The sequence below is a fragment of the uncultured Sphaerochaeta sp. genome, from assembly GCF_963676625.2.
Lineage (GTDB): Bacteria > Spirochaetota > Spirochaetia > Sphaerochaetales > Sphaerochaetaceae > Sphaerochaeta.
On record NZ_CAXXYB010000004.1, the window covers coordinates 576715 to 634385 of the forward strand.

A 57671-nucleotide genomic window follows, 5' to 3' on the forward strand; every position below is an offset into this window, starting at 1 on the left:
TGGACCAATCATAGGCATATTCGTAGTAATTTCTCGCTTGGGTGCCTGACTCCACATCGAAAACATCAGGGATATCGTTGGAGTTTACCCTTGACTGGAGCAATGCCTGACTGTCATTGGGGGCGTGTTGTACTTCTACTGTAACTCCAGGGTGACTGGCCTCGAATTTCTTGACCATTTCTGCATATTGGTCCAAGCCGTAGGCATGGGCATCGAAAACCTGGAGAACAATTCCACCCTCCCCGGATTCGGTACTCCCTGTAGCTTTCTGTCCATTTGCCGAGATTCCGACCAGGACACAAACCAAAACCATGAACGATGCAATCCATTTTTTCACAATTTTCTCCTTTTCAATCTTCTGTGGAAGATTGGATATCCTCATTCGTCCACGAGCGATTGCTCATAGAACACCAATCGTACCGCTTCGACTCCGTCCTCAAGGGTAGCCTGTTCAATGGGCAAATCCTTGAGTAAGCAGCCAATGAAATATTTGACTTCCTGATAATAAGGTCCGAGGCTTTCGATATTGAGACCGGTGTCTTCTTTCTGGTACTCGGTTTCCATGACGGTCAAGGGATAGAGGATCTCCCCTTTTTTTGGCTTGAAAGCCAAGGTGGGTTTTCGCCTACTGCTGAATTCCAGGGTGCCTTGTTCAAAGGATGCTATAAAATATGCTTCAAACGGAAGATCCGGAGATACATCCCAAAGAGCTTCGGCTGATGCCGGAATGTCACCAAATCGATAATCGGTACGCACATGGTTTATCAAGCCGCTCGCCAGTCGATCTGCCTTGACAGAAAGAGACGAAGGCACTCCCAGCAGGTACCGGAGAAAGTCCACGTCATGAACATGGAGATCGAGCATGACAGAACCGCTCTTTTTCTCGTCATGGAACCAATCCTCGAATCCCCAAAGGACATCCCCACCTTTGCGTCCCATCTCTATTGTCTGCAACTTCCCGTATTTTTGGGAGTCCGTGACCTTCTTGAGATATTTATATTCCTCAAAGAATCGAAGGACTTGTCCGACCATGACTTTTACGCCCGTACGATTCTGCGCTTCCATCAATCTCTTGCAATCTTTTTCGGTAATACAGACGGGTTTTTCTATGAGAACAGCCACCCCTTTGTCCATGGCCCTGAGCGCATGTTCTGTATGCAGGTAACTGGGAAGACAAATATGTACGGCGTCAAGTTCCTCGGTATCGATCAAATCAAAACCCAATGAATAGGTTGTGGCTTCAGGCCATAGTTCCTTGGCTTTGTCCAAGAAATCCTTCCGACAATCGGCCAGGGCAACGACTGCAACCTCATGGTTTTGGGACAAGGCCTTCAAGGCCTTATTATGCGTATTTCCCATACCACCACATCCTATCAGTCCAACCTTCAACACGACTCACTCCTTTAATTAATAAGTCCACTGTCTTTACTAATTAAATTAATTGTAGGACTAGGTCGTTGTTTTGTCAATCTTTATCTTTTTGTTTTTACAGACACTGAAATGACATCAAGTTACGACAGATAAAGATCTTTAAACATCAGCCTATGAACAAAGAACTGTCGGTAACATCAGAGAAGTCATAATAGGTATCGAAGAAATAGCGCATTGCACCTTTTAAATAGGCATTGCTATCCAGATTGGTGTACCGGATGAGCGTAAAATCTGACATCTGGCTGAAACCTTGGGCATGTAGCGAAGTCTGGACCTGGGTAAGAAACAGTTCTCCCAGATGCTGGCATTTGCCTCCCAGTATGATAAGTCGGGGGTTGATGATGCATACCACATTCCGTAAGGCCTGGGCAAAATCGGAAGCCAAGGAAATGACCACTTTTTTTGCTGTCTCATTTCCTTCTTCAATAGCCACTCCCAAATCCTCATAGGTCAGGTATTCAGGGAGAGCCCCATCGGTTCCATCAGAGAATTCCCTGAAACGTGTTGACAAATTGCTCTCACCAATTTCATTTTCCAGGCATCCCCTGTTTCCGCAAGCACAAGCGACCCCTTGGGGGTTCACTGAATAATGACCAAACTGTGTAAAGGCACCGTTTGCTTTCCCCAACATATTTCCTTGGACGAACAGGGTTGCCCCAATACCGATATTAAAGTTTATGAAGGCAAAGTCCTCTACTTTGATCGTTGTATAGATCTTCTCGGCATAGGCATAGCAAGCGGTATCCTGAAGAACTGCAAACGGATATTGTTTGCAAGCCTTATGGACGTTTTCATACATCGCATTGGCATCATGGTCATACATTCCCAAGGTAGTTGAATAGAGAACATTATGAAAGGAGTCTATCATTCCTGGCAGGACCAGACAGCATACCAAAATCTTATCCTTGAAGGCCTTCCTTGCACAGATTGCCTTCAGATTCCTGCTCGTCACGGAAACGAATTGATCTTTATCGGAAATCTGCTCAACCTGCGTGAAAACAGTCTCTCCGTTGAGATCAAGGACCTGGAAATCTATGGTATTTCTGGTCCAGGTGATTACCGGGACAAAATGACTTCCCTGTCTTACAAATAATGAAGAAGGACGTCTTCCTACCGAAGTGGTAGCTTGTTTTCCTGTATCGACGATAAAAGACCTTTGAATGAGTTCCTCAACCAATGAGGATATGGTGGTCTTGCTCAAGGAAAGTCTCTTTGCAATTTCTGCACGAGAAATACCTGCTTCATCCCATATGAGAGAAAAAACAGCTTTCATGTTTTTTGCTTTCATTACTTGTTGATTCAGCAGTTCCAATTATCTTCTCCCTAAATGCCCGAATTACATAGGTATCCTCATAGAAACAAGGAATCAGTATCCTCAACATAGCAAAACGTACCAACTTTCCCTATAGTCTCTGGATTATAGCATACTTTATCTGTTCCTGCCTCGGGGAAGCAAAAGTGTCAACAAATCCAAACTATCCAAAAGATATTTTGTGTCTAGTGAATTTTCTCAATAATAAAATTACAAGTATCTTCACAGGCATGGCCTGATTCATGGGTCTTGTAGAAAGAGAGTATTTCTTGGCAATTCTGCTTGCTATCTCGATTCGGTAGATCACAAAGTATCGATACCAAGTCATTTTGTGACTGGGCAATCCAAAATGGAGATGTATCAAGATCAAAATAGAACGTCCGGTCATGTTCAAGATAACTCTCCCTATCATCCTGGAATAAAATAATCGGACGACTGGTCAAGGCAAAATCACCAACACTTGAAGAATAATCAGAAATCAAGATATCAGATACCTGAAGCAAGTCAGCCATATCCTCATAATGAGATACATTCAAGATTTTTTCTGATTCAGGAATTCCGCTTAAGCCTACTACTTTGTTATGGGCACGAACCAACACTTTCCATCTTTCTCCTGTACTCTTTTCCAAGAAAGCAAGAACCTCTATCAAGTCTATTTGTTGTATTGCTTGATCCTGCTTTGTTTCCGAAGCTTTGCTCCGTAACGTTGGGGCATAGAGAAGATATTTACAAGAAGCATCAAGATGCAGTTCCTTTTTTTTCTGAAGAATTGTTTCTACATCAATATCTATCAATTTATCATTCCGAGGGGTTCCTGTCTTAAGGATTGCTCCTGTATATCGGAAAGCAGAACGAAAAATTGATTCACCGAAATCGGAACCCGCAATCGCTAAATCACAAGTTTTGGTTTCAGGCAATTGGTCTTTCTTGGTTCTTGGCCGACAATCATTCAATATCTTTTTAAATCCTCTATCTCCATGCCAAGTCTGGATATAGACCTGATTTTTTCCTTTATATGCCCAATAAGGTTGCGTATCATTAAAAACCCAGACACGTGACGTTGCAAGTTCATAGATGGCACGAAGACTCCATCGTTTTACACCCTGTATATATTGCGGCAACATAACCTGTTTTTCTTTTGGATCATTGAATAGCCAGACTTGCTTGGCAGATGGATATAATTCATGCAATCGTTCGGATATTGCTTTGGGATTATCAGAATAGGTTCCCCCAGAAAAACTACAAAACACAACTTTTCGATGATCCAAGGGAAGCAAAGCATGAAGGCAACGCATCAAACATAACTGAAGTTTTATTTTGTTATTCATTGACCTTTCCTGCTTTCTTCCTTTTTAATATTTCTAGAGTACCCTTAATTGAACCCTTATTTGACAAATATACAATTACAAGAAAAACAAAAAGCACAACTATCTTGTAAAGACTGTTACGAAGGGAAAGGACGCTGGCAAAACGGGTATAGCTAAAATAAAGTCCAACACCAAGGAACAATACAGTAAGCACTGTCAATTTAATAAAATACCAAAGGCTATACCCTATCTTGGTAAATTTATTTGCAATCAAGACAATGATACCCACACGCAGTACCATTGAAATAGCATCAGCGGCAACTGATCCATACATTCCATATTTCTTGATCAGAAAGTAGGACAAGACCACATTCACCAGACTACTGGAGACCGTTGCAGTGAAGATATATTTGGAAGCCTTTTTATAATAAAACAAAATGTTTATATAAAAATAGTACGGTGTCTTTATGGAAAAAGTAATCACAATCAAAGGAACCAATTTCCACGATTCCTGATATTGGGAACTGGCCATAAGAGAAATCAATTCCTGGCAAAAAAGCCCTACACAAAGGAAGAGGAAACTATAAAACCAAACCAAGACATTGGATAATTCCACTATTTGTTCCCGATCCACTCCCTTTTTATTCATTTGTTCATAAAACCATGGCTGGAAAGCTGCATTCACGGAACTCTGGATTAAATCAGCAAGAGAACCGAACCTGCTTGCCAGACTAAAAAGACCGACAGTGGCCAATGAAGACGTCCCGTTGATAAAAACCCGGGAAACGAACTGGGCTATCTGAGTCGAAAGGTTATGAGGAATAATTGGAATGGAATAGCGAAGGGTTTCTTTTAAAATAGTCTTATCAATGCAGAAACGAACCAAATGTAAACGTTTCAGGTCAATAAGCATCCAAATACAAGCAAAAGTGCTGGAAATGACAAGGGAAAGCAAGACCCCATTCGCTCCCCATCGCAGGAAAGCGACAAAGACAATATTCAGCAGGACTTGTAAAAGAAAATAGGAAATGCTGACAAGTGCTGATTTTTTTGCCTCTTGCATTCCCTTCAGGATATTCTGGTAAAGGGTATAAAGGCTGGTAAAGATCAAAGCTATCAAGGCCATGAATACCGAAGGATAAAAATCAATTCCCTGGAACAGGAACAACGATAAAACTTTCCTAAGCAATAAGGCCAAGATAAAAAAGACGCACCCTGAAAGAAAAACAAAGCAGATAATCGTTCCAAAAAACGTTTTAACTTTTTCAGGATCCTGTTTGTAATCAGCATAAAATCGAATAATGGCAGAATACAAGCTAAAAGCAATGATATAAGTGGACACCGATGAAAAACTTGCTAGTAAGTTAGTTACCCCATAATCGGTAGTAGTCAGAAAGGCTGTATAGAGAGGCAGCAATAAGAAGTTGAAGGCTTTCAACAAGATATTGTTAAACGTATAGATGAGTGAGTTTTTGAGAACTTTTTTATTCGTCATGCAAAATAACCCCTCAATACACTAAAACCCAAAGCGATTCCATGGGAAATCCCAATGAATGAAACAACTCTCCAAAGGCTATCATTTTAGTCAAATTTTTCTGGTAGGTTCAACCAGTTCCCCAGAAGCAAATCATAAGAATCAGGTTCAAATTCAACAAAACCCGAGAAATGGAAAAATGTCAATTCACCAAAAAGGATATTCTCATTCATATCAATATAGAAATCAACACGTACATGAGACATCCCAGCAGATAGAACCTTTGCAAGGGAAAGCATTTTATCCCATTGCTGGGGTTTGGGAATATCATAGGTGCTGTTGGGATAATGCTGTCTCAGGGGCATTCGGTTCCACTCAACATCAAAATAATCAAATTTCGTTGTTTTTCCTCGATCAGAAGCTACAAAAGCAAACCTAGGTACTCCATCGAAACAGAAGATCTTATAATCCTTAGGAGGCTTTTCATCAGGTGTTTCGATTAACTGTTCACATACTATTCTTGCCTTGACATCTTTATATGGCCATTCCCTGTCATACCAATAATAATTCTTTCCCATCCAGGAATGCATCTCATGCTGGGCAACTTCCCAGTTTAACGTGGCTTTATCCCTACAGATGATTACATCCCCAGAAGTTTGGGTAGGTTTCAATACAAAGGCTTTAGGAAGCGAATCAAAATCAATATCCTCAACCCTGTCATAAACACCAATGAGGGGAATAAGATACTCAGATCCAATGGTATTGGCAATATGCTTTCTTACCTCATATTTATCGACAAGCTTGGTATAGGTCTCTTTTCTATCATAGAGCTTCAGCCATTGGAGTTTCTCATTATAGGTCTTTGGGTTTTCGAGATTTAACTTCTTCTTGAGCGACATACGGTATTTAATGGTTACAAACGCCTTATCTGAAAGAAGCCGGGCAACTTTCCATTTCAGCATATGCAAGACAATGAGATTCGGACTTCTTGCCCATTCCTTAGTTTTTCGGGAAACAAGCTCAAAAGTTTTTCCAATCCTTGAATCTTTTCTGGCTATACCTACATAACAGAGAGCAAGCACAATAGTGGAAAGTTCATCGTTAAACATTACCCTTCCAAAATTGTCGATTAGCATGATAACCATAAATGTAATTGAAAGAATGCCAGCAGCCTGTCTTTCTATGCTGAAGAAGGCTTTCACACTTTTACCCAAAATTATAAAAGGAAGCGAGTAATACCAAAGAGTCCCGATAACTCCCAGGGAAACCATCAATTCAATGTAATTATTATGCGCGTAGAAGCCATATCCTCCAATTGAGGTAAAGGCACCCTGGCCCCACCCGAAAAGAGGCTTCTGTTTTAACATTTCCCATCCATGTTGAATCATTTCCATACGAACCAACGGGCTTCCATCAGAATTGCCTCCGGTAAAAAAAGCAAGAAAAGAAGAAACACGACTCCCTAAAATTCGATACAAAAGATCCCAATGAAAAGAAATATATAAGGTTAACAATGACAGGCAGAATAACAGACAAAAAGCAATAAACGAGTGAAGAAAAGTTTTTTGAGATAGGATGATCAACAAGGTAATGCCAATTACAAGAATTGCCACAACTTTTTGGGAACCCGAAAATAAACTGAAAAAACAAAAAAGCACAGCGAAACTCCCGAAATACCATTTTTTTGAATTTAAAAAAGAAACAGTGCAATCAAACCGGAAATAGTAAGGCTATAACCCACGACATTTGGGTTGATACCAATAGTCTCACCAAATCTTTCTGTAAGAAAGCCTTGGAACAAAGTCACGAAACATAGGTGGATAATTATAAAACAGGCCTCCAAAACTATTCCTTTAAGGAAAAACAGGTAATTCCTTTTTGATTCCAGCATATAGGGTATGGTCAAATTGGCAAAAAGCATTACCTGAACAACAGAAATCGATTGCGCCATGGCCAAAGAACGATCGAGTGCATAGAATACAGAGCAGAAAGAAAGAAAAATAAATCCAATACTCCAGAAAGTAAAAGTAGTGAACCTTGACTTCATTATGATAAACCTGATACTGAAAACCAAAAGAAAAAATACTTCGAAAGGAATAAATACTTTATAATTATCTGGACCAAAAGCCATTAAAGCCCCTAGAAACAGTAAAAGAGAAATATCACATAACCATGAAAATTTTTTATAAAATGACTTCATTGTTTTTTCGTTTTCCTATAACAGTCGCAAATTGATATAAAAATATCCGTCCACCAGTATAGTATCCTCATGATTCAAGAGATACCTCATATATGAATTTATTTTTTTTACTTATTGGCATACAGTGCAATTGTATGGTCAATCGTAGACAACCATTGTTTACAGATTTCCTTACTGTCAAGTTCTTGCCGAATAGCCAGTGCCTTTCTACTCAACCTAAAGGCAAAGGAAGAATCTTCAAAAAGAGAGATCATCGCACGGGAAAGGGCTTCCACATCATTACGGGGTACGAGTAGGCCATTCTCATTATTTATCACCAAGGTTCCTCGTCCTTCACTATAATCCGTAGTAATGACAGGCAATCCCATTGCCATTGCTTCTATCAAAGCATTGGGCATTCCCTCGAAATTCGAGGACATGACAAAAATATGGGCTTTTTGTAATTTAGGGAAGATTGAAGCTTCAATACCTGGCAAAAATACTGAAGCTTCCAGATGAAGCGAAGATATGACTTGCTCAAGTTCCTTGCGTTGATTACCCTCACCATAAATGGTAAGCGTACTTGCAGGATATTCTTTATGTACAAAGGAAAAGGCCCTTACCAGTAACTGTTGATTTTTTTGTTTGGAAAGCCTTCCCGCTGAAACAATTTCCATTGTGCTATTGATCGTTTCATTAGGTACAGGCAAATCTTCCAGATACAAAGGATTGGGAATGACCACTCCTCGATCACTGTTTTTATTGTAGTAATAAGTCTTCGCGCTTTCGGTTTGGAACACTGCCCGATAGGCAAATCTATGGTAAGCAAATCGTATTATTTTTTTTTCAATAGTACTAAAGGATTGGGTAGTATAGGGATCATTCCTTTCCGATAAAAGTACAGGAATATGCAAACCTGCACAGGCAAAAGCCGTCAAAGAACCACTATAGGACATCATTCCCAAAACAAGGCTTGGTTGTATTTGCTTTATAGTTTGCCTGATTTGCTTAACAAGAACGGAGTATCGGACCAAAGGATTTTTCTTTTCCGAGGGTTTCAATTGAATATAGTGAATTTTAGGAGAAAGAGGATAAGCCAGTTCAGTTTTTGTAAGGGAAATCAAATATACATCTTTATCATTATCAATGAAATAATTTGAAAGATATGCAGTTACTCGTTCTGCTCCCCCGAAAGACATTCCTGTTATCACTATTGCAATTTTATTATTTATATTCATTGAATACCACATTCAAGACAAAACCTATATAGAGAGTTTGCGGGATTCCTTTCAACTGCCTAACATGAATTTCTAGCATAGAACAAGATACTCCTTATCTCAAAACACTTGGGGATACATACGGCTCTTATGCAAAGTATACCCAACACCCCTCTTCCAGCGCACCCTAGATGCATTTCACATATTTCCCTAAATAGCATATCAAACAAAGAAAACTTTAACAAAGCTCAGTCACAGGGAAAAAACTATGGAAAATACAAAATCATTTTTTCTTTATATTCTTTCTTTTTGGAACTCCGCTGCTTCTCGTAAACCAGTAATAAGCCTTTGATACGCTTGTTCAAGATTTACCTCTGCATGCCATCCAAGACCATTCATCTTCTTTGCACTTAATCTGAGTTTGGTATCCGGAGCATATCCCAGGTTTATGCCTTTAGGCGGTACATCATATACCACTTTGATGGAATTCTTGGAAACCTTTTCTGCAACCAAGGAAGCCATATCTGCAATAGTCATACTGGTATCCTCATTGACTATTGTATAAGCCTCGCCTGAGGCACCTTTGACCAATAAGGTAATAATACCTTTGATAGTATCGGGTAGATAACAGTAGTTGCCTACCGATAGTCCTGTGGTGTGCAAAACGATATCTTGCCCTGTAAGAGCGCTCTTGGCAAACTGGGCAAAAACCCGGTTGTCCTGCGCCCCTATTCCTGGTCCAAAGGTCTGGGCAAGACGGGCAATCTTGACAGGAACCCCATGTTCTTCGTAATAGGATCGACACATACATTCTGCCATTCGCTTGCTCTCGGAATAACTGCTTCTGACATTGAGGATATCAAGAGAACCAAGCGTATCTTCTGTTGTGCGCTCTTCAGATTCTCCCACCCTTCCATACACTTCCATGGAAGAAAGATATACCAAGGATGAAACTTTTTGTTCCCTGGCGAATTCCAGGACATTCAAGGAACCCAAGACCGTGGTTTCAATGGTTTCCACAGGATGGGAGATAAAAAACGAAGAACTGGTAACCGAGGCTGCATGAACAATATAGTCCACGGGAACAGCAAGGGATAAAGGAAAGTGAATATCCTGATAAACGAAAGAAAGATAAGCAAAGTCGAGAAAGGATCCAAAAACTTCCTTGACCTTCTTTTCATTTCTGGCAAGTCCAATAATTGTGATGGGCCTAGCATGAGTCTTCCCATACAATACCATTCCCTTGATCAGGGCTGAACCTATCAGGCCAGTAGAGCCAGTGACCAATATAGTCTTGCCTGCCAAGGTGTCAAGTGATGCATAGGATGCAATTGAGGCTAGGTCTTCTTTTTCCTGGGAAGAAATAAAAACTGCCATATCAGTTGACCCCGAATACCAAGGACGATTCCCTGGCTTCCAGAATTGCCCTGAAGATATAGTAATCGATGGGAGTGGTTATCTTGATATTGTCAGCAGGACCTTGGACAGTATGCAAGAGCTTGCCTTGACTTAGCATCAAGGAGGCAGAATCAATGAAGGAATAATTCCCCGACTCAAGGGCATTGTCATGGGCAGAAAGAATTTCAGACAGGTAGAAACACTGCGGTGCCCGGGCAAGGGAGCAAAGGCTCCTGTCAATTGTCCTGGTTACTTCATCGTTATCATTGGTCTCAATGATAGTCTCTATCGCAGGGGCAACGGTAATGGCTGATCCAAAATCCTTGGTGCTTTGAATACAAGAGGAAATAAGGTCAGAACCGATGAGGGGACGAACCCCGTCGTGCAACAATACGATGGAATCATCAGGACAAGATAGGGAAACAGTCTGCAAACCAATGTATTGTGATTCCATGGCCGTCTTTCCCCGGGTACAACCCATCTGACTTTTGAAAGGCCTTCTTTCTTTACCAATGCTTCGACAAAACCACACCATTGCCTGATGCAGACAATACAGATGGCATCAATCTCTTCATGCCTTTGAAAGCATTCAAGGGTGTATTGGATAATAGTTTTTCCGAACACGGGGAGAAACTGTTTGGGTGTGGTTTTGCTATTCATACGAATACCGGTACCACCTGCAAATATCAAGGCTATGTTCATTCCACGTTCCTTCTATTTATTCATTCCAATATGCGACAAAGTCGTGATGGGTTATCTGTTTTTCAACTGGTGGCAGTTGCATGTAGTCACCATAGAGAGAGGACAGATATGTATGATAGCCCACAGGAGCGGGGAAAACAAGCTTTTCAAATTCCACGGGAACAGTAGAAGCAAACACAGCCTTGTCCAGGATTTCCCGTTCCTTGTAGCCCCATACCATGCAACCCATCTTGGAGGAAGGAACCGAGGAACAAGAGAAAGCAAGGGCATCTATCTTGGAAGAGAGAAAGGCTGTGCTCAACGGAAGCAAGCATACACGCCCCACTGCCAACCCAAAATTTTGGACAAGGGTCCATTGAGATGAAAGTCCTGCCAATTTTATTTTAAGTAGTTGCTGATAGAAACGAGAGTGCTTGACCAGATTCTTTATTGAACTAACATCCTGAGGAGCAACATCCAGCGGGAAAATATCAATATTAAGTCCAAATTCCGATTTCTTTTTATACGATCCCTCCAGAACAGACGTTCTTGAATCATAAACCTTCGCAAAAGGAAAACGGCAATGTTTCGAGGTCTTCAAGGAATATATTTTATAGATAGGGTCAGCAAATTCCGAGATGAATCGTTCATAATCAGTACGGGGCATGGCAAGGTCTATATCGTCGTCCCAAGGAATAAAACCTTTATGACGGATAGCACCCAATAAAGTCCCCCCTGAAAGAAAATAGGTAATCTTATGGGCTTTGCAAAAGGTATCGAGACAAGCAAGGATGGCAAGCTGGACTTCCTTCATCTGGTCAGCATCAATTTCTTTCATGGATGAACGCACTCCTTGCTAAAAAATTCCAACATGTATACGTCGATTTATTGAGTATACCTAGTTATGCCCAAGCAAGAGAACCTAAGAACGTATTTACTTGTACCAATCTACAATGAATAGTTTTCTTAGGGGTATATAAACCATCCAATTCTACCAACTACATTTAAGACCAAATTCACCTCGGAAGTTATTCAATATCGTATCCTGTCCTACTTTTGCACCAAGAATATCAGTCTTGTAGAGCGCATTGACAACCAATTCATATACGGCCCCACCATGAACCCATATATGAGGAGTCAAGGCATAGTCAGTAGTTACCCCCACGGCAAGAGTTGCTTTGAAACTGCCATAATAGTAGAGATTTGTTTCTGCACTTGCTCCTTCATCGACCATCTTGGAATACAAATAGTTATTATCAGGATTGGTACGGTTGATATAAACCATCCACTCCCCTTTGGGATAATAGATTCGATATCCCAGGTATTGGCTGTTTCCTCCCGGACAGGAAGCACCTCCCAGAAGTTGCCCATTGTTGGTGTAGCCACCAAGATCTGGATAGCTGTAAAATGTATATGGCCATTGGAACTGGAAATCCTGGGACATCTCATTGTCATTCCATTCAAAGAACAACTCACCATAGATATGTTTCGCCTCATTGATGGTCATTGCCTTCTTCATCCCTATGGTATAGATCATGGTATGGAACGGGTATCTGATATATCCATACGTACCAACAACATAATCGTCGATTCCCAATTCCCCGTAGAGCTCAAGGCCCACGGAGGGCAAGACCCAGGAGGCACTGAAGGAGGCCTTGCCATCCTCTTGCGATGTATTGGTCTGGGGAATAAAGAACAAACGCAAGAAGTATTCCTCCAGATTATCCCAAGAAAAAGTAGTCATGAAAATCTTGTTGAGAGTAAACGTCACTCCGGGAAGAAATGATGGTGCATAGGAAGCATTCAGTCCCGTGATGAGTTTCTTGTCTGAGGTATCGTAGCCATCTTTGTAGTAGTTGGAGTAACTGGGAATACCTGCATAGACACGAAATTCTATATCACCAAGGTATCCCAGGTAGGGAACCGTCAAGGCGGTTTTCCTCAAACCAAAATCCACTTTAGGATAGCTTCCAGCATTGTTGGAGTGCAACATCGGGTTCAGCCACGATTGCCCGAACCACATGGACTGGGTTCCCACCCCGATAGTAAAGCTCTTCCAGGTGTAACGAAGTTCGGAATCGCCCCAGTCAAACAGGAAATAAGGGTCATCGCCGAAACGTTGGGGATTATCAATATCTGCCCAGTAGTACGCATATTCAGAATCATAGCTTGAACCTTTTGGCATCGTCGGATAATCAAGGTTCTGGGTAAACGCCAGCAAAGGCTTGAAAGTCACTTCAAGACCATGTCCTTCGATACGTATTCCTCCGGTAAGGCTGGCGTTCAAGCCCTTGCTTTGCACCAAGGCTCCGTCGTTTTGACCATAAGGATAGGCTGAGTTATAGGAAGAAAAGAATTCCGGTCCATAGAGACGGTAGGTAAAGTCAGAAGACCCCAAAGACCTTTTTGTTCCCAAATCAATATCCTTCCAGACAAGATTATCTGAAACTTGCCAGGTAGAATCGCTGAGAGTCCGATATCCCAAGGTGGGACGCTCTGCATAGCCAAGGAGAAAAAGAAAGTCATAATACTCCTCTTCCACCGATTTAAGGGATTCTGCTGCAAAAAGGTTAAAAACAACAAGAGAGAATAATACAGAAATAATAAGACCATATCGAATACGTTTCATGAATGCTTCCTATGTCTTTTAGAAATCTTTCTACTTACTGTATCATACCAGATTGAAAGGGGTAACAATAAAAGGTAAGGTTTCTTCAGCCAGTCCATAGCAGAACCCCTCTAGGTTGTCTCCAACACAAAGGGGATTATTCAGGAAGTGAATGATCTTTGCTCTATTTATAAACTTTAAAAAGTTGGATATGCATGGAAATGAGAATCTGGGAAATCCTCCCCACTTCTCGGTATGTGCCCTGTCTGGATTCCTTGTATCCCTGATGCTGGAGAAACGATTTTAGTCTGCTTCTTGTTCCTGCTTCGATACAAAGGTCCCTGTCGTTCAGAACCATGCCCATCAAACCCTTGGAAGGCTGAGACTTCTTTGAAGGAGTCTTCCTTCCGCCCTTTGGTTTGTACCCTTATATAAAGTCATAAACATGAGCAAGACATGAAAGAATTGTGAAAAAAGTATAAAACTCACTTCAAGCAAGATGTTCTCGGATATAGATTGCTGAGTTTTTGGCCAGCAAATCCAAATTGGGCTGTTTGACTACTTCTCTCCATACTGCAATGTCTTGACCTACTTGACCTCCAGGCAAAATGAAAGGTTCCTGGACAAGAGCCCCTGTAAAACCAATATCATCAAGAGCCTTCTTGATTTCATCCCAGGGCATTCGCCCCATACCAACTGGCTTTCGGTTGCATTCGCCCAGATGCAATCCACCCAGATAGCTTCCTGCATTACGAATGGCATCCCCAAAGGAATCTTCCTCTATATTCATATGAAACGTATCAAGAAGAATCTTGCATGCAGGATTATCAACCTTTTTGACAAAGGCGAGAGCCTCTTCGCACGTATTGAGAAGGAATTGCTCGAATCGGTTGATTACCTCACATAACAGAATGACATGTTCCTTCTCGGCAATTTTTGAAAGAATTTTCATGCTCTCAATGCTACGGTCCAGATAATCCTGCTTGTTCTCTCCCTTCGGTAATTTTCGGGGCCATGTACTGTAAACGGTACCGCAAATGGTCCCACCGCCCATGGAACCTACTGCCTTGATCATCTGTGTCATGAAATCCAGGCCTGCCTGCCTTACAGCATCGTCCTTGGAAGAAACATCGTGTTCAGCAGTAAGACCAATACCGTAGGAAAGCGTAACACCTTGTGCCTTGGCTTCATCCAGTAACCGTTTCCTTTCTCCTTCAGTCATAATGGCAACAGTACCGCCATTGATCTCAAGTTGATCATACCCAAGGTCTTTTACTTTCTTGATAAAAGGAAAGAAATCAGTATCCCATTCTTCACACCAATACGCATAGTAAATACCAACTTTCCTCATAGCTTACCTACTCCTTTGCAATAACAAGTCTTGAGAAAAACATAAGGAATGGCACTTTTTATTCTTTGATTTTCTTCGTGCTGTCCCTTACCACCAGGGTATGGCGTACGGTAACCCTGGTGCAAAGATAATCAAGGTCTTCCATATTCTTGAGCAGGGTTTTCAGAGCTAGTTTACCAAGTTTCTTGAAGGGAATCTTGACACTGGTCAAGGATGGAATCATATTCTTTGAAGATCCTAGGTCATTCATGCCACTGATCGCGATATCCTGGGGTATTCGCAACCCCGCCTGGGTTGCAAGCCTGATCATCTTGATGGCAGTCTCATCATCCATTGCCATGAAAGCATCAGGACGAGGCTTCATGGTCAGGATAGTCTGGATCGTATCCTCAAGAGAGACCGTATTGGGGAATACCAGTTCAGGAGAATAGGGAATACCCTCTTGCTGGAGAGCCAGTTTATAACCCTTGAATTTATCCTGCGATACCCTGGTCTCAAGTTCTCCCCAGAAAACAACTCGTCGACAACCCTGGGCAACCAAATGCCTGCACATATCAGAAGCACACAAACAGACATTCGAGGCAACATAGCTGATATTCCCTTCATCGATCATCCGGTTGACCACCACGAACGGAACTCCTGTTTCACTGAGCAAGGTACGTTCCTCAGTCTCCTCAGGATCATGCTTGCCAAGAATGATCACGCCCATTCCTGCACGATCCCCATGGAAATCCCGTTCCAGACGAATGCGGACCCCGCATTTGGCAGCCTCTTCCAATATTCCGGAAAGGGCCTCGCTATTACCCTGAAATTGATCAAAGGTAGTCGAGTTTACGCTTACAATGATTTCCGTGGTACAAGCAGGAAGGGCTTCGGCCTTGAGCTCTTGTTCCTGATCCATTGATTGTATGGCTTGCGCAATACGATTGCGAGAACTTTCCCTGAGCGGTTCCTCGGCAAAATACCGAAAGATGGTAGACCGGGAGACTCCACTTCTTCTACTGATTTCGGCAATATAGGCTTCTTTCGTATTTGTCTGTTTCATGATATGGCAAGCATACCATGTTTTTTTTTGCATGTCACGCAGTTTTATACAAAAGTATGTCAATTAGTGTCATTTAATATGCGTAAATCTTACTAAAAGCAAAATAGTTTCTTAAATCATTCTCTTTACAAGGATGAAAACCAATGATAGAATCCTAATTGACACATATAGTATGATAAATAAGTATCAGTTAGTGTCAATTAAATGGAGGATCATTGTTATGAAGAAAGTAAATTATCTTTTAGTCTCCTTATTAATCCTGTTCTTTTCTTCTACCGTTGCATTTGCAAACGGCAAGCAAGAAAATACAAAGGTACAACCCAAATCTGTATCCATTACCTTTGCAACAGGAGATACAACAACCAAGGAGACCATCCATGAAATGGTGACAGCGTTCAACGCCTCCCAGGACAAGTACAAATTGCAAGAAAACCTTTCGATCAGTACTGGAGCCTATCTTGATTCCCTCAAGACGCTCAATGCCTCTGGACAGATGCCCGACATTTTCGAATGTCGCGACGTACCGGTATTTGTACGGGCAGGAATGCTTGCACCCCTGGATTCGGAACTCAAGCCACTCTTTGATTCCCTTATTCCTGTCTACGGTACCGTCTATACGGCTCCTATCGTTGCACAATATCCCTATGGAATCATCTATAATAAAGCCTTGTTCCAAAAGAACGGAATCAATGAAGAACCGAAGACCTACGCTGATTTCCTGGCAATTTGCGACCAGGTCAAGAAACTTGGCATTGCTCCCATGGCAGCAGGAGTCGCTGATATCTGGCACATCGGATTCTTGTTCAACCATTACCTCATCGACTATGTAACCCACGATAATCCCAACTGGGTATCTGACCTGTACCAAGGAAAAACCAAGTTCTCTTCACCTGAAATGGAAAAGGCAATGACCTACCTTGGCAATCTCTTCCTCGATGGCAATGTGGAAGGTGGCTTCATGAGCACCAAGGAAAGCCAGATCGTATCTCTATTGGTTACGGAAAAGGCAGCCATGGTCTATACAGGGACCTGGACGATTGCCCAGATCCAGGAAGCCGATCCCTCCTTTGAAATTGGATTCTTCCCCATTCCCAACGATGAAGGGAATATCTACCTGCATGGCGGGGCAACCAGCCAAGGCTGGGCACTGAACACCACGGCCGCTGCCGATCCTGACAAAGCCGAATGTTTCAAGGAATTTGTCAAGTTCTTCTTCTCTTCCAAGGAATATGCACAATTCTTGCAGAAGACCAACTCGTTCCCGACTACCAAGGAAGTCATGAAATATGAGACCTCCGATCTCATGAAATCAATACTGGACATGAGCAACAAGTATCCCAAGAGATTGAGCTGGAATATTGGCGTAGGTGACAATGAATTACCCCCGTCCTTCAGAAACTGGACCTACAAGAAAGTACAGGAAATGATCATGGGCAAAATCACGGTCAAGCAACTGCTTTCTGATATGGATACCCAATGGGCTACAGATACCCGCGACTTCAATCCAACCAAATTAGTCAATCAGTCCCTCTAGACTGACTGTACCTACCGATCTTATCATCCACTCCCGGCTTTTGCCGGGAGTGGATGATCTGTGGAGCATTCCATGAATACCAACGTATTGACAATAAATCGTACCAAGAATAAAAGAAGCCTGGCAGCAAGGGTTCCTATCTGGATGGCAGTCCCTTCCATCACACTATTCTCTGTCTTTATCATTCTGCCATCGATCATGAGCATCTATTTCAGCCTCACCAGTTGGGATGGTCTGAATCCCGTAATGGAATTCGTAGGCTTGAGAAACTACAGAGACATGATACACGATGCACGATTCTGGAATGCCTTTAAAAATTCAATCAGTCTTACAGTATCACTGACAATCGTGCAGAACATCGTAGCCCTTGCCCTGGCTCTCTTCGTGGACAAGGTAAGACGAGGCAAGACCCTCTTTCGATCCATTTTCTACATACCCAATCTCCTTTCGGGAATTGTTACCGGATATGTCTGGGTAGCTCTCCTGAATTACAGCTTCGGGGTAATAAATCTCGTCCTGAATAAAATCGGCATACCTTCGGTCGACTGGTTGGGGAACCCTGACCTAGCTCTCTGGAGCGTAACCTTTGTCATGGTATGGAAAGGTGCCGGATATTACATGATCATCTATTTGGCAGGACTGACCAGCATTTCCAAGGATGTCTTGGAAGCTGCCGATATTGATGGAGCCAAACCGATACGAAAATTCTTCAGTGTCATGGTACCCATGCTGGCAGGAACCTTTACCATCAATTTGACACTCTCCTTGATCAATGGCCTGAAAGTATTCGATCAAATCGTAGCCATGACCAGTGGCGGACCAGGCTTTGCCACAGAGACCCTTACCTACCAGATTTATACCGTCGCGTTCTCCGAAGGCAAGCAAGGCTACGGAACCGCCGTTGCAATGATTCTCTTTTTGCTTACCTTGGTCTTGAGCCTGGTACAAACGAAATTCACCCGACATTTCGAAGTGGAGGCGTAGCATGCACGATAAAGCAACCTTTACCCAACAAAAACAGTGGAAAACAAGCGACATTGTCATCTTGGTCGTCACGCTTATACTCGCCCTTCTTTTCTTCTTCCCTGTATTCTTCTCCTTGATTTCTGCTTTCAAGACCAACGGGGAAATACTCAAGGATCCCATCGGAATACCCAAAAAGCTGAATTTCAGCAATTTTGCCTACCTTTGGAACAAGACCAGCATTCCCCAGGCAGCACTCAATAGCCTGATTCTTACCGTCACGTCCTGTATCTTTATGATAGCCCTCATCCCCATGAGTTCGTATGTCATCGAACGGAGAGGAGGCAAGTTCAAGGCTTTCTTCTATGCCTTCTTCATCAGCGGCATGATGATCCCCTTCCAAGCCTACATGATTCCCTTGTTCAAGGAACTGAGATTCTTTGGCCTTTTCGGAACCATGCTTGCCCCCATACTCATCTATATCGCAGGAGCTACGAGTTTCGGAACCCTGCTCTATTGTTCGTTTATCCAGGGAATACCCAAGGAAATAGAAGAGAGCGCTTCCATCGATGGCTGTTCTCCCTTTTCCACTTTTTGGCGTATCGTGTTTCCGCTTCTCAAACCTTGCACTGCCAGTATGTTGATTCTCCAGGGTGTGGGAATCTGGAACGATTTCCTCATGCCGATGATGGTAATGCCGGCCAACCACCCAAAAACCATCAATGTCGAGATATTCTCGTTCATCGGTGAATTTCAGGTGCGCTATGACGTGTTGTTCAGCGGTACCTTTGTGGCCATTGTTCCCGTCATCATCGTTTTCATCGTCCTGCAAAAATACTTCGTCAATGGCATCATGAGCGGTGCCGTCAAGAGCTAAAGGAATGAGTATGTTGGCAAATGGCATTTACGCAAAGACAATTTTTGAAGGGGATGCCTTCTCTCCCCTTTCGCTACTCGGGTTTTCCCCCTATGAGGAAGGGTTAAAGAGCCTCGAAGAGGCTCCCCTTCCGTTCTCCTTTTCCGATCTGCAGATTGAAAAAATAGGAGCCCGGGTAGTCATCCGTTTTCCTCTGACGTCCGAAGAAAAACTCTATGGTTGCGGACTTCAGTTCATGCAGGTGGAGCAAAGGGGGAAAACCCGTTATTTACGGGTCAACAGTGACCCAAAGCAAGATACCGGGGAGTCCCATGCACCGGTTCCTTTCTATGTCTCTTCCAAAGGATACGGAGTTCTTGTCGATACCAGCCATATCGTGAGCCTATACCTCGGCTCAACAGTCAGAAAAGACAGTTCCCATCCTCCTGTCTGCCGTAACTCCACCGATGACCCCGCTTGGAAAGCCACCATGCTTTCCGATTGCGTCGAGGCTACGTTCATAGGCGAAGGGGCTCAGCTCTACCTGTTTGCTGGACCTGACATGAAGACGGTAGTACAGCGTTACAATCTATTTTGCGGTGGGGGGACCTTGCCCCCCCTCTGGGCCTTGGGGTTCTGGCACAGGGTTCCTTCAATCTATTCCCAACAAGAAGCTGTAAACGAAGCAAAGGAATTCCGTAGAAGAGGATTCCCCTTGGATGTCCTGGGTCTTGAACCTGGGTGGCATAGCACGAACTATCCAGACAGTTTTCTCTGGCACAAAAAACGATTCCCCGACCCCAAGGGGTTTTCTGGGGAAATGCAGCAACTTGATATCCATGTAAACAATTGGGAACACGCCTGGGTATCGCCCGAGGCACCTTTCTACAAGGCCATCGAACCGTATTGCGGGACCCATACAGTCTGGGGCGGCCTTGCTCCCGACTTTTCCTTGCCTCAAGTGCAAAAGATCTTCCAGGACCAGCATGCAAAAGATCATCTTGCCTTTGGGGTAAGTGGCTATAAACTTGATGAATGTGATGGCAGTGAACTTACCGATTGTTCCTGGATGTTTCCTCCCCAGGCTCAATTTCCCAGTGGTCAGGACGGTGAACAAATGAGACAGAACTATGGGCTTTTGATGCAAAAGACCATGGATGATCTATTCCGTAGGGAAGGAAAACGAACCTTTGGGCTGGTACGGGCAAGCGGGACAGGAGCACCTCCACTTCCCTTTGTTCTCTATTCCGACCTGTATGACCATCGCCAATATATTACTGCTCTCTATAACAGTTCTTTCTCGGGTTTGCTCTGGACTCCTGAGGTCCGCAAGGCAAAGGACAAGGAAGATTGGGTCAGGCGTATCCAGAGCGTGGTATTCAGTCCCCTTGCCTTGCTCAACGCCTGGGGAGACAAGACAAAACCCTGGACGTTCGAAGAAGTGACCCCCATTGTAAAAAAATACCTGAATCTGCGAATGAGACTCATTCCCTATTTATATACCACCTATGCCCAATACCATTATGAAGGAATACCGGTAGTACGTTCGATGGAATTGATGTTCGGAGACCTTACCACCAAGCTATCCAAGGCAGGACACAAAGAGTTCGACTCCACTGATGCCCCGTATGGCAGAACCAGGACCTTTGAATTCTGCGACCAATACATGTTGGGAGATTCCTTGCTCGTGGCTCCTCTCTTTGCAAAAGAGACAGGACGACAAGTCTATTTGCCAGAAGGTCTCTGGTATGCTTTCGAAACCAAACAGGAATATATCGGTGGGAAAATGGTGGAAATCACCTGTTCGCTGGAAACTATGCCGATTTTTGTCAAGGAAGGAACTCTCCTTCCTCTCATGCCACCTCTCTCGCATGTTCCCGATAGTTCACTTGAGAAGCTTACAGACCTTACAGTGCTTTCCTACGGGAATACCCAAGGAAAGACGACAAGGATATATGAAGATGACGGGGTGAGTTTTGCCTATGAGCAAGGCCAGGGAACCTGGATCACCCTTACCCACACAGAAGAGGGACTGCAAATCAATAGGACTGGCAAACCCAGACTATGGGGCTCGATAACACTCGATAAGGAAGGCTTGCCATGCTAACGATCAAAAATCCCATATTGAGAGGTTTCCACCCCGACCCTTCGGCTATCCGGGTTGGCGATACCTATTATGTCGCGACCAGTACCTTCGAGTGGTATCCTGGAATAGAGATTCATTCTTCACTCGATTTGGCCAATTGGCAGGTGGTATCGCGCCCTCTTTGTCATCTTTCCCAACTTGATATGCGAGGAGAAGAACCTTCCTGCGGCATCTGGGCCCCGAACCTAAGCTGGCATGAAGGTTTGTTCTACCTAGTCTATACGGACATGAAAAGCTATGTCTCCAAGGATTTGCACAACTATCTGGTTACCTCACCATCCATTGAAGGACCTTGGTCTGAGCCCATTTTCCTTAATTCAACAGGCTTCGACCCTTCCCTATTCCATGAAGAAGACGGAAAAAAATACTTGGTCAACCTCAACTGGGACTACAGAAAGAAAGGGCATGATAAGTTTGGATTCATCCAGATCCAGGAATATGATGCAAAGCAGAAACGACTTGTGGAAAAACCTCGGATGATCTATCCCCATGACGGGCTCAGGGAAGGTTCCACCATCTATAAGAGAGCAGGGTTCTATTACCTCATGATTGCCTACGGGGGAACGGGAACAGAGCATTCGGCGGTAGTATCACGCTCGACTTCTTTGTTTGGGCCCTATGTCGATGATCCCCAAGGGTATTTGCTCACCAGCAAGTTTGACAAGGAATACCCGCTCCAGAAGGCAGGCCATGCCAGTCTGTTTGATACCCCACAGGGAAATTGGTATGCAATGCATCTCTGCAGCAGGCCGCTTCCCGGTTGCAACAGAAGCACCCTGGGAAGGGAAACTGCTTTGCAGCAACTTGTCTGGGAACCAGGGGAATACCCAAGGTTGCAGTCAGGAGGGATACTGCCTTCGTTGGAAGTGGAAACCCTGGCTCCTGACCAAAGGTCTGCAAGTGGTCAGACAACGGAGACTATCCAGGATTTTTCGGCTGACACGCTTCCGTTTGATCTGCTTACCCTTCGCTCACCCCTGGAACCTTGGCAATACTCCTTGAAAAAACGATCTGGGTGGCTTCGTTTGTATGGGTATGAATCCTTGCATTCGCGATTCAGACAGAGTCTGGTTGCACAAAAAGTCACCGATTTCTGTTTTGAAAGCACCGTAAAGCTTGAAGGCAACCCAACGGATTTCCACCAAGTGGCCGGAATGGTATGCCTCTATAACCAAGATAATTACCTATATCTTTGCCTGGGATTTGATGAGCAGGCAGGAAGATGCCTGAAGCTTGCAGAGTGCAGGAACAAGGAATATAGGGAAATGGCAATAACAGGAGTGGAAGCTCAAACGATAGGGTTGAGGCTAGTCGTCAACTTTGACCAGATGCAAGGATATTGGAAAACCAAAGAGGAAGATGACTGGATGAAATTGGGGCCCTCCCTGGATGCAAGTTTTCTCAGTGATGAAGCAGTGGAAGGTGCCGGATATACCGGCATGATGATAGGACTTTGTGCCCAGGATTTGACGGGAAGCGGCATGTATGCCGATTTTACCCAATTCTCTTACAAAACCGAAGGAATGCAACGATGAATATTGATACGAGACTAACAGAGATCTACGACAAAGTCACCCAAAAGGCTGAGGCTGAATGCATACGCCTGGGAGATAAAATTCCGTATATTCCCAAGGAGGGAGTGTACCAAGAGGATATGGGTACAACCGATATTGCTTGGTGGACGAACGGGTTTTGGCCAGGGATGCTCTGGCAACTGTATCATGCTACGAAAAATAATCTGTACAGGGAAGCTGCCGAAGGGGTGGAAAACAGGCTGGACTTGGCTTTGGAACAGTTTGAGGAACTGCACCATGATGTCGGGTTCATGTGGTTGGGAAGTTCTGTCTCGGATTGGAGATTGACAGGAAATCCTATATCCAAACGCAGGGGTTTGCACGCAGCAACGTTGCTGGCGGGGCGCTTTAATATACGGGGAAGCTATATCAGAAGCTGGAACGACGATAAGGTAGGCTGGGTCATTGTCGATTCCCTGATGAACCTGGGAATTCTCTACTGGGCCAGTGAGGTTACTGGCGATCCCAGGTTTCGTTTCATAGCCGAGGCCCATGCAGATACAGTACTCAAAAATATCGTGAATACCGACTACTCCTGTGCCCATATCGCTGTCTTGAATCCTGAGAACGGAAATTTGGAGACTACCTTGGGTGGACAAGGTTATCAACAGGGGTCTGCCTGGTCCCGTGGCCAGAGCTGGGCTTTATATGGGTTCATACTCAGTTATGTCCATACAAAGAAAGAGAGTTATCTGGAAGTGGCACGCAATATTGGCAGATATTTTATCAGTGAAGTGGAAAAGACAGGATATGTGCCCGTCATTGATTTCAAGGCACCCCTGGAGCCCAAACGAGACGACACCACCGCCGCCCTGTGTGCAGTCTGTGGAATGCTTGAACTTGCCAAACAAACCCAAGGCACCGAAGCCCAATACTGGCAAGAGAATGCAGAGAAAATTCTCCTCGCTTCCTGCGATAAGTGGGCAGACTACAATCCTTGTACAGACGGGATTCTCGGAGGCGGAACGGTAGCCTACCATAATCCGGAGTACCAGCAAGTACCGATTATCTACGGGGACTACTTTCTCATAGAGGCCTTGGTGAGGCTAGAGGGAAAAGATTTTCTGTTGTGGTAATAAACTGGATATCCGTTTTTCAGAAAGCATCATACGAGAAAGGATCATGCAATTTACAAAAGCAACGGGATTGAATCAGTTGATTATCATTGGAGGCTGGAACATTAGTTCCAGCCTATTTTATGTATTTCTTTGACCTTTCTTTAGCGAAAAGGACAATGGGATGATATCCTTAACATCCCTGAACAAAGCATTAGAAAAGAAAAATACATCAATTCCCTCTTCTGACGTTATAACTTCGATTGCCTGTTAGAAACCATATTGTCTTGGGTTCGTGGCCTAGAGGAAAAACAAGAATAGGGTTTTCATCTTGCAACCAAGGAAAAAACTCTCTTTGATATTTTGCATAAAATCAGAAGAATGGTCGTCAATCCTGTTTCACTTTGGATAAACCGAATCGACGCTTTACCTTTCTTTTCGGTTATGTAAAAAAGAAAAAGACACTTTGCAATCTAAAATTATTATAATCACTCACTTTTATTTATAGTAACAATCTTTGTTTTCACCCGATATTCCATGAATGGAGAAGTATCACCCTTTATTCTTTTGAGCAATACTTTCGCAGCATATTCGCCTATTGCCTGTTCATCTTGGGAAATGGATATCACCTGATATTTTGAAGTATACATCCAATAAGGACTATCAAAAGTTGAAAATAACAAATCATGAGGAATATCTATATGCTTTCGGGCAAAATAATTCACGGCATAAAATGCAAAAAGATCATTTCCAGATAAAATTGCATCTATTTTCTCCTCATAAACAGCTTTATCAAGTAATTCATCCCATTCCCTGCATATTCTTATTTCACCATATAACATTGGTCTATCAGTACCGATGAATTCAAGCTCTTTGTTTATTCCGATACCATTCATCCGTAAAGCGTCTTCATACCCACTAAGTCTTTCAGCCATAGTATTATCAAAACGAGAACAAATGAAGGCTATTTTTTTTGCTCCTTTCCCAAGCAATAAATTGGTCACATCAAAAGCACCGGCATGATTTGTTGATAACACAATATCTCGTTTGATACCAATGGGTTTTCTATCAATAAAAACACAAGGCATTTTTCCCATTATCGGCTCAAGGAATTTCCAATCAAGTTCCACAGGAACGATGATCAACCCTGCAAGATTTTCCAATACGTAATTCTGCAAATTTCGTTTTTCTTTCTCAGCAGTCTCTTCACTATTTACAAAAAACAATTGATATCCATTGGCGTTCAATATCCTTTCGATTCTCATACCAATCTCTATATAAAAATAATGAGAAAGATTTGAAGTAAGAAAACCAACCAACCGGGAGCTACCATTTCGTAGCTTGCGAGCAGTAGGGTTGACTTGATAGGCTAAAGCTTTGATTGCATCATTTACTTTCTGTTGGGTAGCAAGATTAACATTCCTGCTACCATTGATTACATGCGATACTGTAGCAGTTGATACGTTGGCCAGCGTCGCAACATCTTTCATTGATGCATTCTTCATCATGAACTCCTTTCCCAAACGAATCTCTGTCATTTTAGTACTTTTAAAACTTGTAGTAAATTTACTGATGATATTTTATACTAAAAAGATTATAGCAGAAAACTTAATTATAAAAAAAGCTATCTGATTTGGCAGATAGCATATCATCTCGACTACTTTGAAAACCCATTTTTTAAAGGCAACCAATCCAATATCTTTTTGATATACGGGTCCCAAAAATCCCAGTCATGCCTTCCCGGTCCCTCTTCATACGTAACATCAACCTTGAGATTATGTAAAACGTCCCTAAAGAATACATTATCAGAATACAGGAAATCTTCAGTTCCGCAGCACTGGTATATCTTTGGCAACAGAGCTCCTTCTTTCACCATATTTTTGACTATACAAAGCAAATCTTCATTATTTGCATCATAATGCTCATTATTTTCTCCGTATACCCATTTGAACCAATGAGCTAACCCCACTACAGGAGAATCCTTACCATCATTTTCTTTATGAGTAATCAAGCCTCCCGACAAACTGGCAATAGCCAGAAACCTTCCGGGGTTGCCCAAACCAATTTTAAAGGCACCATACCCACCCATAGATAATCCTGCAATAAAATTATCTTCCCGCTTATCAGATAGCGGGAAAATAGAACGCACCATAGAAGGAAGCTCCTCAGCCACAAAACTATAATAGTTGCCTCCATTTTTCAAATTGCAGTACATACTATTACTCGCACTGGGCATGACAACTGCCAATTGATGTTCTTGGGCATATCTTTCAATGCCACTAAAACGTACCCAATCAGAATAATCAGCAGAAATCCCATGCAACAAGTACAATGTTTGAAATTTTTGATCTGCCTTGGGATAATCCATATTGCTTTTAAAAAAATAATTCCCAGAATCTGGCAAGGGAAGAATTACATTAACATCCACGCTTGCAAAAAGTTGCTTCGAGAATAATTGACAATGGAATAAAGCCATATATTTTCTCCTCTTATGTACATTATCTCACTATTTTCACTACTGATTTGACGATATTCATCTTATCGGAAACGCTCATATCCATGGCATTTTGAATATCATCAAACCCAAAAATATTTGTCACAATACCTTTTAAATTAATTTTGCCAGAGGCAACGGCATCAATTGCCATAGGATATATATGCCTATACCGAAAAACTGTCTTGAAGGTAACTTCCTTGTCCAGTGCAAGGCTCATTTCCACATTGATCTTTCCTGTTTTGCCATATCCTACCAATACAATGTTGGACCCTTTTCTTACGGCATGAATCGCCTGATTAGTCGTAGTTTCATTACCTGCGGTTTCAATGGCCAAATCAACACCCCGGTTGTCGGTAAGCTTCATTATTTCGGTAACCACATCACAGGCAGCCCCATTAATAACAGCAGTAGCGCCCAATTCCATTGCTTTTTGCAAGCGTTTCTCCATCACGTCAACAACAAAGACTTTAGAAACCCCTTCAGCTTTCAAAGCCATCATGGAAACAAGACCGATACATCCCGATCCAAAAACAACAGCAGTCTGCCCAACATGTGCACCACCTTGATTAGCTGCATGAAAACCTACTGCCAAGGGCTCAATCAACGCTCCCTCAAGTGTTGAAACATTTTCCGGTAGTTTAAAACAAAGAGCAGCATCATGTGCTACATACTCCTGGAAAACGCCATCGATAGGAGGAGTAGCAAAAAATTCAACATCAGCACAAAGATTATATTTGCCTTCCTTGCAATACTCGCAATGGCCACAGGTCTTACCTGGTTCAAGAGCCACCCTATCCCCAACGTGCAAATGCTTTACTTTTTTACCAACGGTAACCACGGTTCCCCCTGGCTCATGCCCTAGAATAAAAGGAGGTTCTACCACATAGGAACCAATTGCCCCTGATTCATAATAGTGCATATCGGAACCACAGATTCCTACATATTCCAGTCTTACAAGCACTTCATCATCATTGGGAACTGGAATGATTTTTTCCACATATCCCATCTTTCCAATTCCCAGCATTACTGCAGCTTTCATCGTTTTATTCATTTTTTTCTTTTCCTATACTCTTGGCAGTGCGTTACAAATATCATTCATGGCATCAAAAGTCTTTCCATATGGACGATTGATAAATCCATGGGGCATCCCTTCATACACATGATATTCAACAGGCACTCCAGCATCTTGAAGTTTCGCTGCATACATCAATCCCTGATCAAGAAGAGCGTCACATTCCGCTGAAATAAAACAAGCAGGAGGCAAGTCTTTCAAGGATGCAAGAAAAGGAGAGGCATAGACTGAAAATCTATCCTTCTCTTCCGATAGATAATACACAAGAGATTCTTTAGTACTGTCATAGTCAAGTTCATAGCCTTCACCGTATTCCAACTCTGAATGAGTTCGCTCATCAGCCTTAACCAAGTAGGTCACTGGATATATCAATATTTGCTTATGAATTCTTGGCCCTTTTCTATCTCTCGCCATTATTGAAATTGCAGTTGCAAAATTACCTCCTGAGCTATCACCACAGACGGTAATGCCAGAAAGAGCCCCTTGTATATTCTTTGCATTTGATTCGGCCCAAAGCAAGGTTTCATAACAATCTTCCAAACCAGTAGGAAACTTATATTCTGGTGCCAAACGATATTCAGGCGCAATGACAACAGCTTCTCCATATAAAGCTATATATCTTGCCAACATATCATAGACATCCAAGTTATTCATAGCAAAGCCACCACCATGAAATAGCAATACCATAGGATGACATCCTTCACCAGCCGGTCTATAGATCCTGACAGGTAATTGATAACCATCTCTTTGAGGTAAAAGAAAATCTGAAGTTTCCACTTCCATAAGATCAGGGAAGCATCTTCGGTTACTCCAATAATTATTCAATGTAGTCACGGTATCAAAAATATATTTTTTTCGCCAAACCGGTATATTTCTTTCATCCATTGGAATTAGGTTTTCCATATAGACCCCAGGTGATATTTTTCCATATTTTGGTTCAAGGAATTTTCGATATTCAAATTTCATTTTTTCTCATCCTTTCTCTTTGGATTTTCAGCCATTTCCCTTAATTCCCCAGATATATAGTGTTGCAACACTTTTTCAGTTCCCATCTCTCTTATTGCTTTTCGATAGAAAGAGAAAAGAGAAAGAATCCTGACATCTTGAATGCCGATAAAAGCAAGAAATCGCTTATCATCATCCTGAACTTCACAGAGAATCAATTTTTGAGGATCATCAATAGGAATAGGAGTGCCATGTTCATCCAGACCTTCCAGAAATCTAGCCCAAAACGCCAACACCAAGACAAGGGAATCATTTTTTTTCAACTCAAATAAAGGTTTAATAATTGCATTGGCTATTTTTTTTGAACCATCACTTGCAAGTCGAAGAATTCTGTCCCCAATATATTCGTTGGCAAAACGATGGACCAAGACATCTTTATACTCATCAAGATCAATGCCAGGAACCGGTTCAAGAGACTTGGTAATTTGCTCCATATAATAGTTCCTGATAAAAGAATGGATCAAAGGATTATCGATTGCCTGATCGACCTTGGTAATTCCCATAAGATATGCAGGATAGGAAAGTGCACTATGACTTCCATTTAATAAGCGAATCTTCATCAATTCATACGGTTCAACACTAAGCACTAAACTGGCACCAACCTGAGAAAACATTTTTATTTCTGGTGTGGGACAGTCTTCTATGACCCATTGGATAAAGTCTTCTGAATGCACAGGACAAGCATCATCGAGATGAAAAGAATTATGAAGATTTTTCCTAGTTTCCTCTGTAGTTCCCGGAGTTATCCGGTCAACCATAGTGCAAGGGAAAAAAATGTCCTGTTTTACCCATTCAAGGATCTTCGGGTATTTTTTCTCAATGAACTGTAATAGACAAACTTTCAAGACATGACCGTTCGCCGGGATATTGTCACAGCTCAGCAAAGCAACTTTTTGCTTTCCCTTTTCGAATCTTTGGTTAAGAGCCTTGGCAATAAAACCAATTGCAGTCCTGGGCCAAAGCTCAGAAATCAAATCCTCCTTAATCAAAGGATGCTCGAAATTCAGATTATGATGCACATCATCATAACAATAGCCTTTTTCAGTAATGGTAAGAGAAATTACTTTTATATCAGGAGAAGCCAATACATCCAATACTGTCTGGGGGTCTTTACTTGCATTGGCATAGTTCAATATGCCTCCCCGTATTTCTATCTCTTGCTTCTTGTCAGTTGAGATAGTTTGCAAGGAATATAAATAATCCTGAGATTGTAAGTCCTTGATAAATTTCTCATCGGAGGGAATGATATCTATCTCATATACTCCACCATCATATAATCCTTGATCCAGAAGCTGTTCGAGATATGAAAGATAATGAGCCCTATGAAAATGACCCAACCCAATATGGGCCAACTTTGGAGAAAGCGCATTTCGATCATAGGAAGGAATTTTTATCCGAGAATCCAAAGAATGCAATGTAGCATTGCGTAATCTAACCGTCATGATTTGCTCCCAAATATAGAAATTACTTTTCAGTGGTTTCAGCCAATGGATTTTCGATTTTTTTACTTTTTATTTTTTCCATATGTTGATAACTATCGAGGATAACTGCAGCCACAAAAATTATTCCACGAATAACCATCTGGGTGTACTCATCGATATTCATCAAAGTCAAACCATTTGTCAGCATGGAAATCAACAAGACACCACTACACGCCTTAAAAACTTTTCCTTCGCCACCTGCTAAACTTACCCCACCAATTACAGTCGCTGTCAGCGCATCCATTTCAAGGCCATTTCCAGCAAGAGGTTGCCCTGAACCAACTCTGCCATACATTACAATTCCAGCTATTCCGCAAAGTAGTCCACTGATGGTATAGCTAAAGATTCTGATTCGATTTGTATTGATCCCGGAAAGCCTTGCAGCTTCATCATTACTCCCAGAAGCATAAAATTGCCTTCCCAGATAGGTTTTATTGAGAAAGAATGCCGCCAAGACAGCGGTTATGACAAACATCAAAACAGGAACAGGAAGAAACCCTATAAACCCTTGTCCCAATATTTTGGAGGCAGAAGGAATACCATAGACTGGAAGTCCCCCACAAATAATATAAGCCAGGCCACCAATTATTATATTAAAGGCATATGTACCGATCATCGCCCAGATTTTTGTTTTTTGGATTACCCATCCCATAAAGGTACTGATTACCGTCGCAACGAGTACGGCAACCAACATTGCGCCCCCCCAATTCATTCCAAAGTTAACGCAAAGAATTGCAGTAATAACAGTAACGATTGAAACAAGAGGCCCAATTGCCAGGTTGATACCTCCGGAGACCATGACAAACATACCACCAATCGCAGCAATACCCAAAATTGAGGATTGGCGAAGAATAGTAAGAAAATTACTGGCTTTGATGAACGAATTATTGCCAAAATAGAATATTATTGCCAATAAAAATAAAACATAGACGATTGTGTATTCTTTGCTAAAATCAATGATTTTTTTCATATTCTATCTCCTCAAGTCTTGGGGTCTTTCTCCAGAAGCGTAATAAAGTACATTTTCCTGGGAATAATCTTCCTTCTTCAATTCACCCATCAGCTTTCCTTCGCAGAGAACCAACATACGGTCTGTCAATCCAAGGATTTCTTCCATTTCGGAAGAAATGACAATAATAGCCATACCTTTCTTCACCAATGCATACATCAATTTATAAATTTCATTTTTATTGCCAACATCAATCCCCCTCGTTGGTTCATCCAAAATCAATATCCTTGCATCACTGGCCAACCACTTCCCCAATGCTACCTTTTGTTGGTTTCCTCCTGAAAGTTTTCCTGCCAATTGTTGAACACTGGGAGTGGCTATGGAAAGTCCCTTTACTTGTTCCTCAACTATTTTTGATTCTTTGACAGAATCCAGAATCAGTCCATTTGATATAGTCTTTAATATTGGGAGGGTAATATTATTTCCAATAGACATCCGTAGCAGAACTCCAAGATTTTTTCTATCCTCGGACACCAGTCCAATTCCTGCAGAAACAGCATCTTGAGGACTGTTGATCTCTACCTTTCTTCCATTGATAAATATTTCCCCGGAAATTTTCTTATCTGCACCAAAAATAAGGCGTGACAATTCCGTTCTGCCTGCACCGACCAATCCTCCTATACCAAGAATCTCACCTTTTTTGAGAGAAAAAGAAATGGGGAAATTCTTGGGCCCCGAAAGGTTTTTCACTTCAAGTAGTGTTTCACCATAGTGCAATTCTCTTTTTGGAAATGATTCTGAAAGCTTTCTGCCCACCATGTAGTAAATAAGCTGGTCTTTATTAACTTCTCCAACAGATTTGGAAGTAACCATCTTACCGTCACGCAATATGACTACTCGATCAGCAACCTTGAAGACTTCGTCAAGTCGGTGAGAAATATATACAATTGTAATCCCTTTCCTTTTCAGTTCGTGGACTATCTCCATAAGAATATCGACTTCATTTCCCGTAAGCGGGGCCGTAGGCTCATCCATGATTATGAATTTTGGATTCTTGGCCAAGACTTTTGCAATCTCTATCAATTGAGTGTTTGCTACAGAAAGATTTTTCACCATCTCATTTGGATCAATGGAAACATGTAGTGTATCCAATATCTCGGTTGCTCTTTTATTCAGTAACTTTCTATTCAAGAGAATCCCTTTATTCAAACGCTGTCCTAAAAAAATATTCTCCGCAACAGACAAGGCCGGAGCCATGGTAAATTCTTGATAGATTGCAGCAATTCCTATCTCCTGAGAAAGAATTGGATTCAATCCAGTATAGTCCTTTCCATCAAAACGTATGTTTCCTTCATCAGGACTGATGGCACCAGTTATTACTTTGATCAAAGTTGATTTCCCTGCACCGTTTTCACCGACTAATGCAAGGACTTCCCCATGATATACATCAATCGAAACATCATCGAGGGCCAATACTCCAGGATAGCGTTTAGTTATATTCGTCAAGGATAGTATTTCAGTTTCGTTTTTTTCTTCCACTTGGAACTCCAAAATATCGTCGGGGAAAATTCCCCGACTTTTATCTCCCTATCCTATTTTTTCAAATAGTCCTTTACATTTGCAGCATTGATCGGAGTTGTTGGTCCATAAAATTCACCACCAGCCTTTCCCCGCGATAAATTAACGGCAATATCGATAAAATCTGGAGCCAAAGCAATCAAACCAGTGGTAATAGTACCGCGATATACGCCTCCTTCAGCAATTGCTGCAAGAGCATCGTCTGTTGCATCACATCCGAAAATCGCTACTTTGTCATTTCCATAACGAGCTGCCTTGAAAGCTTCATAGACGCCCAAACATCCTCCATCGTTGATACCGACAACCAAGTTGAGCGTTTTTCCGGATTGCAGGAAGTTTTCTCCAGCGGTTACTCCATTGGAAGCCGTGCCACCGACACCCTGGATAATGAATTTTACATTGGGGGCAAGTTTAGCCAGGGCATCCTCATATCCTTGCTCTCTTTCTATCAAGAAATTTGCACTCGGATAATTACAGGAAGCTGCATTGACCGTTTCATCTGGGCTAAATGTGGCATTTACCCAATTAGCAGCATTCTCGCCAATTGCATATCCTAAATCATAGTTTTTCCATCCATAATAGGCATCTGCACCTGCAATGTTTGTATCATAGGCGAAAAACTTCACTCCTGCCGCTTGAGCCTCTTGCATGACGGAAACCATTGCTGGGCCATCTTGTACATGTACGATGATGGTATCGACTCCAGCGGAAATGTAGTTTTCACAAGCAGTAATTTTATCACCGGTCGTTTGGCAAGCTTTATAAATGAACTTAACCCCAATTGTTTTTGCATATTCTCCCATGGCTTTTACCTGCATGGCAAATATCTCATTGCTCAAATCCGAACAGACATATGCAATTGTAATGTCTGACATTTTTTTCTCACCATTCTCAGGAGCCGGATTTTTTTCATTTGAACCTTGGGCAAAACCTGATGATAATGCCAGCAAGCAAACCAGGAACACCAATACTACCTTTTTCATTTTTTTCTCCTTTTCTAAAATGCAAAACTGTTCTGTCATAAAGTGTTAAAAATCATGAAAAACAGTTCCTTCAACCTATATGTATAAATTTAATCGATTGCGTAATCGATTAACATTATTAGATTACCACCGTTTTTCACACTGTCAATAAAAATTGCATTAATTATTTTCAAACAGAACTTACAGCCAAGAACCTCACGCTCCTGGGGATATAATTTTTTCAATCCCTTTGCCAAATTAGAAATCCAGTGCTGTCAGTTGTAATCATTTGACAATACCAGATATAAAAAATAGAATTGGAGAAAAGATTGAAAATAGGTATTTCGTTACTTCACCAGAGCATTAAAATCATTAATTATCCTATCGATATCCTCATTGCTGGCATTACCAAAACTCTTTACCGATCGAAGCGGGAGAAACTTCAGTATTGCTTCCATCATAGCGTCAGTATTTTATCAGATGTAAGGGAATCACGATCCAAACGCAAATTTGACAAGACAAAGGTCGTATAACTCAAGCCATGGCCGGACGGAAACAAGACCTCCAGCTTCTTCGTATCGTAATACCGATACCCGACAAAGACACCTTCGCTATAGTGCACTTTCTGCCTTCTTCCGGGAAACGTAAGATAGCTGGGAGTATCTTCAAGTCGTACGGGAAATGTTTCTGCCAACTTTCCCCCTGGATTTGCCTTGCCATAAAGGATATCGACCGTAGCTTCCCCGATGCCTTCTCCCCCAAGATATACTTCGACAATAGAGGATACCTTATCCACCCACGGCATCGTAACAGGAGATCCATTATGCAGGACAACAATGCAATTCGGCTGAACCTTTACAATCTCTTCAATTACCCTGTTCTGGCAGTGGGGAAGATCCATATGAGTCCTATCATATCCCTCAGATTCAAAGGAATCAGGAAGACCTGCAAAGATAACGACCTTATCAGCACTTTTTGCCACCTCTACCGCTTGTTTTGCCAATACAGGGTCATATACATCCTCAAGACTGAAAAACCCTTGGGAATAGGAAATGGCATATCCCTTTTTCTGGGCCTTCTCCAAGGCACCGAAGCCCAATACTGGCAAGAGAATGCAGAGAAAATTCTCCTCGCTTCCTGCGATAAGTGGGCAGACTACAATCCTTGTACAGACGGGATTCTCGGAGGCGGAACGGTAGCCTACCATAATCCGGAGTACCAGCAAGTACCGATTATCTACGGGGACTACTTTCTCATAGAGGCCTTGGTGAGGCTAGAGGGAAAAGATTTTCTGTTGTGGTAATAAACTGGATATCCGTTTTTCAGAAAGCATCATACGAGAAAGGATCATGCAATTTACAAAAGCAACGGGATTGAATCAGTTGATTATCATTGGAGGCTGGAACATTAGTTCCAGCCTATTTTATGTATTTCTTGATCCTGTCTTTATCAGAAACTATATTAGCATAATCACAACATGTTCTCTGAAACCTTATGCATACTGAAGTTGGCCAAACAATACGGGTATCGGTAGTTGCCCTACGGCATACATCCTCAAATAAGACCAAGACTTTTTGCAAGATCAACACAAAGAATATGAGCTCAGGATCTTCAAACAAACTCGGATTCCATTCAGGAATCAACCTACCCAACCTTTATCATTTGCTGAAGAAATACATGCACTGCCTCTTATTACTTCAATCTTTTCCATACAAAGAACACTAACCGACAATTACAATGTTTTAAAATTAGTAAAGATGAATCAAAAATCTAGTGCTACTGGAAAAACTTGTATTTATATACATGGAAAAACTACAAGGAATATCACCTTGGTATTGATGTCGGTTTTTCTGTTTATTTTGGCAGGATGTTCCTCATCAATTGAAAATACTTCTAGCTATACGGTTTCAGCCTCATGGAATTCCTATGTTGCAGGGGCAGGACTTGAAACCGTAGAAGAGTCAAGCACTGCAACGAGCAAGATTTCCTCCTCTTCTTCGACAGCCTCTATCCAGATAGCTGGTCAGGTTACGAAGTATGTCACTGAGGCAGGAACCTTTGGTACTGATTCTCCGACAAGATTCATCGTGGGATATACCCATGAACCGAACAAGCAACTTTTTGAAGCCAGGCTGGAAGATATCCATGCCATGGAAGACCTATTCATGGGAGGCATGTCCATCGAACGGAAAGATAGGGGTATGGACCATCCAATGACAAAATCGGCTCCGTTCGACACATTCCATATTCCTTCTGAGGTACTGGAATCCTATGGTAATGACTACGAAAGAATCGTAAATGCCATGAACGAGAATTTTTTCAGCAACGGAGGAACCGGTGACGAAGTAGCATATGTGGAACCGGATTATTCCATGCAAGCCTTCTCTGTGGGACCTGACGATCCTTTCTATCCTGAACAATGGAACATGCAGAATTCGTATATGAACATCCCCAAATTGCATAGCATTACCAGTGGGGATTCCGGTGTCGTGGTGGCTGTCATCGACACAGGGGTGTATGAAGATGGCGAGGATTTCGAGGCAGACACCTTTGTCATGGGATACAATTTTTGTACCTCCACAAGCACCGAGCCTACCAGTCCAGGGGTAACAAACACAACTGACTCTACTGACACTACGGATGACAATGGGCATGGAACCCATGTAACAGGCACGATTGCCGAGACAACCGACAATGGCCTAGGAGTGGCTTCCATTGCTCCAGGAGTCAAGATCATGCCACTCAAGGCCTTGGATTCCGAGGGATCCGGCTATACCTCCGATATCTGCGATGCAATCCGATATGCCGTTGACAATGGAGTGAACATCATCAACTTGTCACTCGGCAGCACATTGCCCTCGACGACTCTTGAAAGTGCCTGCACCTATGCCAAGGACAATGGAGTCTTGATTGTTGCTGCGGCCGGCAACGATGACAGTTCCGAGGAAACCTATCCTGCAGCCTATGACTCTGTCTTGAGCGTCGGTGCCGTCGGATACGATACTTCGACCAGGGCCAGCTATTCCAATTACGGCGCCTGGGTCGATGTCACGGCTTTTGGCGGTGAGGACGATTATTTTACAGATAATGGCACGCAATACTATGAGGGTATTCTGCAATGGACGATCAGTACCACCAGTACAAATGGATACTATTACTATATCGGGACCTCAATGGCCACTCCCCATGTCACTGCCCTGGCTGCGTTGTTGCTTTCAGAGGACTCTTCCCGCACTCCCGAGACGCTTACCGACATCATCTGCAAGACAGCTACCGAATACGATAGTACGTCAGCCCCTTATGAAATGGGAAAATATGGCATCGTTGACGCATTGGCGGCAATGCAGTATACCGCAGCCCAAACTGTATCCGATACGGTCAGCGTATCGATCACCGATGATGAAACCCAATCTTCGAGCTGGACGCTTTCCTCAAGTGAGGGAAATATTTCCGTTTCCCTCGATTCTGATGACATCGCAGCTCTTTCAATGACCCTCTCTGATGAAGCTGGTACCATAGTGGCAAGTGCAGATGGATCAAAAGCAACCGATGATGAAAACACCCTCTCGCTTTCCTACACCCTGGACAGTTCAGATGCGGATGGAATCTATACCTTGACAGTTACCTATGCGGGAACTACCACCAGATCTTAGTAAATAAGATAAGGGGATGAATCAATAAATATAAACAATCTGGATATTTTCCTTGGAGGTTCAAATCAAAGAAGAAATCTGCTACTACAGATTTAGCGAACAAGTATATCCTGCTTGTATTCTTGCTACTATAGGTAAATTATTATGCAAGGAAAAAACTCCAATGTTTTTAAAGTTTTTTCTTTACAGAGAAAAATCTTTCACTATTTTCGTAATCAAATTTTTCGAGCATACGTTCATTGCAGGCCTTTATAAACAACTGCATCAAAGCAGTATGTTTGCTGCAAGATCCCAAACTACTAGAAAAAATTGGTAGCAAGATAGATATTTTCAAGTAAATAGTCTTGTATGTTCTCTGGGTGACCATCAAATATCACGTTTTTCTATCAGTAGCAAAAACTTTCCCATCCCCTCAAATCCATTCATGGAATCTGCTTGGGAAATCCGTTTTTTTCTTAATCTCAAAGACTTGTAATCATTTTTATTTAAATAATATCAAATTAAAAGTAATAAATAGTGTAATTCTGAACAAAATAATGCAAACCTTTATATATAAGTTTTGAACTTATATAAAACATTTCTTGCCTTTCTCCTTAAATCGTGCTTTTCTATATACAAAGAGGTATGTAGATGAAACCTGAAGTTCCGATGATACACCTTGGACTCAAACCTGAAGAAATCGGAAAATATGCCTTTTTGCCTGGATGCGTCGAACGCGTGGAAAAGATAGCAAGCTATCTTGATAATCCTCGTTTCGTTGCGCGTCATAGGGAGTTCTACACCTTTACCGGGAAATTGGAGGGTGTACCGGTAACGGTGACCTCCACAGGCATCGGAGGACCTTCCACCAGCATTGCAATGGAAGAACTCAAGGCTTGCGGAGTGCATACCATGGTCCGTATCGGATCTTGTGCCTCGACTTCCCCCCTATCCAAAATAGGTGATGTCTGCATCCCCAAGGGAGCGATAAGGATGGAAGGAACCGGAAATCAGTACCTTCCCCTTGAATTTCCCGCTGTTCCGTCCTTCCCCCTATTCAAGGCTTTCAGGCAGGCAGCCGTTGCATCGGGCTTTCCTTTCAACACAGGGCTCACCGTTACCAAGGATTCCTTTTATACCGAGGTATCCCCTGAGACCAAACCCATCTACCCTCTGCTCAAATACCAATGGGAGGCTTATCTCAAGGGCGGGGCAACCAATACCAGTATGGAATGCGCACCTATCTTTCTTATAGGAGCCTCTTTGGATATAAGGACAGCCTCCGTCATGATCTGCGCCACAAATTTCGAAGCCTATTCGAATGATGACAAGGATTACCCCCGCGATTGGGAGCATAGAGCCATCGAAGTGGGAATAGAGGGAATGAGAAGCCTCATCAGACAAGACCTGGAAAAGGGGGGCCTCATATGAGCGAAGATTTAAAGCGCATGATGCATGTAGGACTAAAAAAGGGTGATATTGCCGAATATGTACTGCTTCCCGGTAGTCCTGAACGCGCCCTTGCCCTGGCAAACCGATTGGACAACGTACAGCAGATGGCCTACAACAGAGAATTCAGAACCTTTACAGGCTCCCTTGGTGGTAAAAAAATATCTGTATGTTCAACAGGAATAGGTGGTCCCTCGATGGCTATAGCTGTCGAAGAACTCTACCAATGCGGTGCAAGGACACTTCTGAGAGTAGGCTCGTGCCTTGCCACCACGAATACGATACATCGTGGGGATATTGTCATTCCCAACGGTGCTGTCAGGATGGAGGGCGTGACTTTCCATTATGAACCTGCAGAATTTCCTGCCGTTCCCGACCTTGAGATGGTACTGGACTTGGAATCCGCAGCAAAAAATCTCAAGCTACCGTACCACATTGGAATCTCCATTACCCGTTCGTCCTACTATTCGCTTCTTGATCCTACTAACCGCCCAGTTGCCGACCATCTGCAAACTTCTTGGAAGGAATATATTCAAGGAGGTGCCCAGAGTACCGATATGGATAGCAGTGCCTTGTTTATCGTTGGCAGTTGTCTGAGTATAAGGACGGCCTCGGTATTGGTAGCCACCACAGAGGGCATTCCAGCTCTCCTTGAAATCAAAGACTGCACCCCCGAACTGGAAGAAAGAGTAATCGAGGTAGCTTTGGCAGCCATAAGGAAGATCAGCCATGAACAATGACAAAAAAAGATCAAAAATACCGGTAACGGCCTTTTCCCATCCCCTCTTGCAGATTGAACCAGGTAAAAGCCTGTATCTTTGCGTGTATGATGCCATCTATTCCACCATTTTGCATGGTGAGCAGAACTGGATGGCAGGAACTTCGCTCCCCAGTGAACAGGATTTGGCTGAATATTGGGATGTTAGCAAGGGAACGGTACGGGAAGCTCTATATCATCTTCTGGAAGATGGCGTAATCCAAAAATCCCAGGGTAGACGCGCGGTGGTAAGCCAGAGGGCAAATTTTCAGAACTTCAACTATCAAGCCCTCATCAATCCAATCCATGCTTTTTGCAGCCTTGAGATTGACAGGGCCGAAATTGAGTTCCATTGTGTCAGCCTCAGTGACTGGCTCTCAGGGAAATTGCAACTTTCCGAGGGATCTGTCCTGGTAAAAGGATGCGTGCAATATTACAGCGGGAAAATCAACTGTGCCACTACGGTATTTTTCACTCCGTTCTCACTCTTGGAAAAAGAAGCTGTAAAAGTAACCTCGGAAGCGGCCCTCATCAACTTCATTGAGCACCGCGTCTATGAGAAAGCGGAATATGCCCAATCTTCCATCTGCCTGATTGATGAGATGGAAGATAATGAATTGCCGAAACTGAAACTGCCCCTGATGCTCGTGGAGGAATTCCTCTATGAAGAATCCGCTTGTTTTATGTTTCTCCGTCATTACCTGAACAAAGATTCATATCGAATACAAACGATACGAAAAGGTACTGACCATATTGCAAACCAATGAGCAACATCGTTGCCAAATATATTTGGTTATTGGAGGTCTCTATGAAAAAGATCACTGTTTGGTTCTGCGTCTTAGTGCTGTGCATCGTAAATGTCACTTTTGCCGGGGGATCCAAGGAACCCCAGACGGCTTCCAAGGCCGATGACTCTTTCAAGGCACTGTATCTGGTAAATGGAAACCTTGGGGACAAGGGTTTTTATGACTCAGCTGCCAGTGGGTTCTATACACTTCGGGATGAAGACAAGGCTACCATCAAGATTGTTGAGATGGGCAGGAACGAAGCTTCGTACGAAGGCTTTTTTCTGGATGCCTCAGAACAGGATTGGAATGTCATCGTTTCCGGTACCTGGTCGGTAAAGGAACTTGCCGAAAGTGTTGCCAAACAATTTCCGGATAAGAATTATATCTTCTTTGATGGTGTCTCCGATGTTCCGAATCTCATGGGCATTGCCTACAAATCCAATGAAACAGCCTTTATGGCAGGTTCCCTTGCAGCTCTCATGCTTGATAGCGGGGATGCCAAGATCGATGCCTCCAAGAGGATACTTGGCTTCATTGGTTCCATGGATACACCAAACATCAACGATTTCTTGATCGGTTACATCGATGGCATTCAGTATATCGATCCTTCCATCAAAGTATTGACCTCCTATGTAGGTTCTTTCGAGGATGTCTCCAAATGCATGGAAATGACCACCCAGCTCTACAACCAAGGTGCCCAGATTGTCTATGCACCAGCGAGCCAGAGTATTCTCGGTGCAGTTACCGCTTCCAGCAAGAGTGACAAGTATCTCATAGCTTGCGATACGGATATCTGGACAGCTATGGAAGGGACTGACGCCAATGCAGTACGTAATGTACTCAGCTCTTCCTTGAAGAAGGTTGGGGAGTCCTTGGTGGTTGCCATGCGTGGATTACAGGATGGCACGATGAGTACCAAGGAAAACTATACCCTTGGACTGAAGAGCGGCAGCGTTGGTCTTGCTGATAATGCCAATTACCAGAAACTTGTCCCTGCAAATATTCGTACCAAACTGGGAAATGATTTCCAAGGATGTAGGGGATGGCAAGATTGCCGTACGTGAAGCCATGGGGATGACCACTGAAGCTGTCGCGACCATCCGTGACTCCATGAAACCGTAACGATTTATTGCGACATTCTGGGAGGTTTCCCGTTTTTCGGGAGATCTCCCCTACACTTAAGGGACCTACATGAATACCACAGCATTGCATATGGACCACATCACCAAAGTATACCCCAATGGGGTGCTGGCCAATCATGACATAGTCTTTAGCGTTGACCAGGGAGAAATCCATGCACTCTCCGGAGAAAACGGGGCGGGAAAAACTACGCTCATGAAAATTCTCTTTGGAGAGGAAAAGGCTTCCAGCGGAAAGATTTTTATCAACGGAAAAGAAGAGATGATTTCCTGTCCGCAGGATGCCCTGCATCTGGGCATCGGAATGGTCCACCAACATTTCATGTTGGTCCCTTCCCTGACCGTGGTTGAAAATGCCATTCTGGGCATGGAGCCAAGGAAACATCTTGCCCTCGATATTAGCGAAGCTACCCGGCAAGTCAGTGAGATCGCAACCAAATATCATATGGCCCTCAATCCCAGGAGCAAGGTCAAGGATCTTTCCGTTGGGCAAAAACAGAAACTGGAAATTCTCAAAGTCCTCATCAGGGGGGCAAGGATCCTCATTCTCGATGAACCGACGGCAGTACTGACTCCCCAGGAAACCAAGGAACTCTTTACGGAACTGAAACACCTCCGCTCAGAAGGTTTTACCATCATCTTCATCTCCCATAAACTGGCTGAAGTGCGCGAACTATGTGACCGCATCACCATTATTCGCAAAGGGACCTCCAAGGGAGTCTATGACCTTGCATCCATCACCAATGAAGAGATTTCCCAGAAAATGGTAGGCAGGGATGTTGAACTCTTGCCAGTTCACCAACCTCACCCTCGTGGAGAGGCAATCCTGTCAGTAGAACACCTCACCGTCAGGGAAAATGCAAAGAAAACCCTAGTAAATGACATTACCTTTACCTTGCATACAGGAGAGGTCTTGGGTATAGCAGGAGTTGAAGGCAACGGACAAACCCAGTTGGTCGATGCCATTACGGGCATGGGGGACTTCCAGCAAGGAACCATCCTTTTTAAGGATAAGCCCATCAAGGCAGGACATGTACGGGAGGCACGGGATCTGGGAATTGGACACATCCCTGAGGACCGGATGACCATCGGCATTGCTCCCAATCTGTCAATAACCGAAAACCTCATCGCCGACAAAACCCATTGGCATCAATTCTTCAACCATTCAGGAATGTCGGTCCCCAGTAAAATAAAGGCCTATAGCACCGAAATGATAGAAAACTATGCCATTCTTTGCAAGAATCCCGAGGTATCCATTGCCAGTCTTTCAGGAGGAAACATCCAAAAGGTAGTCCTTGCAAGGGAACTCTCTTCCCATCCCCAGTGCATTGTCGCAAACCAACCGACAAGGGGAGTTGATGTAGGAGCAACGGAGTTTATTCGTAAACAACTTATAGCATCCAGGGATCAAGGGGGAGCAGTCTTGCTTATTTCTTCTGACCTGAATGAACTTTTTGCACTCTCTGATCGTCTTTTAGTCCTCTACAACGGCACCTTGGCCGCTTGTTTTACCGATCTTTCACATCTGGATGAACAGACTCTGGGCAGGTATATGCTTGGGTTGCAGCATCAGGATATAGAAGAAATCCAAAGGAATGCCCTATGAAAACACCGTCTATCGATCGAATGGTCGACTCTGTCAAACTTATCCTGGTCATCCTCGTTGCCTGTCTGCTCGTTTCCGTCATCATTCTTTTGGTAAGCACAGAGCCTGGAATCGCCATCTACAGTTTCTTCATAGGTCCCTTCACCTCGTTGCGAAGAATAGGAAACATTCTGGAAGGGGCCATTCCCTTGATGTTCACTGCCCTGGCGGTAATAATCATTTTTCGTTCAGGGCAGTTTTCCATGATCTCCGAGGGTTCCTTCTTCATCGGGATCCTCGGGGCCATGATGGTTGGGATTTCTTTCGATTTACCCAGTGGATTGCATCCTTTGGTAGCCATTCTCTGTGCAGGCCTATTGGGGGCAATGGCAGCAGCCATTCCTGCCTTTTTGAAATTGCGATGGAAGGTCAGTGAAGTAGTAACCTCAATTATGCTTAACTATGTAATCCAATTCTTTGTCATCTACATGGTGAACTACCATTTTCGGGAACCTTTGGCTTCCTCCCTGGCTTCCCTCCTCATCAAGGATACCTCGCGACTCCCTGTTCTTATCCCGGGAACCAAGGTGCATCTCGGGTTGCTCATAGCCCTCGCTTTTTGTGCCTTGGTCTGGTTTTTCATCTTTCGCATGAAAACCGGTTACAAGATCCGCCTGGTGGGAGACAATCCGTCCTTTTCCCGTTATGTAGGAATCAAGACGTCCATGGTCATTGTCTCGGCACAGGTCATTGCCGGGGCAATTGCCGGAATTGGAGGAGGCATCGAATTTCTTGGAATGTATACCCGGTTCAAATGGACCTCTTCCCCAGGCTATGGCTGGACAGGGATCGCCGTTGCCTTGCTAGCCCGTTCCAACCCTATGCTGGTTCCTGTTGCTGCCCTTTTCATTGCCTACCTGAATGTAGGGTCCGGTATCATGGCGCGCAGCAGCGACGTGAGCAGTGAGATCGTATTGATCATACAGGGAGTCATCATGCTTTTGATTGCCTCCGATGCACTTTTGCAAGGCTGGAGACAACGCCTCATCGTCAGCAGCGCTACCAAGGAAGGGGGGAACTTCTGATGAGTATTTTTCAAAACATCTTCAGTTATCAATTTGTCGCCATGTGGCTCAGGGTTGCCACTCCCCTCATTTTCACTTCCCTGGGAGCGGTCATTTGCGAGAAATCGGGAGTGGTGAATCTTGGACTGGAAGGAATTATGTTATGTTCTGCCCTAAGTGGGGTCCTGGGTAGCGCCTATAGCGGAAGCCTGGCAATCGGGGTGGTCTCTGCAGTGGGAATGGGACTGCTGCTGAGCGCAGTATTTGCATATTTCCACTTGGTCCTGAAAGCAAATGCCGTGCTATGCGGAACAGCGATCAATACCTTTGCCGGAGGGTTTACCGTATTCATGCTTGAACTGACAACCGGGGAAAAAGGCAATAGTTCCTCGCTGAAAAGCCTCGCCTTCTCTTCGTTTGATATTCCAGTCATCAAGGACATCCCCGTTCTCAAGGACTTGCTTTCCGGCCACAATACTCTTACCTATGTGGCATTTCTTGCCGTGATAGGTGTTTGGTTTCTCCTCTACAAGACTCCGCTAGGGTTACGTATCAGGGCCGTAGGAGAGAATGAGCATGCAATAAATTCAGTAGGCATCAATGTAAAAAAAATGCGTTTCCTTGCAATTATGCTCTGTGGTGTACTGGCCAGTTTCGGGGGCATGTACCTTTCCATGGGATACCTCAATATGTTTGTACGCGACATGGTGGCAGGACGGGGGTTCATCTCCCTGGCAGCCTGTGCAATGGGCCAGGCAACCCCTTTCGGGACGCTTGCTTCGGCACTGGTATTTGCATTTTTCGATGGTCTTTCCAATATTCTCCAGCTACTCAAGATTCCTTCGGAATTTGTACAGATGCTTCCCTATGCCGCGACCATCCTGGGCTTGGTAGCCTATTCCATCCAGCAAAGTAACCGAGAACAAAAACGCAAGAGACTCATAATTACCTGACAACAAAAAGAGAGGAAACAACAATGCTTGACAAAGATGAAAAGACCTTGGGAAAACGCCAGTATCATATCCACCTGAGCCCTGGCGATATCGGAAAATATGTGTTGCTCCCCGGAGATCCGGGACGCAGTGATCGCGTTGCCCAATATCTGGAGAATCCGGTATTGGTGGCAAACAACAGGGAGCACAGAACCTTCACGGGAACGTACAAAGGAGTGAAGATTTCGGTTACCTCCACCGGCATGGGTTGCCCCTCCGCCGCCATTGCCTGTGAGGAACTCATCAACATCGGAGCTACTTGCCTTATCAGGATAGGGAGTACTGCCGCTCTACAAGAGGGTATTGCCATCGGGGACCTGTTAGTTTCCACCGGTTCGATGAAGAATGAGGGAACGTCCAGGTTCTATGTACCGGATTGTTTTCCTGCTGTTCCTGATTTTGATCTTACCCGCACATTGATCGATACTGCCAAGGATCTGCAACCCCTCATGAAGTTTGGATTTTCCTATGGCATCAATGCCTCCGACGATGCCTTCTACGGGGAAACCCCTGAATGGATCGAAAAGCTCCATGCCTTGGGTGTAATGAACGTGGAGATGGAAAGTTCTGCTATCTTTACGGTATGCCACCGCAGGAAAGTGCGAGGTGCCATGATCAGCGCCGTAAGCGGGAATCTGGTAACCGGGGAGGTCATCTATGAGACGGAAAATACAAAACTGGCTGAGGGCTGGGACCAGGAAATCAAAGTAGTACTGGAAGCAATCGCTCGTTTTGACGCTGAACAGAAACAGCAAGTTTGAAAAATATCTGGGCTGAAAGAGCAAAACACGCTATACTCAGGCAAAAATCATGAAAAAGAAGATAGTCATACAATGAAGAATATAATACTTGATCTGGATACGGGAATCGACGATTCCCTGGCCTTGGCCTATGCTGCACTCAGTCCTGAAATCAACTTGTTGGGCGTTACGGGAACCTATGGGAACGTAGAGATGATAACAGGGATTCAGAACTCATTGAACGTGCTCTCAGCAGTGGGAAGATCTGATGTTCCTGTATATGCAGGAGAGGCCCAGGCCCTGACGCAGACGTCCTTTGAACGACATGCTGTAAGTAGTCGCATTCATGGGGAGAATGGAGTTGGGCAAGTACAATTCCCTGTATCAAAACGAGAAAAACAAGAAGAGAGTGCCGTTGCGTTCCTTTCAAGAGCTATGCATACCTACAAGCAAGAATTGACCATCGTAACCACCGGTCCCCTGACAAATGTGGCAACAGCCCTTATGCAGGACCCTTTTTTGAAAGAATGGAAAGGCAAGCTAGTTTTGATGGGCGGAGCCCTGTCGGTCAGGGGTAATGTCAGTCATTTTGCGGAAGCCAACATTGCCCAGGATCCGGAAGCTGCGAAACTCGTATTGGAAAGCAACCTGGATGTTACGATGGTGGGTCTTGATGTGACCATGCGCTCACGTTTGAAACTGTCCCAGGCAATTGCCTGGAAACAAAAAGAGTCCCCGAGGGCAAAGTTCTTTGGGGATATGCTGCAATATTATATCAAGAATACGCTGGGAACTGACGAAACCTACATCCATGACCCGTCAGCGGTAATCTGTGCACTTCATCCTGAATTCTTTACTATTCTTCCCTTCTACCTCACCGTAGAAACAGAAGGTGAAGACCGGGGAAGGACTCTTGTCGACCATACTAGGCTCAGGGAAAAGAATCCCACCACAAAGGTCTGCATAGATGTAGATGCTGCAAAGGTGGAAGAGAACCTGGGGCTACTTCTCGGAACAAGGCTTTAGACCGGTAAAAAATATAGCCCACGATTTTAGGATATTGATAGAAACATGACAATAACCACCCATTAACTTGAGGAGGGTCTTGTAGTTTCCAATATTTTATCATTCTTGGATAGTTGAGTAAAAGAAGCGGACAAAACAACAAAGACCAACTCGGAATTCTGGGGAATTCGTAGTTTGACTAAAACTTGTTTGCCTGTTCCATAATCTACCGAGAAAAATATAGAGTGTCTTCAAACCGTAGAAAACACTATGTATGGCCTTAAGCAGGTTGCTTGTTCTTTTCATTTTTCTTTCCAATTGAGATCGAATACTTTACCAGACAAATTCTTTCATTGAAGTTTTTTCCAGACTAACTAATTTTCTGTAATAAATATTCAAATTCAATACAACTTTCCCAATGAGTGAGACTATACATGCTTGTTTTTAGGGAGTCTTCCACGTTTCTTCTTGGGTTTTTACGTCTCCGTGGGATGTATGTCGAGTCGTTTCAGTATTTCCTCGTATGACGGATTGATCCTGATCAGCCTCCATCCGTAGTCTGGGTCATTGAGCATTTTCACCCTTGCCAATATCTTCATTACCTTCTTGTAGGGCATTTCCTCTAGGATCTTCGCATTGTCAAAAACATGTATCATCCTGAAGGTGAGAACCGAGGAGAGAAAGTCACAGAATTCACTTCCGATAACGCTGTAGTCGTCATGCACGCGTGTATTGTCGAATTCAAGTGCAGATTTGTAGAATCTCATGACAATCTTGATCTCCCATCTCTTAGAGTAGGTCTTGTAGATGGTTTCACTCTCGAGGTCCATGGCACATTCAAGGACCACTGTGCCGAATACGGCCCTAGCCTTCTGGAGCTCGGCAAGGCGGTAGTCTTTTTTCCTCCCGCTTCTTTTGAGCCAGCCACGCTCCTCCTTCGAAGCCCTGGAGGCATCCCGGAACGAATAGAGCCATCTGCCGTCAGGAGCCTTCTCCTTCCTGTATGTTATCCCTTCGGAACCAGGAAAGAGCCCGATGAAATCAAGCATATGGAGTTCAGATGCAATCCTGGAGTCCCTCTTCAGCGGATTGAGGCAATGGAGGCCGGGATTATCCATGAAGTATTTCTTTGCTGCGGACTGAGAGAATCCCTTGTCGGCAACCACGATCGGTGTTGTTATCTGGTGTTCACAAATGAATTCGCTGTAGGCAGTGACGTCAAGCATGTTGCCCGGGAAGCATTTGGAACACACGGGCTCCATGGCCTCCAAGTCAAACGCAAAAAGGACCGAGATATCCCTCTTGCCTTTTGCCCTGGTCTTCCTGGAAAAATCAGAGAGGGAGTTCACCTTCGATTCGTTTGACTTCAGCGTCTGTGTTAAGTCTAGCGAAAAGGATAAAATGGTATCAGAATTTCCCTATTTGGGTCGTCCCTGAAAACTAGGATTTTTCTACACCTTTTTGCTCTCCTTTCCTTTCGTAATCGTTACCATCTGGTCTCTCACAAGAGAGTGTTCCAATCTCCAGTCCTTGGATGGCCGTAATGGATCAACCTATCAATGATTGCTGTTGCCAGTTGCTCATCGGTCATGAGTTTTCCCCATTCACTGAAGGGAAGATTGGCGGTCACTATCAACGACTTGGTTTCATAGCTGTCGGCTATCACACTGGACAGGAGCTGGGCATCCTCCCCGCCTATCTGGCAGTACCCCCATTCATCGATGATAAGCATGTCAAGCTTCTTCAGTTCGGACAGGTTCGGCTCCTGCCTCGACTTGGATATTGTTCGTGAAGTTATGGATGAACTGCAATCCTAGGCATGGAGCCGGGAACTCCATATTACTGCTCCCGCTCCAGACTATTTTGTGGACAACCCGCTCTAGAATATTTCTGCTTTTTCACTCCAGAATAATTCTTAAATCGATAGTAGCCAAGAAGACCGTCAGGAAAACCCAGGACTGGATGAATACCTACCCCAGGAAGATCCTACATGGATTGATTCCTTTGGAGAAACTGGAGATGGAGATAGGGGAAGGATTCCTTATCCCATCCTTCTTGGAGGTAAAGCAATGAAAAAAACGGACAAACTACTTTACAGGAGGCCAATACAGGACAGTTCCACACAAAATGAAAAATCTTTCCCAAAATGGATTGATTGATAGGGGTTTTCTTTTTTCCAATAACATCCAATTACCTGGATAATTTATTGGGGATTGAGAGTTAATAATTTTTTTAAATAGGGAATCAGATATCAGAAGGCATCAACTTGAAAACATCATGCCTCTTGAACTGAAGCAATGTGGTTGAAAGGTTTCCCTCTTCCAATATAACCCATGGTTTTCTACCAAATCATTGCTTCACCATTATTCATGGAATATGAAGATACAAATTCCAAAAAAGAGTGCGATACTACTCCAAAAGTAATTTTTTCACACGGGAAAGATGCTTATTCATGGCAGCAGAAGCAGCCTCGGCATTTTTATCAAGCAGATTTTCGTAAATCTGCGTATGATAAGCAACAACCTCATCCCTTGGTTTTGTATGCTTAAGACTCCAGTACTGGTGAGTATTTATTGTTTTGGGAAATTCCTTCAGACAAGAAATGATGAATTCATTATGAGAAGCCTTTGCAACAGCCATATGGAATCGCAAATCGGCCTCAAAAAAATGGTTGTCCTGATTGGCTTTTAATTTTCGAATTTCCGTAATGGATTCAAAAAGTGCGATCTCGATATTTGTGCGATCTTCTTCTGTTGCATTAAGGGCAGCTAGGCGTGTCGCTTCAGTTTCAATGATTATTCTAAGAGAGATGGATTCTTCCAATAATATTTTGGCAGTATGAGAGTCGATAATTGATTCATTCGAATAGTTTTTCTCAGAAAAGACGTTATGATTTCCCAATACAATGGTTCCTATGCCTGGTGAGGTTTTTACAATATTTTCATCCGCAAGTTTTTTTAGTGCTTCCCTGACAGGTATTCTGCTAGAAGTATATCGTTCAGCAAGTTGTCGTTCTGTGGGCAACAATTCATTAGCCTGATATTCACCGGCTACAATTCTTTTATTTAAGTCTTGGAATATTATCTCGCTGAGTTTTTTATGAGCCATCTTGTTCCCACCCTCGTTTACAATATTATACAAAACATTCCATGAAAATACCAGTATATAAAGTTTCGTTTTATATTGGTATATTATATTTTGGTTATTATTATACCACAACAGTATATTTTGGTATAATTTATTACCAAGTAAAAATAATATTTCAATATTATGTAAAAATTTGATTGACTTATCAAAAAAGTGAGTTATAAATTAACGCATACCATTGGTAGATATTCTAATGTAGAATTATACCAATGGTATATCGGAGGAGCATTATGTATACTGAATTCATTGCGGCTAAAAATGATTTTCTCTTTACTGCAAGAAGGACTTATGCCAGTGGAATTCAGACCGGAACCGGAGGCAACTTAAGCTCCAGGATTCCTGGCACTGAATTGATGATCGTGAAACCCAGTGGCTATACGTATGGAGACTGTTGCGAAGAGAACCTGACCATTACGGATTTCTCTGGAAAATTGGTCGAAGGAAGTTATAAACCTACAAGGGAATCAACTTTGCACGGGGGCCTATATTCGCAATTCATTGCGGTTGGGGGAATTGTGCATACACATAGCCCCTACGCCATTCTTTGTTCCCTGAGTTTTTCGCAAATAGAACTTTGCACCATGCATTCCGCCCTTAAGTTAAAAAAACCGATTCCCATTATTGACGTAGAAACCCAAGCGGTAGAAGCCTCGGAAATACATAAAGTATATGAAGAATTCGAAAAGAATCCGGAACTTTCTGCATTTATCCTGAAAGGACATGGAATCGTTGCTGTCGGATCAAGCGCAAGAAAGGCTGGCCAGATTGCAGAATTAATTGAAGAAACTGCAGAAATTTTCTGGAAAAGTCAGAACAAATAATCAAGGAGAAAGAATTAATGAATTACACAATTACACCAATCAACACAGGATTTGTAAGTACCAACAAAGCTACCTATTTTTATCATAATAGCGTACATAAATATTATGATGTAGTAGGAAATGTCAATGCACCGGTAGCAGTTTTCCTTGTTGAAGGGAATGGAAAGAAAATTTTAATCGATACGGGAATGTGTGATTCTGCTACCGCAAGCAAGTATCATCATGCAGGATCTGTCCAACCTGAGGGCTTCGCAATACAGGATCAGCTTGCAAAAATGGGAATGGATTGCAGTGAAATTACCGATATCATATTTACCCACTTGCATTGGGATCATGTCTATAACATAAACCATTTTCCCCAGGCAACATTATATGTACAGAAGACAGAATATGAATATGCTACCAATCCAATACCCTTGTATTACAAATCCTATGAGTTCCCTGAACTGGGCCTGAATCCTCCATTTTCGGGAAGAGAGTTCGTATTGCTAGAAGGTAATGTCGAGGTGTTCGAAGGTATCAGCGTGTATCTTACTCCAGGACATTCAGTTGGACATCAGAATGTAATCATTTCCACGAAAGATGGGGAATATCATTGCTGCGGGGATTTGATCTTCACCTTTGACAATCTGAAAGAATGCAAAGAAATGCATTATGACATAACCCCACCGGGAAGATTTGCTGATATCAATGGACTATGGGCAAGCATAAGAGATATGAAGGCACGTGTTTCCCAGGAGTTTATACTGCCGACTCATGATCCTCTTATTCTTGAATACATCGAACAACACAGGGTTCTGGGAGCATAAGTATGAAAAAGATTGCCCTTATGGCTTCCCTCGATACCAAATTGGATGAAACCTTGTATGCGAAAGGAATCATTGAACGCAATGGATGCCAAGCAGTTGTTGTTGATATCAGCACCAAGAATATTCTTGAAGGAAAATCCGATATCGGTCCGGTAGAGATTTTACAATGTGCCGGAATATCCTGGCAGGAATTCGATTCGCTGGATAAGGCCAATAGAATAGATACAATGGCAGAAGCAATAATCAAATTCATGCCGGAATTATATTTCCACCATGGTTTTGATGGAATCGTCTCCATTGGGGGTGGGCAAAATGCCAGAATGGCAGCCGCTGCCATGAAAGAATTGCCCTTTGGGGTCCCAAAGATACTGGCCTCTTCCCTTGCCTGTGGGAAACGGACGATGGAACAGTATGTTGGCACAAAAGATATCATGGTCATGCATACCGTAGCCGATATTTTTGGCTTGAACGATATTACACGGACCGTTATCACAAATGCATGCAATGCCATGACAGGAATGGTTTCCAATGATGCTCACAGTAAACAATCAACCATGGGAAAAACTCGTTTGGCAGCCACTGCCCTTGGAATTACCTCCAAATGCATCGAAGGAGTCCTGAATCAATTACCTGACAGTAAATTTGAGAAAACCTGTTTCCATGCAAATGGCGTAGGCGGACGTTGCATGGAAGAAGCTATCGAAAATGATAGGTTCGACCTGGTGATTGATGCAAATCTTCATGAAATAACCTGTGAAATGCTAGGGGGTTATTGCACTGGTTCCCAAGGAAGACTTTTAAAAGCTATCGAGAAAAGAGTTCCCCTGATCGTAGTTCCCGGGGCATTGGATATGCTTGATTTCTTTATAGATGAAGAGGGAAAGGGACTTCCCTCTAATATTTCGGAAAGAAAAACAGTCTATCATAATTCCAGCATTGCACACACCAAGGTATTCCCGGAGGAAGCAAAGGTACTTGCTGAAACGGTTTGCTCAAGATTGAACAGGGCAGAATCCCCTGTTACCCTGATTCTTCCCCTAAAAGGCTTCTGTGAAGCTGCTGCTCCTGGCGGTGGCATGTATTATCCACAAACTGATGAAATGTTCATTTCTACGTTTAAAAAAAATTTGAAGAAAGAAATCAAGATTGTAGAGGTTGATTGCAACATCAATGATGTTGTTTGCCAGAAAGCAATAATCGCTGAAGTAATGCAATTGATCTAGCATGTGTAGAATTTAAAAAGGAGAAAAAAATGAGTGTAGTCATGGGGGTAGTGGGCCTTTTGCTGGCTTTGGGATTATTGATCCTATTAGCTTACAAAGGTCACAGTGTGATTGTTATTGCACCTTTGGTAGCGGTAGTTGCAATCGTTTTTGGTTCAGGTTTTCAGTCACATATAATGGCTAATTATACTGAAGTGTATATGGTAGGTTTTGCAAGTTATGTAAAGAATTATTTCCCGCTCTACCTATTCGGTGCCATTTTTGCAAAACTGATGGAAGTCACAGGAAATGCAAACACCATTGCCAATGTCATTGCAAATAAGCTTGGAAAGAAAAATGCTGTACTGGCAGTAGTCCTCGCCTGTGCAATACTCACCTATGGGGGTGTCTCCCTGTTTGTCGTGACTTTTGCGATCCTTCCTATTGCCGTCAAGCTTTTCAGGGATGCTGACATCCCAAAGAGATTGATTCCTGGTTGTATTGCTCTGGGAGCCTTCACCTTTACGATGACAGCCCTGCCTGGAAGTCCACAAGTTCAGAATTCCATTCCTATGACCTATTTTGGCACAGATAGCTTTGCGGCTCCGGTTCTAGGTTGTATCGCTGCTGCGATAATGTTTACGCTGGGAATGATGTGGCTGAACAAAAGGACAGCCCAAGCAAGGAAGGCTGGAGAGGGATACGGAGAATACGAAGATGATTTGACAATCGTCGATGATAATAATCTGCCTGGGCTGCTTGTCTCAGTGATTCCCTTGCTACTGATTCTTTTTGTCAATCTCCTTTGTTCCAAGGTTATTTATCCTGGATCAGACGCACAATATATCTCTCAGTTTGCCACCACCCTTTCAAAAGTCATGGGAAACTGGAGTGTTCTCATCGGCTTATTGGTTTCCATTTTATTCATGATAATTCTCAATTTCAAGAAATTGATTCACCTAAAGGAAGATTTGAAAAAAGCCGCAGGGAACTCTGTGATGCCCTTGATCAACAGTTGCGCGGTTGTCGGTTTTGGTTCTGTTATCAAAGGCTTGGCAGTATTCAGTATCATCCAGACCTTTGTTCTCGGAATTTCAAGCAATCCACTGATTTCAGAATTCATTGCAGTCAACTTGCTTTGCGGTATTACCGCATCAGCCTCTGGCGGTTTGGGAACTACTTTGGAAGCTCTAGCCCCTACGTATCTCTCAATGGGCGCACAAATGGGGATAAGTCCTGCCGTATTGCATAGAATTGCATCAGTCTCAGCAGGTGGTCTGGATTCACTTCCTCATAACGGAGCAACAGTAACGACGCTTTCCTTATGCGGAATGACACACAAGGAAGCCTATAAAGATATGTTTGTCTGTTCTGTCTTGATACCAATTTTTGCAGGCTTCGTGATTGTTATACTTGCCTCACTTGGTCTCTCATGCTAGGGGGAAGGAAACAATGAAATATCCTACACTAGAAAAGGCAATGGATGAGATTCTGGATATTGGACAGAGGATGTACGTAAAAGGGTTTGTAGCCGCAAATGATGGGAATATTACCTGTAAGCTCAGCAATGACACTATTCTCGCAACTCCTACAGGTATTTCGAAAGGCTTTCTAACAAAGGAAATGCTGGTTATCATCGATTTGGATGGCAATATCCTTGAAGGAACCTATAAGACAACATCAGAAATCAAGATGCATCTGAGGGTCTTCAAGGAAAATGAAAATATTGTTGGGGTCGTACATGCCCATCCTCCTTTGGCAACTGCCTTTTCTATTGCGGGAATTCCTCTTGATAGCCCCTTGGTCTCCGAAGCTATTTTAATTATCGGAACCATTTTGATAGCTCCTTATGCAAAACCCGGGACCTATGAATTACCCAATAGCATCGCACCATATGTGAGAACCTACAATGGGGTAATGCTTGCAAATCATGGGGCATTGACATGGGGAGTTGATTTAACCCAAGCCTGGTATCGTATGGAAGTAGTTGAGCAAACCGCCCTGATAACTAAATATGTACGGGAACTGACAAAATCTCCAAATAGTCTAAGTCAAGACCAAGTGGAAGGATTACTGGAAATCAGAAAACGAATGGGAATCTCTACAGGGGGAATTCCAAGATTTGATCAATAGACAATATGATCAGTAGGAGCTGTTTCAAGAGTTTGAATGAAAATCCAGACAAGAGACAGCTCCTTTTTCATGCATGGAATGCAAATTCGTTATTGACAATCATCTGGGCTGAAAGAGCAAAATACGCTATACTTGGGCAGTTGCAATACAAGAGAATCTGGATACTGGAATCGACGATTCTCTGGCCTTGGCCTATGCTGCACTCAGCCCTGAAATCAACTTGTTGGGCGTTACGGGAACCTATGGGAACGTAGAGATGACAACAGGGGTTCAGAACTCATTGAACGTGCTCTCAGCAGTGGGGAGATCTGATGTTCCTGTATATGCAGGAGAGGCCCAGGCCCTGACGCAGACGTCCTTTGAACGACATGCTGTAAGTAGTCGCATCCATGGGGAAAATGGAGTTGGGTAAGTACAATTTCCTGTATCAAAAAGAGAGAAGCAAGAAGAGAGTGCCGTCGCATTCCTTTCCAGAGCCATGCATACCTACAAGCAAGAATTGACCATCGTAACTACCGGTCCCCTCACAAATATGGCAACAGCCCTTATGCAGGACCCTTTTTTGAAAGAATGGAAAAGCAAGCTAGTTTTGATGGGTGGAGCCCTGTCGGTCAGGGGCAATGTCAATCATTTCGCTGAAGCCAACATTGCCCAGGATCCGGAAGCTGCAAAACTCGTATTGGAAAGCAACCTGGATGTTACGATGGTGGGTCTTGATGTGACCATGCGCTCACGTTTGAAACGGTCCCAGGCAATTGCCTGGAAACAAAAAGAGTCCCCGAGGGCAAAGTTCTTTGGAGCTATGCTGCAATATTATATCAAGAATACGCTGGGAACTGACGAAACCTACATCCATGACCCCTCAGCGGTAATCTGTGCACTTCATCCTGAATTCTTTACCATTCTCCCTTTCTACCTCACCGTCGAAACAGAAGGTGAAGACAGGGGAAGGACTCTTGTCGACCATACCAGGCTCAGGGAAAAGAATCCCACCACAAAGGTCTGCATAGATGTAGATGCTGCAAAGGTGGAAGAGAACCTGGGACAGGTATTGGGAGCAAGACTGTAGAATTTTCAAACCTAACTGTTGGTTAACGGGAAACAGGAGTCCTGCTAATTTATCATTTTGCATAATCATCTCAAATAACGATCTTTATTCGAGATGACAAAAAGAAACATTTTTTTACCTGTCGGTCAACACACTTGAATCAATATTTTCTAAAATTTTCAGTTTAGAGTTTTTCTTGGATGATATACCATGAAAATCCCCCCATGAAGGGAAATAGTATAAAAGAATCCCACACCAATCAATCGATTGATGTGGGATACTTGCAATTATTTATAATATTTGACCTTATCAGCATCATTGAACAAGTCAATCTTCTTATAGATCACTTCTTTCATTGCTTCGATACAGGGAGGATATATTGCATTAGGTTCCCTGATAGCAGGATCCTGAAGAACTTCCCTGCATTTTTTATAGAAGGCAGATTTGATATCACTGGAAATATTGATTTTTGATATCCCCAGTTTCACGGCTTCACTGATCTCCTGATCTGGATTATCGGAGCCTCCATGCAGGACAAGAGGAATCGAAGTCAGCCCCCTGATTTCCTTGAGAAGATCCAATCGGAGCTTTGGTCTTTTGGTCTTTGGATACAAGCCATGGGCTGTACCAATGGCGATGGCCAACGTATCAATGTCAGTTGCCTCGATAAACAATTTTACATCGTTGGGATTTGTATAGATAATATTATCCGTACCAGCTTCCCCCCCATTGCCGGTAGCCCCTATTGTCCCAAGCTCAGCTTCCACCGAAACGTTTACGGCATGGGCAAGTTCAATGACCTTCTTTGTAAGATTTATATTATCTTCGAAAGATGACAATGATGCATCAATCATTACTGAGGTAAACCCACATCGAATGGCACGTACGACCTGTTCATACGTCCCACCATGGTCCAGATGTATACATACAGGAACAGTGGCGTTATGGGCCTCCTCTCGCACTGCAGCAATAAAGCTATCCTTCACAAACGATAGTTCGTCTGGATGAATAGCAATAATGACAGGAGCCTGTTTCTCTTCACAAGCCTCAATGACACCCTTCAAGATCATATTGCTACTTGTATTGAACGCAGGAACCGCAAAATGGTTCTTCTGTGCAATCTCAAGCAGATACTTCATATTCACAAGCATTTTTCATGCCTCCTTCATAGTCTGCAATTATTGGTACAAATATGGCACCTGTCAATACAAAAGTTTTATTAATGAAAAAAATCTACATTTTTATTGACATATTATGAAAATGGCTTGAAGATTCAAGACGAGAGGTTGAAACACTATGTCGCTTGTCCCATTCACTGAAATGCTACGAGATGCAAAAGAGCATCATTACACGATTGGAGCTTTCAATATTTTAAATATGGAAACCATTCAAGCAGTCCTTTCAGCTAGTGAGAAGATGAAGGCACCGGTAATCCTTCAGGTCTTTCATTCACATGTCGACTATGCAGGTGCAGATTATTTAGCAGCGATGGCCGCAGTTGGTGCCAACAAATCAAAATACCCTGTTTGCCTTAGTCTCGACCATGGTCAGGATTTTCAGCAAGCCAAGACCTGCGTTGACCAAGGCTTTACGGGAGTCATGATCGATTTAGCAACCTCGAATTATGATGAGAATGTAAGGACAACAACAAAAGTTGTTGATCTGGCACATAAAAAAGGAGTCTC

50 protein-coding genes and 2 pseudogenes (2 of these 52 only partly in view) are annotated in these 57671 nt (G+C 43.2%); 24 read left to right on the plus strand and 28 right to left on the minus strand.

Annotated features, from left to right (window positions below):
• The 15 genes and pseudogenes from ACHZBG_RS05775 to ACHZBG_RS05845 form a co-directional block, all read right to left on the minus strand.
• Positions 1-337 carry the beginning of an extracellular solute-binding protein gene (locus tag ACHZBG_RS05775; RefSeq protein WP_320128499.1) on the minus strand. It extends 920 nt beyond the left edge of the window, so 337 of the gene's 1257 nt are visible here — the first part of the coding sequence; its start codon is at positions 335-337; its stop codon lies beyond the left edge, outside the window.
• Between the two features lie 41 nt (positions 338-378).
• Positions 379-1392: a Gfo/Idh/MocA family oxidoreductase gene (locus tag ACHZBG_RS05780; RefSeq protein WP_320128500.1), complete on the minus strand. Its 1014-nt coding sequence runs from the start codon at positions 1390-1392 to the stop codon at positions 379-381.
• 145 nt (positions 1393-1537) lie between these two features.
• Positions 1538-2743 carry an ROK family transcriptional regulator gene (locus ACHZBG_RS05785; RefSeq protein WP_320128501.1) on the minus strand — a complete coding sequence of 402 codons (1206 nt, stop codon included), beginning with the start codon at positions 2741-2743 and terminating at the stop codon, positions 1538-1540.
• A gap of 185 nt (positions 2744-2928) precedes the next feature.
• On the minus strand, positions 2929-4071 hold the full coding sequence (locus ACHZBG_RS05790; RefSeq protein WP_320128502.1) for a CDP-glycerol glycerophosphotransferase family protein: 1143 nt from the start codon (positions 4069-4071) through the stop codon (positions 2929-2931).
• Positions 4064-5545, minus strand: coding sequence for an oligosaccharide flippase family protein (locus tag ACHZBG_RS05795; protein ID WP_320128503.1), 1482 nt, complete (start codon positions 5543-5545; stop codon positions 4064-4066). Before ACHZBG_RS05795 ends, ACHZBG_RS05790 begins: the two co-directional genes overlap by 8 nt.
• An 86-nt stretch (positions 5546-5631) precedes the next feature.
• On the minus strand, positions 5632-7182 hold the full coding sequence (locus ACHZBG_RS05800) for an ATP-grasp fold amidoligase family protein (RefSeq protein ID WP_320128504.1): 1551 nt from the start codon (positions 7180-7182) through the stop codon (positions 5632-5634).
• 32 nt (positions 7183-7214) lie between these two features.
• Positions 7215-7571, minus strand: coding sequence for a hypothetical protein (locus tag ACHZBG_RS05805; protein ID WP_320128505.1), 357 nt, complete (start codon positions 7569-7571; stop codon positions 7215-7217).
• Positions 7572-7831: 260 nt separating this feature from the next.
• Positions 7832-8941: a glycosyltransferase gene (locus ACHZBG_RS05810; protein ID WP_320128506.1), complete on the minus strand. Its 1110-nt coding sequence runs from the start codon at positions 8939-8941 to the stop codon at positions 7832-7834.
• A gap of 273 nt (positions 8942-9214) precedes the next feature.
• Positions 9215-10297: an NAD-dependent epimerase/dehydratase family protein gene (locus ACHZBG_RS05815; RefSeq protein ID WP_320128507.1), complete on the minus strand. Its 1083-nt coding sequence runs from the start codon at positions 10295-10297 to the stop codon at positions 9215-9217.
• 1 nt (position 10298) lies between these two features.
• A complete protein-coding gene (locus ACHZBG_RS05820; protein ID WP_320128508.1) occupies positions 10299-10772 on the minus strand; it encodes a 2-C-methyl-D-erythritol 4-phosphate cytidylyltransferase in 474 nt (157 codons plus the stop codon).
• 62 nt (positions 10773-10834) lie between these two features.
• Positions 10835-11020, minus strand: a pseudogene (locus tag ACHZBG_RS05825) (2-C-methyl-D-erythritol 4-phosphate cytidylyltransferase); the annotation flags it as partial.
• 16 nt (positions 11021-11036) lie between these two features.
• The gene (locus ACHZBG_RS05830; RefSeq protein WP_320128509.1) at positions 11037-11837 is read right to left on the minus strand and encodes a LicD family protein; all 801 of its coding nucleotides are present in this window, start codon (positions 11835-11837) and stop codon (positions 11037-11039) included.
• Between the two features lie 153 nt (positions 11838-11990).
• Positions 11991-13628: a capsule assembly Wzi family protein gene (locus ACHZBG_RS05835; protein WP_320128510.1), complete on the minus strand. Its 1638-nt coding sequence runs from the start codon at positions 13626-13628 to the stop codon at positions 11991-11993.
• A 469-nt stretch (positions 13629-14097) separates the two neighbouring features.
• The gene (locus ACHZBG_RS05840) at positions 14098-14958 is read right to left on the minus strand and encodes a sugar phosphate isomerase/epimerase family protein (protein ID WP_320128511.1); all 861 of its coding nucleotides are present in this window, start codon (positions 14956-14958) and stop codon (positions 14098-14100) included.
• Positions 14959-15016: 58 nt separating this feature from the next.
• Positions 15017-16003 (minus strand): LacI family DNA-binding transcriptional regulator, encoded by a 987-nt coding sequence (locus ACHZBG_RS05845; protein WP_320128512.1) that lies wholly within the window; start codon positions 16001-16003, stop codon positions 15017-15019.
• Positions 16004-16223: 220 nt separating this feature from the next.
• Here ACHZBG_RS05845 and ACHZBG_RS05850 point away from each other — a divergent pair, with 220 nt between their 5' ends.
• The 6 genes from ACHZBG_RS05850 (at position 16224) to ACHZBG_RS05875 (ending at position 24152) form a co-directional block, all read left to right on the plus strand.
• Positions 16224-17537 (plus strand): extracellular solute-binding protein, encoded by a 1314-nt coding sequence (locus tag ACHZBG_RS05850; protein WP_320128513.1) that lies wholly within the window; start codon positions 16224-16226, stop codon positions 17535-17537.
• Positions 17538-17609: 72 nt separating this feature from the next.
• Positions 17610-18521, plus strand: coding sequence for a sugar ABC transporter permease (locus ACHZBG_RS05855; RefSeq protein ID WP_320128514.1), 912 nt, complete (start codon positions 17610-17612; stop codon positions 18519-18521).
• A 1-nt stretch (position 18522) separates the two neighbouring features.
• Positions 18523-19377 (plus strand): carbohydrate ABC transporter permease, encoded by an 855-nt coding sequence (locus ACHZBG_RS05860; protein WP_320128515.1) that lies wholly within the window; start codon positions 18523-18525, stop codon positions 19375-19377.
• Positions 19378-19381: 4 nt separating this feature from the next.
• The gene (locus ACHZBG_RS05865; RefSeq protein ID WP_320128516.1) at positions 19382-21463 is read left to right on the plus strand and encodes a TIM-barrel domain-containing protein; all 2082 of its coding nucleotides are present in this window, start codon (positions 19382-19384) and stop codon (positions 21461-21463) included.
• Entirely contained in the window at positions 21457-23037 is a 1581-nt protein-coding gene (locus ACHZBG_RS05870) for a glycoside hydrolase family 43 protein (protein WP_320128517.1), read from the plus strand. Before ACHZBG_RS05865 ends, ACHZBG_RS05870 begins: the two co-directional genes overlap by 7 nt.
• Positions 23034-24152 (plus strand): glycoside hydrolase family 88 protein, encoded by a 1119-nt coding sequence (locus tag ACHZBG_RS05875; protein WP_320128518.1) that lies wholly within the window; start codon positions 23034-23036, stop codon positions 24150-24152. Before ACHZBG_RS05870 ends, ACHZBG_RS05875 begins: the two co-directional genes overlap by 4 nt.
• Before the next feature lie 467 nt (positions 24153-24619).
• Here ACHZBG_RS05875 and ACHZBG_RS05880 read toward each other — a convergent pair whose 3' ends face one another.
• From ACHZBG_RS05880 to ACHZBG_RS05920, 9 genes are all read right to left on the minus strand, one after another.
• Positions 24620-25636, minus strand: coding sequence for a LacI family DNA-binding transcriptional regulator (locus ACHZBG_RS05880; RefSeq protein WP_394699333.1), 1017 nt, complete (start codon positions 25634-25636; stop codon positions 24620-24622).
• Between the two features lie 152 nt (positions 25637-25788).
• Entirely contained in the window at positions 25789-26607 is an 819-nt protein-coding gene (locus ACHZBG_RS05885) for an alpha/beta hydrolase family protein (RefSeq protein WP_320128520.1), read from the minus strand.
• 22 nt (positions 26608-26629) lie between these two features.
• Positions 26630-27679: an NAD(P)-dependent alcohol dehydrogenase gene (locus ACHZBG_RS05890; protein WP_320128521.1), complete on the minus strand. Its 1050-nt coding sequence runs from the start codon at positions 27677-27679 to the stop codon at positions 26630-26632.
• A gap of 12 nt (positions 27680-27691) precedes the next feature.
• On the minus strand, positions 27692-28666 hold the full coding sequence (locus ACHZBG_RS05895) for an alpha/beta hydrolase (RefSeq protein ID WP_320128522.1): 975 nt from the start codon (positions 28664-28666) through the stop codon (positions 27692-27694).
• Positions 28663-30147 carry a mannitol dehydrogenase family protein gene (locus ACHZBG_RS05900; RefSeq protein WP_320128523.1) on the minus strand — a complete coding sequence of 495 codons (1485 nt, stop codon included), beginning with the start codon at positions 30145-30147 and terminating at the stop codon, positions 28663-28665. The genes ACHZBG_RS05895 and ACHZBG_RS05900 overlap by 4 nt, the downstream gene beginning before the upstream one ends.
• 22 nt (positions 30148-30169) lie before the next feature.
• A complete protein-coding gene (locus ACHZBG_RS05905; protein WP_320128524.1) occupies positions 30170-31156 on the minus strand; it encodes an ABC transporter permease in 987 nt (328 codons plus the stop codon).
• Between the two features lie 3 nt (positions 31157-31159).
• The gene (locus tag ACHZBG_RS05910; protein WP_320128525.1) at positions 31160-32674 is read right to left on the minus strand and encodes a sugar ABC transporter ATP-binding protein; all 1515 of its coding nucleotides are present in this window, start codon (positions 32672-32674) and stop codon (positions 31160-31162) included.
• Between the two features lie 53 nt (positions 32675-32727).
• Complete coding sequence (locus tag ACHZBG_RS05915) at positions 32728-33696, minus strand: sugar ABC transporter substrate-binding protein (RefSeq protein ID WP_320128526.1); 969 nt, start codon at positions 33694-33696, stop codon at positions 32728-32730.
• Between the two features lie 436 nt (positions 33697-34132).
• On the minus strand, positions 34133-34882 hold the full coding sequence (locus ACHZBG_RS05920; RefSeq protein ID WP_320128527.1) for a glycoside hydrolase family 3 C-terminal domain-containing protein: 750 nt from the start codon (positions 34880-34882) through the stop codon (positions 34133-34135).
• A 631-nt stretch (positions 34883-35513) separates the two neighbouring features.
• On the opposite strand from ACHZBG_RS05920, the gene ACHZBG_RS05925 reads away from it, so the two are divergent.
• From ACHZBG_RS05925 to ACHZBG_RS05970, 10 genes are all read left to right on the plus strand, one after another.
• Positions 35514-37328 carry a S8 family serine peptidase gene (locus ACHZBG_RS05925; protein ID WP_320128528.1) on the plus strand — a complete coding sequence of 605 codons (1815 nt, stop codon included), beginning with the start codon at positions 35514-35516 and terminating at the stop codon, positions 37326-37328.
• Positions 37329-37958: 630 nt separating this feature from the next.
• Positions 37959-38738 (plus strand): nucleoside phosphorylase, encoded by a 780-nt coding sequence (locus tag ACHZBG_RS05930; RefSeq protein WP_320128529.1) that lies wholly within the window; start codon positions 37959-37961, stop codon positions 38736-38738.
• A complete protein-coding gene (locus ACHZBG_RS05935; protein WP_320128530.1) occupies positions 38735-39496 on the plus strand; it encodes a nucleoside phosphorylase in 762 nt (253 codons plus the stop codon). The genes ACHZBG_RS05930 and ACHZBG_RS05935 overlap by 4 nt, the downstream gene beginning before the upstream one ends.
• Positions 39486-40280 carry a winged helix-turn-helix domain-containing protein gene (locus ACHZBG_RS05940; RefSeq protein WP_320128531.1) on the plus strand — a complete coding sequence of 265 codons (795 nt, stop codon included), beginning with the start codon at positions 39486-39488 and terminating at the stop codon, positions 40278-40280. Before ACHZBG_RS05935 ends, ACHZBG_RS05940 begins: the two co-directional genes overlap by 11 nt.
• Before the next feature lie 41 nt (positions 40281-40321).
• Positions 40322-41365 (plus strand): BMP family ABC transporter substrate-binding protein, encoded by a 1044-nt coding sequence (locus ACHZBG_RS05945; protein ID WP_320128532.1) that lies wholly within the window; start codon positions 40322-40324, stop codon positions 41363-41365.
• A 127-nt stretch (positions 41366-41492) separates the two neighbouring features.
• A complete protein-coding gene (locus ACHZBG_RS05950) occupies positions 41493-43046 on the plus strand; it encodes an ABC transporter ATP-binding protein (protein WP_320128533.1) in 1554 nt (517 codons plus the stop codon).
• A complete protein-coding gene (locus ACHZBG_RS05955; protein WP_320128534.1) occupies positions 43043-44110 on the plus strand; it encodes an ABC transporter permease in 1068 nt (355 codons plus the stop codon). Before ACHZBG_RS05950 ends, ACHZBG_RS05955 begins: the two co-directional genes overlap by 4 nt.
• Positions 44110-45042 carry an ABC transporter permease gene (locus tag ACHZBG_RS05960; protein WP_320128535.1) on the plus strand — a complete coding sequence of 311 codons (933 nt, stop codon included), beginning with the start codon at positions 44110-44112 and terminating at the stop codon, positions 45040-45042. Before ACHZBG_RS05955 ends, ACHZBG_RS05960 begins: the two co-directional genes overlap by 1 nt.
• A gap of 23 nt (positions 45043-45065) precedes the next feature.
• Positions 45066-45842: a nucleoside phosphorylase gene (locus ACHZBG_RS05965; RefSeq protein WP_320128536.1), complete on the plus strand. Its 777-nt coding sequence runs from the start codon at positions 45066-45068 to the stop codon at positions 45840-45842.
• Between the two features lie 72 nt (positions 45843-45914).
• On the plus strand, positions 45915-46847 hold the full coding sequence (locus ACHZBG_RS05970) for a nucleoside hydrolase (RefSeq protein ID WP_320128537.1): 933 nt from the start codon (positions 45915-45917) through the stop codon (positions 46845-46847).
• Positions 46848-47302: 455 nt separating this feature from the next.
• Here the strand turns inward: ACHZBG_RS05970 and ACHZBG_RS05975 are convergent, their stop codons facing one another.
• A complete protein-coding gene (locus ACHZBG_RS05975) occupies positions 47303-48175 on the minus strand; it encodes a transposase (RefSeq protein ID WP_320128538.1) in 873 nt (290 codons plus the stop codon).
• Positions 48176-48327: 152 nt separating this feature from the next.
• Entirely contained in the window at positions 48328-48558 is a 231-nt protein-coding gene (locus ACHZBG_RS05980) for an ATP-binding protein (protein ID WP_320128539.1), read from the minus strand.
• A 68-nt stretch (positions 48559-48626) separates the two neighbouring features.
• Between ACHZBG_RS05980 and ACHZBG_RS05985 the strand changes: the two genes are divergently transcribed.
• Positions 48627-48899: a hypothetical protein gene (locus tag ACHZBG_RS05985; RefSeq protein WP_320128540.1), complete on the plus strand. Its 273-nt coding sequence runs from the start codon at positions 48627-48629 to the stop codon at positions 48897-48899.
• Between the two features lie 336 nt (positions 48900-49235).
• On the opposite strand, the gene ACHZBG_RS05990 is transcribed toward ACHZBG_RS05985, so the two are convergent.
• Positions 49236-50045, minus strand: coding sequence for a FadR/GntR family transcriptional regulator (locus tag ACHZBG_RS05990; RefSeq protein WP_320128541.1), 810 nt, complete (start codon positions 50043-50045; stop codon positions 49236-49238).
• Between the two features lie 158 nt (positions 50046-50203).
• Here ACHZBG_RS05990 and ACHZBG_RS05995 point away from each other — a divergent pair, with 158 nt between their 5' ends.
• From ACHZBG_RS05995 to ACHZBG_RS06020, 6 genes and pseudogenes are all read left to right on the plus strand, one after another.
• A complete protein-coding gene (locus tag ACHZBG_RS05995) occupies positions 50204-50794 on the plus strand; it encodes a class II aldolase/adducin family protein (protein WP_320128542.1) in 591 nt (196 codons plus the stop codon).
• A 17-nt stretch (positions 50795-50811) separates the two neighbouring features.
• Positions 50812-51603: an N-acyl homoserine lactonase family protein gene (locus tag ACHZBG_RS06000; RefSeq protein WP_320128543.1), complete on the plus strand. Its 792-nt coding sequence runs from the start codon at positions 50812-50814 to the stop codon at positions 51601-51603.
• Positions 51604-51605: 2 nt separating this feature from the next.
• Positions 51606-52826 carry a Tm-1-like ATP-binding domain-containing protein gene (locus tag ACHZBG_RS06005; RefSeq protein WP_320128544.1) on the plus strand — a complete coding sequence of 407 codons (1221 nt, stop codon included), beginning with the start codon at positions 51606-51608 and terminating at the stop codon, positions 52824-52826.
• Positions 52827-52855: 29 nt separating this feature from the next.
• Positions 52856-54244, plus strand: coding sequence for a GntP family permease (locus tag ACHZBG_RS06010; RefSeq protein WP_320128545.1), 1389 nt, complete (start codon positions 52856-52858; stop codon positions 54242-54244).
• 13 nt (positions 54245-54257) lie between these two features.
• Positions 54258-54938 (plus strand): class II aldolase/adducin family protein, encoded by a 681-nt coding sequence (locus tag ACHZBG_RS06015; RefSeq protein WP_320128546.1) that lies wholly within the window; start codon positions 54258-54260, stop codon positions 54936-54938.
• A gap of 169 nt (positions 54939-55107) precedes the next feature.
• Positions 55108-56007: pseudogene (locus ACHZBG_RS06020) on the plus strand (nucleoside hydrolase).
• Positions 56008-56273: 266 nt separating this feature from the next.
• On the opposite strand, the gene ACHZBG_RS06025 reads toward ACHZBG_RS06020, so the two are convergent.
• Positions 56274-57137: a ketose-bisphosphate aldolase gene (locus ACHZBG_RS06025; protein WP_320128547.1), complete on the minus strand. Its 864-nt coding sequence runs from the start codon at positions 57135-57137 to the stop codon at positions 56274-56276.
• Between the two features lie 145 nt (positions 57138-57282).
• On the opposite strand from ACHZBG_RS06025, the gene ACHZBG_RS06030 reads away from it, so the two are divergent.
• Positions 57283-57671, plus strand: the start of a protein-coding gene (locus tag ACHZBG_RS06030; RefSeq protein ID WP_320128548.1) for a class II fructose-bisphosphate aldolase. Its footprint extends 454 nt past the window's final position; only the first 389 of its 843 coding nucleotides appear in the window; the start codon lies at positions 57283-57285; the stop codon falls past the right edge of the window.

Coding starts and splice junctions, on each gene's coding strand:
- ACHZBG_RS05865 (WP_320128516.1), top strand. CDS start 19,382: ATGAGTATGTTGGCAAATGGCATTTACGCAAAGACAATTTTTGAAGGG.
- ACHZBG_RS05850 (WP_320128513.1), top strand. CDS start 16,224: ATGAAGAAAGTAAATTATCTTTTAGTCTCCTTATTAATCCTGTTCTTT.
- ACHZBG_RS05790 (WP_320128502.1), bottom strand. CDS start 4,071: ATGAATAACAAAATAAAACTTCAGTTATGTTTGATGCGTTGCCTTCAT.
- ACHZBG_RS05925 (WP_320128528.1), top strand. CDS start 35,514: ATGTCGGTTTTTCTGTTTATTTTGGCAGGATGTTCCTCATCAATTGAA.
- ACHZBG_RS05840 (WP_320128511.1), bottom strand. CDS start 14,958: ATGAGGAAAGTTGGTATTTACTATGCGTATTGGTGTGAAGAATGGGAT.
- ACHZBG_RS05980 (WP_320128539.1), bottom strand. CDS start 48,558: ATGCTTATCATCGATGAATGGGGGTACTGCCAGATAGGCGGGGAGGAT.
- ACHZBG_RS05820 (WP_320128508.1), bottom strand. CDS start 10,772: ATGGAATCACAATACATTGGTTTGCAGACTGTTTCCCTATCTTGTCCT.
- ACHZBG_RS05885 (WP_320128520.1), bottom strand. CDS start 26,607: ATGGCTTTATTCCATTGTCAATTATTCTCGAAGCAACTTTTTGCAAGC.
- ACHZBG_RS05875 (WP_320128518.1), top strand. CDS start 23,034: ATGAATATTGATACGAGACTAACAGAGATCTACGACAAAGTCACCCAA.
- ACHZBG_RS05795 (WP_320128503.1), bottom strand. CDS start 5,545: ATGACGAATAAAAAAGTTCTCAAAAACTCACTCATCTATACGTTTAAC.
- ACHZBG_RS05880 (WP_394699333.1), bottom strand. CDS start 25,636: ATGAAGAATGCATCAATGAAAGATGTTGCGACGCTGGCCAACGTATCA.
- ACHZBG_RS05815 (WP_320128507.1), bottom strand. CDS start 10,297: ATGGCAGTTTTTATTTCTTCCCAGGAAAAAGAAGACCTAGCCTCAATT.
- ACHZBG_RS05985 (WP_320128540.1), top strand. CDS start 48,627: ATGAACTGCAATCCTAGGCATGGAGCCGGGAACTCCATATTACTGCTC.
- ACHZBG_RS05845 (WP_320128512.1), bottom strand. CDS start 16,003: ATGAAACAGACAAATACGAAAGAAGCCTATATTGCCGAAATCAGTAGA.
- ACHZBG_RS05920 (WP_320128527.1), bottom strand. CDS start 34,882: ATGGTAGGCTACCGTTCCGCCTCCGAGAATCCCGTCTGTACAAGGATT.
- ACHZBG_RS05915 (WP_320128526.1), bottom strand. CDS start 33,696: ATGAAAAAGGTAGTATTGGTGTTCCTGGTTTGCTTGCTGGCATTATCA.
- ACHZBG_RS05805 (WP_320128505.1), bottom strand. CDS start 7,571: ATGAAGTCAAGGTTCACTACTTTTACTTTCTGGAGTATTGGATTTATT.
- ACHZBG_RS05860 (WP_320128515.1), top strand. CDS start 18,523: ATGCACGATAAAGCAACCTTTACCCAACAAAAACAGTGGAAAACAAGC.
- ACHZBG_RS05895 (WP_320128522.1), bottom strand. CDS start 28,666: ATGAAATTTGAATATCGAAAATTCCTTGAACCAAAATATGGAAAAATA.
- ACHZBG_RS05830 (WP_320128509.1), bottom strand. CDS start 11,837: ATGAAAGAAATTGATGCTGACCAGATGAAGGAAGTCCAGCTTGCCATC.
- ACHZBG_RS05930 (WP_320128529.1), top strand. CDS start 37,959: ATGAAACCTGAAGTTCCGATGATACACCTTGGACTCAAACCTGAAGAA.
- ACHZBG_RS05970 (WP_320128537.1), top strand. CDS start 45,915: ATGAAGAATATAATACTTGATCTGGATACGGGAATCGACGATTCCCTG.
- ACHZBG_RS05810 (WP_320128506.1), bottom strand. CDS start 8,941: ATGAATATAAATAATAAAATTGCAATAGTGATAACAGGAATGTCTTTC.
- ACHZBG_RS05940 (WP_320128531.1), top strand. CDS start 39,486: ATGAACAATGACAAAAAAAGATCAAAAATACCGGTAACGGCCTTTTCC.
- ACHZBG_RS05955 (WP_320128534.1), top strand. CDS start 43,043: ATGAAAACACCGTCTATCGATCGAATGGTCGACTCTGTCAAACTTATC.
- ACHZBG_RS05960 (WP_320128535.1), top strand. CDS start 44,110: ATGAGTATTTTTCAAAACATCTTCAGTTATCAATTTGTCGCCATGTGG.
- ACHZBG_RS05900 (WP_320128523.1), bottom strand. CDS start 30,147: ATGACGGTTAGATTACGCAATGCTACATTGCATTCTTTGGATTCTCGG.
- ACHZBG_RS05855 (WP_320128514.1), top strand. CDS start 17,610: ATGAATACCAACGTATTGACAATAAATCGTACCAAGAATAAAAGAAGC.
- ACHZBG_RS06000 (WP_320128543.1), top strand. CDS start 50,812: ATGAATTACACAATTACACCAATCAACACAGGATTTGTAAGTACCAAC.
- ACHZBG_RS05995 (WP_320128542.1), top strand. CDS start 50,204: ATGTATACTGAATTCATTGCGGCTAAAAATGATTTTCTCTTTACTGCA.
- ACHZBG_RS05835 (WP_320128510.1), bottom strand. CDS start 13,628: ATGAAACGTATTCGATATGGTCTTATTATTTCTGTATTATTCTCTCTT.
- ACHZBG_RS06005 (WP_320128544.1), top strand. CDS start 51,606: ATGAAAAAGATTGCCCTTATGGCTTCCCTCGATACCAAATTGGATGAA.
- ACHZBG_RS05945 (WP_320128532.1), top strand. CDS start 40,322: ATGAAAAAGATCACTGTTTGGTTCTGCGTCTTAGTGCTGTGCATCGTA.
- ACHZBG_RS05870 (WP_320128517.1), top strand. CDS start 21,457: ATGCTAACGATCAAAAATCCCATATTGAGAGGTTTCCACCCCGACCCT.
- ACHZBG_RS05965 (WP_320128536.1), top strand. CDS start 45,066: ATGCTTGACAAAGATGAAAAGACCTTGGGAAAACGCCAGTATCATATC.
- ACHZBG_RS05950 (WP_320128533.1), top strand. CDS start 41,493: ATGAATACCACAGCATTGCATATGGACCACATCACCAAAGTATACCCC.
- ACHZBG_RS06015 (WP_320128546.1), top strand. CDS start 54,258: ATGAAATATCCTACACTAGAAAAGGCAATGGATGAGATTCTGGATATT.
- ACHZBG_RS06025 (WP_320128547.1), bottom strand. CDS start 57,137: ATGCTTGTGAATATGAAGTATCTGCTTGAGATTGCACAGAAGAACCAT.
- ACHZBG_RS05935 (WP_320128530.1), top strand. CDS start 38,735: ATGAGCGAAGATTTAAAGCGCATGATGCATGTAGGACTAAAAAAGGGT.
- ACHZBG_RS05905 (WP_320128524.1), bottom strand. CDS start 31,156: ATGAAAAAAATCATTGATTTTAGCAAAGAATACACAATCGTCTATGTT.
- ACHZBG_RS06010 (WP_320128545.1), top strand. CDS start 52,856: ATGAGTGTAGTCATGGGGGTAGTGGGCCTTTTGCTGGCTTTGGGATTA.
- ACHZBG_RS05890 (WP_320128521.1), bottom strand. CDS start 27,679: ATGAATAAAACGATGAAAGCTGCAGTAATGCTGGGAATTGGAAAGATG.